Genomic DNA, 57,069 nt, shown 5'->3' on the forward strand with positions numbered 1-57,069 from the left:
GACCCGGCTGGTTGGGCTGGGTGAGCCGCTCCGCCGTGTAGTTGCCGGTGATGGTCGCCTTGCAGTCGGCCCGCACCAGGCGGGTGGTCCACAGCAGGGCGCCGCGCAGATGCTCGCGGAAGTCGGTCTCGTCGTACGACGACACCGTGCCGCCCATGCCGGTGTAGAAGGAGCGGCCGCCGTCGTAGTCACGGCACCAGCTGACCGGGTGGTCCCAGCCGTTGGCGCCGGCGCCCGGCTCGTAGGTGGCCTCGCGCACCCGGGCGACGGTGTGGACGTCGCCGGACGGGTTCTTCACCCAGTTCAGCCACTTGTCGGGCCGCTTCCATTCCAGCGGCAGGCTCTTGGTCGCCGGGTGCACGCGGTCGCCGACCTCGACGGTCGCCCGCTGCACCGTGGCCGCTCCCGCGGCCGGGCGGGCGCCGATCAGGCCGGTGAACCAGTCCGAGTACGGCTCCGCGCGGGCCGCGTCGTGCAGGCCGACGAACCCGCCGCCGGCCTCCATGTACGCCTCCAGGCCCGCCTCCTGCTCGGGGTCGAGGACGTCGCCGCCGCCGGTGAGGAACACGATCGCGTTGAAGCGGCTCAGCTTCTTGTCGTTGGTGAAGACCGACGGGTTGCCGGTGGCGGTGACCGTGAAGCGCTGGTCCTCCGGGCCGGTCCGGCCGATCCGCTCGATCGCCGCGATCCCGGCGTTCACCAGAGGCGACTCGTCGCCACCGGCCGCCGAGCCGTGGAACAACAGCACACGGACGTTCGCGCCGCCGGGCGGCGATGTGATGGACATCGTTGTCAGGGACGGATCCGGGGCCGTGTGCGCGCTGGCGGCGGGACCCGACAGCAGGCCGGCGGCGACGACACCGGCGGCCACGGTGGCGGCCCAGGCGCGTCGTCCGGTTCTCGTCCTTCGTGCGTTCGACGTGCTCGTTGTGCTCAACCCGCGTATGTACGGGGGTTCTTGATGCGATGTGGACCGCACGTGGCCACCCACCCCTCCTCGGTCGCAGCAACAGCGACAAGGAAGCTAGACCTCTTTGCGTCAGACGCCAATACCTATCGCAGTAATGAACCGAACTTTGTCCTGAGTGTGGATAAACCCTGAGGGGGCCGCTACGGTTTCACAGGTTCATGACAGCCACATGGGGAGTTCGGCATGGACAGACGCGGTTTCAACCGACGGGTACTCCTGGGCGGCGCCGCCGTGGCGACGACATCGTTGTCCACCGCATCCGAGGCCGCGGGCGCCACCGCGACGGCCAGAACCGCGCCCGCCGGGGGCGAGGTACGCCGGATCAAGATGTACGCCGAACGCCTCGACGGCGGGCAGATGGGCTACGGCTTCGAGAAGGGCAAGGCGACGATCCCCGGCCCGCTGATCGAGCTCAACGAGGGCGACACGCTGCACATCGAGTTCGAGAACACGATGGACGTCCCGGTCAGCCTGCACGTCCACGGCGTCGACTACGAGATCTCCAGCGACGGCACCCAGCAGAACAAGAGCGCCGTCGAGCCCGGCGGCACCCGCACCTACACCTGGCGCACCCACAGGCCCGGACGGCGCGAGGACGGCACCTGGCGGGCGGGCAGCGCCGGATACTGGCACTACCACGACCACGTCGTCGGCACCGTGCACGGCACCGGAGGCATCCGCAACGGGCTCTACGGCCCGGTGATCGTGCGCCGCAAGGGCGACGTCCTGCCGGACGCCACCCACACGATCGTCTTCAACGACATGACGATCAACAACAAGCCGGCGCACACCGGGCCCGACTTCGAGGCCACCGTGGGCGACCGGGTCGAGATCGTCATGATCACGCACGGTGAGTACTACCACACCTTCCACATGCACGGTCACCGCTGGGCCGACAACCGCACCGGCATCCTCACCGGGCCCGACGACCCCACCCGGGTCGTCGACACCAAGATCTGCGGTCCCGCCGACTCCTTCGGCTTCCAGGTGATCGCGGGGGAGGGGGTGGGAGCGGGCGCCTGGATGTACCACTGCCACGTCCAGAGCCACTCGGACATGGGCATGGTCGGCCTGTTCCTGGTCAGGAAACCCGACGGGACCATCCCCGGCCACGACCCGCACGAGCACGCCCACACCGCGGCCTCGGGGGAGAAGCCCGGACACGCGCACTGACGGACGGCCCGCACGCGGCGAGAGCGCTCTCGCCGCCGGGCCGGTCGGGGCTATCCTTTCGGCCAACCGCCAGGTGAGGAGCCCCGAAGTGAGCGAGAGTGCGCCACGTCCCACGCTGGAGGCCGTGGCCGCCCGGGCCGGGGTCTCCCGGGCCACGGTGTCCCGTGTGGTCAACGGCTCCGACGGAGTGCGCGAACCCCTGGCCGAACGCGTCCGGCGCGCGGTGGACGAACTCGGCTACGTGCCCAACCAGGCCGCCCGCAGCCTCGTCACCCGGCGCCACGACGCGATCGCCGTCATCGTGGCCGAACCGGAGACCCGCGTCTTCGCCGACCCCTTCTTCGCCCGGCAGCTGCGGGGCATCAGCAAGGAACTCACCGCCCACGACAACCAACTGGTGCTGCTCCTCACCGAGGACCGCGACGACCACGCGCGCGTCGCCCGCTACCTGGCCGGCGGACACGTCGACGGCGCCCTGGTGTTCTCCCTGCACATCGACGACCCCCTGCCCGGACTGATCCAGCGCGCCGGACTGCCGACGGTGTTCGGCGGCCGCCCGCACTGGAACGGCGGCGAGGACGGCGTCCGGTACGTCGACACCGACAACCGGGGCGGCGCCCGCGACGCCGTACGGCATCTGCTCGGACTCGGCCGCCGCCGCATCGCGCACATCACCGGCGCCCTCGACCAGACCTCGGCCGTCGACCGGCTCGACGGCTTCCGTGACGTCATGGCCGACCCGGACCCGGCGCTGGTCGAGGAGGGCGACTTCACCGCCGCCGGCGGCGAGCGGGCGATGCGCGCCCTGCTGGCCCGCCGCCCCGACCTGGACGCGGTGTTCGCCGGGAACGACCTGATGGCGGCGGGCGCCCTGCGGGCCCTGCGCGAGCACGGCCGGCGCGTGCCCGACGACGTCGCGGTGGTCGGCTTCGACGACATGCTGCCGATCGCCGAGCAGACCGAACCCCCGCTCACCACGGTCCGTCAGGACATCGAGGAGATGGGCCGCCTGATGGCCCGCATGCTGCTGCGCGACCTGGACCGCGGCACCGCGCCCGCCGAGACCGACGGCACCGGGCCGTCGGGGGTGGTGCTGCCGGTCACGCTGGTCCGCAGGGACTCCGCCTGACCCACCCGTCCCGATCGGCCGTGGGCCGTCCGGGTGCTGTCCGGGCGATTGTCGGCGGGGGGTGGAAGACTCGGCGGAGCAGGCGACGGGACTCCCCTCAGGAGGCACCATGCTCACCACCCGCTTCGTCGACGGCGCGCCCTGCTGGATCGACGTCACCACGCCCGACCCGGAGGGCGCCGCGTCCTTCTACCGCGCCCTGTTCGGCTGGACGTACCGCTCCGCGGGTCCCGAAGGCGGCGGTTACGGCTTCCTCGAGCGGGCGGGCCGGATCGTCGCGGGCTGCGCACCGCTCACCGGCGCACAGGGCCCGGCCGCCTGGACCGTGTACTTCCGCGCCTCCGACGCCGACGCCGCCGCCGACGCGGTCCGCAAGGCCAGGGGAAGCGTGCCCGCACCTCCGGTATCCGTGGGGGAGCAGGGCAGGTCGGCGGTCCTCGCCGACCAGATGGGCGCCGCCTTCGGCGTGTGGCAGCCGGGAGAGCGCGAGGGACTGGAGTCGGTCGGCGAGGCGGGCGGCCTCTGCTGGGCCGAGCTGTACACGCCGGACATCGCCCGCGCCGCCGCCTTCTACCACGCGGTCCTCGGCTGGGAGACGTCCGCGGTGACCTTCCCCGGCGGCGTCTACACGACCGTCAGCTCGCGGGGGACGGCCGAGGAGGGCGCGTTCGGCGGGATGGTGCCGCTCGCCGACGACCCCGTCGAGGCGAAGGAGAACCGCCCGCACTGGCTGCCGTACATCGGTGCCGAGGACCCGGACGCCGTGGCCGCGCGCGCCGCCGAGCTGGGCGGCCGGGTGCGGATGCCCCCCACCTCGATCCCGGGCGTGGGCCGGCTGGCCCGCCTGGAGGACCCGCACGGCGCGCGCTTCGCGGTGCTCAGGGGCGACCCGCGCGAGACCTGATTCCCGGCGCGCCGCCGTGCGCGACGGTGCCGCCGGGCGTCACCATCGTGGCCGCCGCGCGAGGTTCCGCCGGGCCGGGGCCGCCGCCCGGGGCCCCGGCGTTGATGCGGCGTTGATCGAACGTTTTTCACGCTCGGGCACGCTTCCGGCCATGCACACCGACACCTTGACGCCGCCCGACCTCTCCTGGCAGGAGGAGGCGCTGTGCGCGCAGACCGGGGGAGACTTCTTCTTCCCCGAGCCCGGCAGCTCGGTCCGCGAGGCCAAGCGCATCTGCGGCCTGTGCCCGATCCGCGTGACCTGCCTGGAGTACGCCCTCACCCACGACATGCGGTTCGGCGTGTGGGGCGGCCTGTCGGAGAAGGAACGCCACGCCCTGCGGCGCAGCGACTCCCGTTAGGGCGCCCCGGCCGGGTTCAGCCGGCGGCGCGGGCCGCCATCCGGGCCTTGCGGGCCGCGAGCTTCTCGTCGAACTTCGACGCCTCGGCGTCGAGGCCGCCGAGGAACAGACCCAGCTCCTCCTGCGCCTTGAGGCCCTCGGGGCCGAGTCCGTCCATCTCCATGATCTTCAGGAAGCGCAGCACCGGCTGGATGACGTCGTCGTGGTGGATGCGCATGTTGTAGACCTCGCCGATCGCCATCTGGGCGGCGGCGCGCTCGAAGCCGGGGATGCCGTGGCCGGGCATGCGGAAGTTCACCACCACGTCGCGGACGGCCTGCATCGTCAGGTCGGGGGCGAGCTCGAACGCCGCCTTCAGCAGGTTCCGGTAGAACACCATGTGCAGGTTCTCGTCGGTCGCGATGCGCGCCAGCATGCGGTCGCAGACCGGGTCGCCGGACTGGTGGCCGGTGTTGCGGTGCGAGATGCGGGTGGCCAGCTCCTGGAAGGCCACGTAGGCGACCGAGTGCAGCATCGAGTGCCGGTTGTCCGACTCGAAGCCCTCGCTCATGTGCGCCATGCGGAACTGCTCGAGCTTGTCCGGGTCCACGGCGCGCGAGGCGAGCAGGTAGTCGCGCATCACGATGCCGTGACGGCCCTCCTCGGCGGTCCAGCGGTGCACCCAGGTGCCCCAGGCGCCGTCCCGGCCGAACAGGGAGGCGATCTCGTGGTGGTAGCTGGGGAGGTTGTCCTCGGTCAGCAGGTTCACCACGAGCGCGATCCGGCCGACCTCGGTGACCTTCGACTGCTCCTTGTCCCAGGCCTCGCCGTCCTCGAAGAAACCCGGGAAGTTGCGCCCGTCGCTCCACGGCACGTACTCGTGCGGCATCCAGTCCTTGGCGACCTTCAGGTGCCGGTTGAGCTCCTTCTCGACCACTTCCTCCAGCGCGTACAGCAGCCGGGCGTCGGTCCAGACGGAGGGGCTGCCGAGATGGGCAGGAGTGAGCGTCACGGGTGGCTCCAGGGGGACGGGGACATGCGGACGTGCCGGCGAGCGGTGCCGGTCGACCTACGGCATCGTAGGCTACGTACCCGTAGGTTACGAAGCCGTAGGTTAAGAGCACCGTAAAAGGCCGCTGACCAGCGGGATGTTCCTCCCCGGCACGCCGGTCAGGCGTACAGGTCCCGCAGCCGCACCGACAGGCAGGTCACGCAGCCCTCCAGCTTCTCGAACTCGCCGATGTCCACCGGCACCGGCTCGTAGCCGAGATCCGCGAACAGCTCCGCCGTCTTCGGGGCGCTCGCCGCCATCAGCAGCTTGTCGCCGCCCAGGCACACCACGTGCGCCCCGGACGGCTCGGGTACCGGCAGGAACCGCGGGAACAACGACGGGGCGTCCATGTGCGGGATGTGCCCGACGACCGTCCCGTCGGGCAGCGCGGTGACCGCCGACTTCAGATGCAGCACCTTCGCCACGGGCACGGCGACCACCCGCGCGCCCAGAGGCTCGAACGCGGCCCGCACCTGCTGCACCCCGGCCGCGTTGGTGCGCCCGCCGCGGCCCACGTACACCGTGTCGCCGATCTTCAGGACGTCGCCGCCGTCCAGCGTGCCCGGCTCCCAGACCCAGTTCACCGAGCAGCCCAGGGACGCCACCGCCTCCTCGACACCGAGGGTCTCCGCACGCCGCGACTCCGCGCCGGAGCGGGCGATCAGCGCCACGTTGCGGAACATCACCACCGTGTCCTCCACGAACACGGAGTCCGGGCAGTCGTCGGCCGGGACCACCTCGACGGTCTCCCAGCCGTGCGCCCGCAACGCCTCCGTGTACGCCTCCCACTGCCGCACGGCGAGGTCGACGTCCACCTCCTCCCGCTCGACATGCGTCACCAGCCCGTCGGCGAGGCTGGGCGCGGGACGGCGGACGAGGGCCTTCTTGCTGGGCACGGGTTCGCCTTTCGGATCGGACGTGCTGGTTCTCGGGGCCTCTCGGCCCGCGCGTGGCCGCCGGCCACGGGCCCCGGCCCCGCCATCATGCAGTCCGCCGCCCGGCGGGACCACCCCGGGCCCCGATGACATGTACCACGGGTAACCCGGTTCAGCCCACGGCCCGCCGCAGATGCTCCCCGGTGTACGACCCAGGAGCCCGCAGCAGCTCGGCCGGTGTGCCCTCGAACACCACCCGGCCGCCGTCGCGCCCGCCGCCCGGACCCAGGTCGACCACGTGGTCCGCGTGCGCCACCACCTGAAGGCTGTGCTCGACGACGACCACCGTGTTGCCGGTGTCCACCAGCCGGTCCAGCAGGCCGAGCAGCCCGTCCACGTCCGCCATGTGCAGCCCGGTCGTGGGCTCGTCCAGCACGAACACCGCGCCGTCCCGGTGCAGCCGGGTGGCCAGCTTCAGCCGCTGCCGCTCGCCGCCGGACAGGGTGGACAGCGGCCGGCCCAGCGTGAGGTAGGTCAGCCCGACGTCCCGCAGCGCGCGCAGCCGTCGCCGTACGCCCTCGTCGTGGAAGAAGTCCAGGGCCTCGCCTGCGGTCATCTCCAGCACGTCGGCGACGGACCGTCCGCCGACGGTCAGCCGCAGCACCTCCTCGCCGAACCGCCGCCCCTCGCAGTCCGGGCAGGTGGTGGTCACCGGGTCCATGAACGCCAGGTCGGTGCACAGGATCCCCCGTCCGCCGCAGGTCCCGCAGGCGCCGGTGGAGTTGAAGCTGAACAGCCCCGGTTCCGCGCCCGTCTCCCGCGCGAAATTCTTCCGTACCGTGTCCATGATCCCCAGGTACGTGGCCGGGGTGGACCGTCCGGAGATGCCGACGGACGACTGGTCGACCACCACGGCCTCGGGGTGCGCGTCGGTGAACTCGGCGACCAGGGTGCTCTTCCCCGACCCCGCCACCCCGGTCACCGCGGTCAGCACCCCGGCCGGGAAGCACACGGTGACGTCCCGCAGGTTGTGCCGGTCCGCCCCCTTCACCCACAGCTCGCCGGACGGGGCGCGCACCTGGGTCTTCACCTCCGTACGCCGTCCGAGGCAGCGTCCCGTGAGGGTGCCGGAGGCGGCCAGCCCCGCCGGCGTCCCCTCGAAGACGACCCTGCCGCCCTCGCGGCCCCCGCCCGGACCCATGTCGACCACGTGGTCGGCCAGGGCCATGACGTCCGGGTCGTGTTCGACGACCAGCACGGTGTTGCCCTTGTCCCGCAGGCGCAGCAGCAGTTCGCCCAGCCGGTGCACGTCCCGCGGGTGCAGCCCGACGCTCGGCTCGTCGAAGACGTACGTCATCCCGGACAGGCTGGAGCCCAGGTGCCGCACGGTCTTCAGCCGTTGGCCCTCGCCGCCGGACAGGGTGGACGTCGCCCGGTCGAGGGAGAGGTAGCCGAGGCCGATGCGGTCGATCCGCTCCAGCGCGGCGACGGCGGCAGCGGCGACCGGCCCCGCCACCGGGTCGTCGATCTCCCGCAGCACCGGGATCAGGTCGCACACCTGCATCGCCGACAGCTCCGCGATGTTCCGGCCGTCGATCCGGGAGGCCAGGGCCGCCCGGTTCAGCCGGGCGCCGCCGCAGTCGGGGCAGACGCCCTCGGTGAGGAACTCCCGTACCAGGTCACGGGTTTTCTGGCTCATCCCCTCCAGGTCCCGCTTCAGGTAGAGCCGTTCGAAGCGGTCGGCCAGCCCCTCGTACTCGGTGGTCCAGGTGCCGCCCGTGCCCTGCACGGTGACCTTGCTGCCGGGCCGCCCGCGCATCAGGAACGTCCGCTCGTCGGCCGTGAATTCACGTACCGGCTTGCGCGGGTCCAGGTCCTCGCTGTTGGTGTACGCCTGCCCCTGCCAGGTGCCCGGCGCGAACGGCGGGAACCGGACCGCCCCCTCGGCGAGGGAGCGGTCCGGATCGAGGATGCGGTCCCAGTCCGGCCGCACGGTCCGGCCCAGACCGTCGCAGCCGGGACACATGCCCGACGGGTCGTTGAACGAGTACGCGGTCGCCGGCCCCGCACTCGGGGTGCCGTGGCGGGAGAACAGCACCCGCAGCACCGCGTGCACGTCCGTCATCGTGCCCACCGTCGACCGGGAGTGGCCGCCGACCGGCCGCTGGTCGACGACGATCACCGGCGTCAGGTTCTCCATCGCCCGTGCGTGCGGCCGCTCGTACTTGGGCAGCCGGTTGCGCACGAACCAGGTGTACGTCTCGTTGAGCTGCCGCTGCGACTCGACCGCGATCGTGTCGAAGACGACCGACGACTTCCCCGACCCCGAGACGCCGGTGAACACGGTCAGCCGGCCCTTCGGGATGCGGAGCGAGACGTCCTTGAGATTGTTCCCGGTGGCCCCGGTGATGGTGATGAAGCTGTCCTGCTGGGTCATGCCGCCGACGCTAGGCGGAATACCCGACAGCTTCCGGCGTGATTTCCTTCAGCTCTCCTCCTTCCATCATCAGCCAGCGCGTGATGCCGATCGACTCCAGGAACGGCAGGTCGTGACTGGCCACGACCAGCGCCCCCTCGAACGACTCCAGCGCCGTGGTGAGCTGCCGGACGCTCGCCATGTCGAGGTTGTTCGTCGGCTCGTCGAGCATGAGCAGCTGCGGTGCGGGCTCCGCCAGCATCAGTGCCGCCAGGGTCGCCCGGAACCGCTCGCCGCCGGACAGGGTCGACGCCTGCTGGTCGGCGCGGGCGCCCCGGAACAGGAAGCGGGCGAGCCGCGCCCTGATCCGGTTGTTGGTGGCGCCCGGCGCGAACCGCGCTACGTTCTCCGCCACCGTCAGCTCCGGGTCCAGGACGTCGAGCCGCTGCGGCAGGAACCGCAGCGGGACGTGCGCCGTCGCCTCGCCCGACGCCGGGGTCAGTTCCCCGGCGATCGTGCGCAGCAGCGTCGTCTTCCCGGCGCCGTTGCGTCCGATCAGCGCCACGCGCTCCGGGCCCCGCAGGTCGAGACCCTTCACCCGGGCGCCGTACACCGGCTCCAGATCCATCAGGGTGAGGACCTGGCGCCCCGGCGGCACGGCGGTGTACGGCAGGTCGACGCGGATCTCGTCGTCGTCCCGCACCGCCTCCACCGCGTCGTCGAGCCGCTCCTTGGCCTCGGCGAGCTTCTCCTCGTGCATGATGCGGTGCTTGCCTGCGGAGACCTGCGCCGCGCGCCTGCGCGCACCCATGACGATCTTCGGCTCGCGTTTCTGCTCGAACATCTTCTGGCCGTACCTCCGGCGGCGGGCCAGCTTGACCTGGGCCTCGGTCAGGTCGCGCTTCTGCTTGCGCAGGTCCGCCTCGGCGACGCGCACCATGCGCTCCGCCGCCTCCTGCTCCACGGCCAGCGCCTCCTCGTACGCCGTGTAGTTGCCGCCGTACCAGTGGATGCCGCCGGGACGCAGATCGGCGATCTGGTCGACGAGGTCGAGCAGTTCCCGGTCGTGGCTCACCACGACCAGGACGCCCTGCCAGTTCTCGACGGCCGCGTACAGCCGTCTGCGGGCGTACAGGTCGAGGTTGTTGGTGGGTTCGTCGAGCAGCAGCACGTCGGGACGGCTCAGCAGCAGGGCGGCCAGCCGCAGCATGACCGACTCGCCGCCGGACACCTCGCCGACGGTGCGGTCCAGGCCGATGTGTCCGAGACCCAGCTCGCCCAGCGTGGCCAGGGCGCGCTCCTCGACGTCCCAGTCGTCGCCGACGGTCTCGAAGTGCTCCTCCGCCACGTCGCCCGCCTCGATGGCGTGCAGCGCGGCCCGCTTCGCGGCGATGCCGAGGGCCTCGTCGACCCGCAGCGCGGTGTCCAGCGTGACGGTCTGCGGCAGCCGGCCCACCTCGCCGGACACCTTGACGGAGCCCTCCGTGGGGGTGAGCTCGCCGGCGATCAGTTTGAGCAGGGTCGACTTGCCGGAGCCGTTGAGTCCGACGAGGCCGGTGCGGCCCGGGCCGAAGGCCGCGTCGAGTTCTTCGAAGACGACGGTGCCGTCGGGCCAGGTGAAGGAGAGGGAGTGACAGGTGAGTGAAGCTGACATGCGGGCCTCCGCGGTTGCACGGTTCGATCAGGGGCACACGCGTATCGAGACACCGCGGGACGACGACCGGCAGCCGGGGAGGAATCCGTGGCATGAGAAAAGCCCCGTTGCGGAGGGACCGCAAGGACGGCTCGAACGCCGAGGTCGCACGCAGCGCACACACCTGACCGGTGTGAGGCGGTGTCTCAGAACCTCAGACGAGCAACGTCCTTCTCCCATCGACGGCAACAGAACCGCCGACGACGTTACGCGCGGCCCCACCGGCCGTCAACGTGATTTTCCGGACACCGTGGACCCCGTGTCCCCGCACCGAGGAGGCCTCGTGCCCAACGGCCCGCTCTCCCTGCCGGCCCGCCTGTGCCTGCTGGCCTGGGACCTCGACCCCACCCGGGCCGCCCCCGTGGTGCGGGCCGGCGCCCTGGCCGATCTCGCGCGGCGCGGCCTGCTGGTCGACGACGACGGCATCGCGACCCCGCGCGACCTGGACTCCCGGACCGGCGACCCGGCCCTGGACGGGCTCCTCGAGCTGGTCAGCGAGTCCTTCCCGCACGACTGGCGCACCTGGGTGACGCTGCACGCCCGGCACACCCTGGACGCGGTCCGCGAGCACCTGGTCGCCGAGGGCGTGCTGAGGGCCGAGAAGCACCGGGTGCTCGGCGTGTTCCCGTCGGTGGACCACGTCCTCGTCGACAGGGCCCGCGCGGACGCCCTGCGGACGGAGGCCCACCAGGTCCTCTCCGGCGCCGCCGTCCCCGACGGGACCACCGCGACGACCCTCGTCCTCGCCATGGCCGCCGACCTCCCCCTCCCGGCCTCGGGCACCGTGCCCGCCGTGCCGACGGACCCCGGCCTCACCGCGATCCTCCACGAACTGGAGACGGGCCTGCGCGGCGCGGTTCCGGCGGCTTCGCTGCCGAAGGGCCGCTGACGAGCGAACGGCGGACGGCCAGGCACCCCGCGTCACCCGGGAGCCTGGCCGTCCGCCGTGGGCTCACGCGTCCCGCATCAGTTCCGCGAGGTCGTGGTCGAGGTCGAGGTGAAGGTGTTCGAGGCCGGTGGGGACGAGTTCGCTCGTCGCCTCCAGGAAGCGGCGCAGCTCCCCGGAACGGACGTGGATGACGGCCGTGCCCTCCGGGGCGTGGAACTCCATCACCGTGCGGTCGTAGCCGTACGGGCGCACCCGGACGTCGCCGTCGCCCTCCGGGGACTCCATGCCCGCCGCGAGCAGGTCACGGGCGAACGTCCAGCACACGTCGACGCCTTCGAGCGTGGCGGGCGCGGGAAAGGTCATGCGGACGGCGAACGGGTCGGCGCCGTCGTAGTGGAGCGTGGCGGGGATGTCGGCCATCCGCGGCGCTGCTGCGACCAGGCGGGCCTCTACGGACTGCTCGATGACGGTGGACAACGCCTTGCTCCCTCGTGACGGCTGGGCTGGCTTCCGGGCGGTTCGTGTCTGTCGGCTACTTGAAGAGACGCTGGAATCGGCCATTCCGTGCGCTTGGAGTGCGAGTGACCTCTGTCACCGCCTTCATGCACCCGAGTGACACGTCTCTCCTCCCGTCCCGCACGGGCCACTTGGGGCGGTCGCCGCCGGCGGGCGCTCTGGACGGTGCCCCGCCGGTGGGCTAGCTTCGCCCGCCATGAGGCGCTGGGGAAGTACGCGACGGCAGGGAACGACGGGACGTACGGGATCGCCGGGAAGGACGGGACGGCGCCTTCGGCGGGCGACGGCGGCGGCCGCCTGCGCGGCGGCGCTCGCCGCGCTCACCGCGGTACCCGCCCAGGCGCAGGGCCCGGCCCGCCAGGAGCGCGCCCCGCACTGGTCGTTGAAGGAGACCGACGCCCCCGACGTGCGGTTCCGCGGTCTGGCCGCCGTCAGCCGCGACACCGCCTGGGTGGCCGGAACCCTCGGCACCGTGCTGCGGACCACCGACGGCGGACGGACCTGGCGGGACGTCTCGCCGCCCGGCGCGGGGGAGTTGCAGTTCCGGGACGTCGAGGCGTTCGACGCGCGCCGGGCCGTGGTGCTGGCCATCGGCGAGGGCGAGGACTCCCGCGTCTACCGCACCGACGACGGCGGAACCACGTGGACCGAGACCTTCCGCAACCCGGACCCCCGCGCCTTCTACGACTGCGTCACCTTCTTCGACCACCGCCACGGCCTCGCCATGAGCGACCCCGTGGACGGGAGGTTCCGCATCCTGTCGACCCGCGACGGCGGCCGTTCCTGGACCGTGCTCCCGGACACCGGAATGCCCCCGGCGCTGGAGGGCGAGGCCGGGTTCGCCGCGAGCGGCCAGTGCCTGGTGTCGTCCGGGCCGAGGGACGTCTGGCTGGCCACCGGGGGAGCGGACCGCGCCCGCGTGCTGCACTCCGCCGACCGCGGCCGCACCTGGACGGCCGCCGACACCCCGATCCCCGCCGGCGACCCGGCGCGCGGCGTCTTCGCCCTCGCCTTCCGCGACCGCCATCACGGTCTCGCCGTCGGCGGCGACTTCAACCCCGGTCTGCCCTCGCCCGACGCCGCCGCGCGCACCACGGACGGCGGTCGCGGCTGGCGCCCGGCGGCGGGGCCCCCGCCGGCCTACCGTTCCGGCGTCGCCTGGCTCCCGCACAGCCGCACCGACGCCCTCGCCGTCGGCCCCACCGGCACCGACCTGACCACCGACGGCGGCCGCACCTGGCGCACCGTCGACACCGGCTCGTACGACACCGTCGACTGCACGCCCGACCGGGGCTGCTGGGCGGCGGGGGAGAAGGGCAGGGTCGCCCGGCTGGAGCAGTGACCCGGGCCGAGGGCACTGCCTGCCGCAGTCCGGGGTACCCGACCGCTGTACGCGACCGAGCGCTCGCCGAGCGCGAGAGAAAGTGAGCGGACATGCCCAGCGGTTCCAGCCCCAAGCGGGAGCGTCAGTACGAGCACATCAAGGAGAGCGCGAAGGACCGGGGCGAGAGCACCGGGCGCGCCAAGGAGATCGCCGCCCGGACGGTGAACAAGGAACGCGCCCGGTCCGGCGAGTCGAAGACCGCCAGCCGGACGTCGACGCAGGACATGTCCTCCGGCAAGCGCGGCGGCCAGCGGTCCGGCAAGGGCTCCCAGGGCCCGACCCGCGACCAGCTCTACGAAGAGGCCAAGAAGCGGAACATCGAGGGCCGTTCGAGCATGAACAAGGGCCAGCTGCAGCGGGCGCTCGGCAAGTGAGCCCCACGCCTCCGCGCGGAGCCGCGGGCCGGGAGGCCCCCTCCGCGCGGAGCGCCCCGCCCCGTAGGCTCGGGGCACCATGACGACCGTACGCACGCCGGCCGGCTGGCCGGCCACCGAGGAAGAGGCCCGCGCGGTCCAGGACGAGCTGCGCACGAAGGTGGTGCTCGGCGAGCCGGGCCCGCCGCCCGGCACCGGCCACGTGACCGGCGTCGACGTCGCCTACGACGACGAGCGGGACGTGGTCGCCGCAGCGGCGGTCGTGCTGGACGCGGCCACCCTGGACGTCGTCGCCGAGTCCACCGCCGTCGGCCGGATCTCCTTCCCGTACGTGCCCGGACTGCTGGCCTTCCGCGAGATCCCCACGGTGCGGGCCGCCCTGGAGGCGCTGCCCTGCGCGCCCGGCCTCGTGGTCTGCGACGGCTACGGTCTCGCCCACCCGCGTCGCTTCGGCCTCGCCAGCCACCTCGGCGTCCTCACCGGACTCCCGACGATCGGCGTGGCCAAGAACCCCTTCACCTTCACCTACGACGAGCCCGCCGCCCCGCGCGGCAGCACCGCCCCGCTGCTCGCCGGCGCCGAGGAGGTGGGCCGCGCCCTGCGCACCCGGGACGCCGTCAAGCCGGTGTTCGTGTCGGTGGGCCACCGGGTGAGCCTGGACAACGCCTGCGCCCACACCCTCGCTCTGGCCCCCGCCTACCGCCTCCCCGAGACCACCCGCAGGGCGGACGCCCTGTGCCGCCGCGCCCTCCGCGAGGCAGCACCCGAACTCACGGCGGACTGAGTACGTGTACGGATGTCCGAACACCCGCCCGACGGCGGGGTGTTCGCCATGCCGACACACCACACCACCCGCACCCCCGCCCGCCCCACCGGCCGAGCGGTCACACTGGGCCTGGCCCTCGGGGCCCTGGCGGGCGCGGGCTGGCTCGTGGGAATGATCTACACGCTGATCACCTGGCAGCTCTGACCGCGGCGCGCGCGGCGCGCGCCCGCGCGAAGGCGCGACGCACGGGTCTCCGCGAGCTGCCCCACCCCCCAGCCGCCCGCCGGCCACTCCTCACCGCACGGCCGCCACCCGGAACCGGATCCCCGCCTTCTGGAGGCGGTCGATCAGGGCGTCGCCCATCGCCGCCGCCGTCGTGACCTGGCCCGACGTCCGGGGGAGGTCGTCGAGGGCCAGGCTCAGCGCGCTCTCGGCGAGCATCTTCGCCGTCTCGTCGTAGCCGGGGTCGCCGCCCGAGACCTCGGTGTAGACCCGGCGGCCGCCGCCCTCGCCGACGAAGCGGACCGTGAACCAGCTGCGGGCCCGCTTCTCGGGGCTCGGCCCCTCACCGGGCTTGAGGCGGGCGGACAGGGCGCGGCGCAGCGGCGGGACCTGGGCCGCCGCGACCAGCGTGCCGACCGCGGCCACCCCGCCGAGGGCCATCGGCAGACTGCGCACCGCGGCGTAGTGGCGGTAGCGGAAGTCCGGGCCGTAGCGGGGCAGCGCCTTCGCCGAGCGGCGCACGATCCGGCCGTCGATCGTCGGCAGGGGCAGCGCCCAGGCGTCCACCTCCGGCGCGTAACGCGGGGCGCCCGTCGGGGCGGAGGTGCGCCGGCCCACCAGCCGGGGCTCGTGGCGCCGGCGGTCCCGCGCGGCGGCCCGCAGCGCGCCCGGCCGGCCGAACTGGTTCAGCGCCGAGGCGAAGGTGCCGCCCGAGAAGGCCGCGTCGGCGGTGACGTACCCGTCGACCGTCAGCGGCACGTCCTCCGGCAGATGCCGCACCGTGAAGTACGCGCCCAGGTCGTGCGGCACCGAGTCGAAGCCGCAGGCGTGCACCAGCCGCGCCCCCGTCTCCCGCGCGCGGGCGTCGTGGCGGACGTACATCAGGTCGACGAACTCCGGCTCACCCGTCAGGTCGGCGTAGTCCGCGCCGGTGTCCGCGCAGGCGGCGACGAGTTCCTCGCCGTACTCCACGTAGGGCCCCACCGTGGTGGCGACCACCCGCGCCTGCTCGGCGAGGGCGCGCAGCGTGGCCGGCTCGGAGACGTCCGCGCGCAGCGCGCCGATCTTCTCGCCGCCGGGCAGCCGCTCCCGCAGTTCCTCCAGCTTCCGCTCGCTGCGGCCCGCGACCGCCCAGCGCAGTCCCTCCGGCGCATGGGCGGCCAGGTACTCCGCGGTCAGCGTCCCGGCGAAACCGGTCGCTCCGAAGAGCACGATGTCGTACGGACGGTCCGTCCTGCTCAGCCTGCTCATGACACCCCTTGGTCGTGCAGCCGCGCCGCTGTCGGTGGCCGAGGCTAGCGTGAGGGGTGCGGAGCCCGACGACGAGCCCGGAGGTAAGCGATGGCCGTGCCACGGAACGCCCTGCGGAAGTGGGAGAAAGTGCGCGAGTGGGCGCTGCGCCTGCCGGGCGCCGTCGAGGAGCATCCCTGGGGCGACACGGTCGCCAAGGTCGACCGGAAGGTGTTCGTCTTCCTCGGCGCCGCCGACGGCAGTCACCCGCTCGGGGTCACCGTGAAGCTGACGGACGAGACGGCGCACGCCCACGCGCTCGCCTGTCCGGGCGCCGAGCCCGCGGGGTACGGCCTCGGAAAGGCCGGCTGGGTGCGCGTCCCGCTGGAGCCCACGGGCGCCCCGGCGGCGGAGCTGCTCCGCGACTGGGTCGAGGAGAGCTACCGCACGGTCGCCATGAAGCGCCGGGTGGCCGAGCTGGACGCCCGGACGGCGGAGCGGACGGCCCGCTGAGACGCCCGGTGCCGGGTCGCCGCAGGGCCGCCATCCGGCCTGCGGAGGCCGCCGCGGCCCGCCGCTGGACCGTCCCCCGGCCGGCAAATGGCTGCCCCGGTCGCGGATGGCCGTCACTCGACCCACGGGAGCCGCCCCGGCCCACCGCGGCACCGCCGCCCGGCCGGCCGATGGCCGCCCCAGCCGGCGGATGGCCGTCGCCCGGCCTGCGGAAGGCCGCCCGGCCCGTCGGACGGCCGCCATCGAGGCCCGCCGGACCACCGGTCCCGGACCCGAACCCCGCCCCCGGACCCGAACCCCGCCCCCGGTCACCGGCGGCCCGCCACCCCCGCCGCGAACACCCCGGGCACCCTCCCGGCTACTCTGGCCAAGCGCTTGCTCGGCTCCCCTTGTGCCGGGTCCGCGACCTTCTTAACATCGCAGGTGTTACACCAACAGTGTCACAGCCGATGGGGGCTCGATGACGGAGGCGACGGCGCCGGAGCACGGCCCGCTCACCGGCGTGCGCGTGGTCGAGCTGGCCGGGATCGGCCCGGGCCCCTTCGCGGCCATGCTCCTCGCCGACCTGGGCGCCGACGTCGTACGCGTCGACCGCCCCGGCGGCCCCGGACTCGGCATCGACCCGGCCCGGGACGTCACCAACCGCAACAAGCGCTCGGTGGTCGTCGACCTCAAGACGTCCGACGGCGTGCGGCACGTCCTCGACCTCGCCGCGCGCGCCGACATCCTCATCGAGGGCTACCGTCCCGGCGTCGCCGAGCGCCTCGGCGTCGGCCCCGAGGACTGCCGGGCCCGCAACCCGCGCCTGGTCTACGGACGGATGACCGGCTGGGGGCAGGAAGGCCCCCTCGCCGACCGCGCCGGACACGACATCGGCTACATCGCCGTCACCGGCGCCCTCGGCATGACCGGCGAGGCCGGCCGGCCCCCGGTCGCCCCCGCCAACCTCCTCGGCGACTACGCCGGCGGCTCCCTCTACCTGGTCGTCGGTGTCCTCGCCGCCCTGCACCACGCCCGCGCCACCGGCGCCGGCCAGGACGTCGACGCGGCCATCGTCGACGGCACCGCCCATCTCACGTCGATGATCCACGGCATGCTCGCCGCCGGTGTCTGGCAGGACCACCGCGGGGCGAACCTCCTCGACGGCGGCTGCCCCTACTACGGCACCTACGAGACCGCCGACGGCGGGCACATGGCCGTCGGCGCGCTGGAGCCCCGCTTCTACGCCGAGTTCCTGCGCCTGCTGGACCTCCCCGGCCTCCAAGGGGCGCACTCCGACGTCACCCGTTGGCCCGAGCTGCGCGCCCGGGTCGCCGAGCGGTTCGCCTCCCGTACCCGCGACGCCTGGACGGCCGTCTTCGAGGGCACCGACGCGTGCGTGGCGCCGGTGCTGTCGCTGCGGGAGGCCCCGCACCACCCGCACCTCGCCGCCCGCTCCACCTTCACCGACCACGCGGGCATCACCCAGCCCGCACCCGCGCCGCGGTTCTCCGCGACGCCCGCCACCGTCCGCACCGGGCCCGCCCGGCCGGGCGCCGACACCGAGGACGTGGCCCGCGACTGGGACGTACCCGGCCTGCTGTCCCCGCCCTCGAATCCTTGAGCGAAAGGCCTCCTCGTGAGCACCGAAGCGTATGTGTACGACGCGATCCGCACCCCGCGCGGGCGCGGCAAGGCGAACGGCGCCCTGCACGGCACCAAGCCGATCGACCTGGTCGTCGGGCTGATCCACGAGATCCGCGCCCGCTTCCCCGGACTCGACCCGGCCGCCGTCGACGACATCGTCCTGGGCGTCGTCGGCCCGGTCGGCGACCAGGGCTCCGACATCGCCCGCATCGCCGCCATCGCCGCGGGCCTGCCCGACACGGTGGCCGGCGTCCAGGAGAACCGCTTCTGCGCCTCCGGACTCGAAGCCGTCAACATGGCCGCGATGAAGGTCCGTTCCGGCTGGGAGGACCTGGTCCTCGCGGGCGGCGTGGAGTCCATGTCCCGCGTCCCGATGGCCTCCGACGGCGGCGCCTGGTTCAACGACCCGATGACCAACCTCGACGTCAACTTCGTGCCGCAGGGCATCGGCGCCGACCTCATCGCCACCATCGAGGGCTTCTCCCGCCGCGACGTCGACGAGTACGCCGCCCTCTCCCAGGAGCGCGCCGCAGGCGCCTGGAAGGAGAACCGCTTCGAGCGGTCCGTCGTCCCGGTGAAGGACCGCAGCGGCCTCGTCGTCCTCGACCACGACGAGCACCTGCGCCCCGGCACCACCGCCGACTCCCTCGGCAAGCTCAAGCCGTCCTTCGCGGACATCGGCGAGCTGGGCGGCTTCGACGCCGTCGCGCTCCAGGAGTACCACTGGGTCGAGAAGATCGACCACGTCCACCACGCCGGCAACTCCTCCGGCATCGTCGACGGCGCCGCCCTCGTCGCGATCGGCTCCAAGGAGGTCGGCGAGCGGTACGGCCTCACCCCGCGCGCCCGCATCGTCTCCGCCGCCGTGTCCGGCTCCGAGCCGACCATCATGCTCACCGGCCCCGCGCCCGCCACCCGCAAGGCGCTCGCCAAGGCCGGACTGACCATCGACGACATCGACCTCGTCGAGATCAACGAGGCGTTCGCCGCCGTCGTGCTCCGCTTCGTCAAGGACATGGGCCTGTCGCTGGACAAGGTCAACGTCAACGGCGGCGCCATCGCCCTGGGCCACCCGCTCGGCGCGACCGGCGCGATGATCCTCGGCACCCTCGTCGACGAACTGGAGCGCCAGGACAAGCGCTACGGGCTCGCCACGCTCTGCGTGGGCGGCGGCATGGGCATCGCCACCATCGTCGAGCGCATCTGACCCCCTCCCGACGGATCACCTGGAGCACACCCTCATGAGCAGCGAGTCCACCACCATCCGCTGGGAGCAGGACGACACCGGCGTCGTCACCCTCGTCCTCGACGACCCGAACCAGTCCGCGAACACCGTCAACAAGGCGTTCCGCGACTCCTTCGCCGCGATCACCGACCGCCTGGAGGCGGAGAAGGACTCCATTCGCGGCGTCATCCTCACCTCCGCCAAGAAGACCTTCTTCGCCGGCGGCGACCTGCGCGACCTGATCCGGGTCACCCCCGACACCGCGCAGGACCTGTTCGACGGCGGCCTGGCATTCAAGCGCCAGCTGCGCCGCATGGAGACCCTCGGCAAGCCGGTCGTCGCCGCCATCAACGGCGCGGCCCTCGGCGGCGGTTACGAGATCGCCCTCGCCTGCCACCACCGCGTCGCCCTGGACGCCCCCGGCTCCAAGATCGGCTGCCCGGAGGTCACCCTCGGCCTGCTGCCCGGAGGCGGCGGCGTCGTCCGCACCGTGCGCCTGCTCGGCATCACCGACGCCCTGCTGAAGGTGCTCCTCCAGGGCACCCAGTACAACCCGCGCCGCGCCCTGGAGAACGGCCTGGTCGACGAGGTCGCCGCAACCCGCGAGGAGATGCTCGCCAAGGCCCGCGCCTTCATCGACGCCCACCCCGAGTCCGCGCAGCCCTGGGACCGCCCCGGCTACCGCATCCCCGGCGGCACCCCGTCGAACCCGAAGTTCGCCGCCAACCTGCCCGCCTTCCCGGCGAGCCTGCGCAAGCAGACCGGCGGCGCCCCCTACCCGGCCCCGCGCAACATCATGGCCGCCGCCGTCGAGGGCGCCCAGGTCGACTTCGAGACCGCGCAGGTCATCGAGGCCCGCTACTTCGTCGAGCTGGCCGCGGGACAGACGTCGAAGAACATGATCCAGGCGTTCTTCTTCGACCTCCAGGCCGTCAACTCCGGCGCCGGGCGCCCCAAGGACGTGCCCGCCCGCAAGGTCACCAAGGTCGCCGTCCTCGGCGCCGGCATGATGGGCGCGGGCATCGCCTACTCCTGCGCCCGCGCCGGCATCGACGTCGTCCTCAAGGACGTCACCCCGGAATCCGCGCTCAAGGGCAAGGCCTACTCCGAGAAGCTGTGCGCCAAGGCCGTCTCGCGCGGCCGCACCACCCGGGAGAAGGCCGACGCCCTCCTCGCCCGGATCACGCCCACCGCCGAGGTGTCCGACCTCGCCGGCTGCGACGCGGTCATCGAGGCCGTCTTCGAGGACACCTCCCTCAAGCACAAGGTCTTCCAGGAGGTGCAGAACGTCGTCGCCCCCGACGCGCTGCTCTGCTCCAACACCTCCACCCTCCCCATCACCGCCCTCGCCGAGGGCGTCGAGCGGCAGGAGGACTTCATCGGGCTGCACTTCTTCTCGCCCGTCGACAAGATGCCGCTCGTCGAGATCATCAAGGGGGAGCGCACCGGCGAGGAGGCGCTCGCCCGCGCCTTCGACCTGGTCCGGCAGATCAACAAGACCCCGATCGTGGTCAACGACTCCCGCGGCTTCTTCACCTCCCGTGTCATCGGCCACTTCATCAACGAGGGCGTGGCGATGGTCGGCGAGGGCGTCGAGCCCGCGTCGGTCGAGCAGGCGGCCGCCCAGGCGGGCTACCCGGCCAAGGTGCTCTCCCTCATGGACGAGCTCACCCTCACCCTCCCGCGGAAGATCCGCCGCGAGACGCAGCGGGCGGTCGAGGAGGCGGGCGGCACCTGGACCCCGCACCCGGCCGAGGCGGTCGTGGACCGCATGGTCGACGAGTTCGGCCGCACCGGACGCTCCGGCGGCGCCGGCTTCTACGACTACGACGAGAGCGGCAAGCGCGGCCTGCTGTGGCCGGGGCTGCGCGAGCACTTCACCAAGCCGGGGCACACCATCCCGTTCCGCGACATGCAGGAGCGGATGCTGTTCTCGGAGGCGCTGGACACCGTCCGCCTGCTGGAGGAGGGCGTGCTCACCTCCGTAGCCGACGCCAACATCGGCTCCATCCTCGGCATCGGCTTCCCCGGCTGGACCGGCGGCGTCCTGCAGTACATCAACGGCTACGACGGCGGCCTGCTCGGCTTCGTCGCCCGCGCCCGCGAGCTGGCCGAGCGCTACGGCGAGCGGTTCACCCCGCCCGCCCTCCTGGTGGAGAAGGCGGAGAAGGGCGAGGTCTTCACCGACGCCCGCTGACCCCGAGGCGGTGGCTCGGCGGGCGGCGGCTCAGCCGTCCTCGTCGAGCCACTCCCGCAGCTCCTCCTTCAGCGACCGCTGGAACGTGGTGAGGAGCGCCTGCACCACCAGCGGATGCATCCGCGCCGACAGGGACCGCCGGTCGCGCGTGTCCCCGTCCGCCACCGCGTCGCGCAGCAGCCGCGACAGCTCCCGGGCCGCCGCGCGGGAATGCTCGGTGAGCACCGCGCGGGCGGCCAGCACCGACTCGTGCGACAGCGGCACGTCCAGCAGCTCCACCCCGAGCCGCAGCAGCCCGGCGTCCACCCGGAAGAGTTCCTCGTCCGAGTCCGCTCCCGGGCCGCCCGCCCGCTCCACGACGTCCATCGCCGCGAGCCGCTTCAGCTCCTCCTCGCCCAGCGCGCGCCCCGCCCTGCGCTCCAGCTCCGCGCGGGACACCGTCTCAGTCGTGCCCGGCGCCCAGGACGCGACCACCGCCCGCTGCACGGCCAGGTCCCGCACGCTCAGGTCGGGCGGCAGCTGCGCCAGATAGCGTTCGATCGCGGCCAGGGTCATGCCCCGGCTCTGCAGCTCCTCGATCAGTTCCAGGCGCGCCAGATGTTCCCTGCCGTAGCGGCCGACCCGCCGGGGACCGAGCACCGGGGGCGGCAGCAGGCCCTTGGTGCCGTAGAAGCGGACCGTACGCACGGTGACCCCGGCCCGGGCCGCCAGCTCGTCGATCGTCAGGGCCTCGGTCTCGGTCGTCATGTGCAGCAGTATCGCTGTCCCACCGCCGCTGTGACACCTCTGCTGTCAATCAAGTGCCGGGGCACGCGCCGGCGTGTGAGGAGACCGACGGTGTGACGCAGACCATCGCATACGCACCCGCACATCAGGAAAGGTGCCCCGTCGGTCCGTGACGTGATCACCGCGCGCAGGCCGAAGGCAGTTCGGACAGCCGGGCGTGATCCGCCCGGGCGCACCAGAGAGTGGAACCACGCGTGAGCAAGGACGCCGTCACCACGGCAACGGCCGCACCCCCCACGGCGGCCGGAACGCCCGCCGACGCGGGCGACGCCGGCTACAGCAAGGACCTCAAGGCCCGCCACGTCAACATGATCGCCATCGGCGGCGCCATCGGCACCGGCCTCTTCCTGGGCGCCGGAGGACGCCTGCGCGACGCGGGCCCCGCGCTGGCGCTGGCCTACCTGATCTGCGGCGTCTTCGCCTTCTTCGTGGTCCGCGCCCTCGGTGAGCTGGTCCTGTACCGGCCGTCGTCCGGCTCCTTCGTGTCGTACGCGCGCGAGTTCCTCGGCGAGAAGGGCGCCTACGTCGCCGGGTGGATGTACTTCGTGAACTGGTCCACCACCGGTATCGCCGACATCACGGCGATCGCGCTCTACACGCACTACTGGAGCGCGTTCACCGACATCCCCCAGTGGGTGCTGGCGCTGGTCGCCCTCGCGGTCGTCCTGGCGGTGAACCTGATCTCGGTGAAGATCTTCGGCGAGATGGAGTTCTGGTTCGCGATCGTCAAGGTCGCCACCCTCGTCGCCTTCATGCTGATCGGCGTCTTCCTGCTCGCCACCCGGCACGAGGTGGGCGGCGGCACGCCCGGCCTGAGCATGATCACCGACCACGGGGGGGTCCTCCCGCACGGCGTGCTGCCGGTCGTCCTCGTGATGCAGGGCGTGATCTTCGCCTACGCCGCCCTGGAACTCGTCGGCGTCGCCGCGGGCGAGACCGCCGAGCCGGAGAAGGTCGTCCCCCGCGCGGTCAACTCCATCATGTGGCGCGTCGGCCTCTTCTACGTCGGCTCCGTCGTCCTGCTGGCGCTGCTGCTGCCCGGCTCGATGTACTCGGCGGGGGAGAGCCCCTTCGTCACCGTGCTGTCGAAGATCGGCGTCCCGGCCGCCGGCGACGTGATGAACCTGGTGGTCCTCACGGCCGCCATGTCGTCGCTGAACTCCGGCCTGTACTCCACCGGCCGCATCCTGCGCTCCATGGCGTCGGCGGGCTCCGCGCCGAAGTTCACCGCCCGCATGAACCGCAGCCAGGTGCCCTACGGCGGCATCCTGCTGACCTGCGCGGTGTGCGTGCTCGGCGTCGGCCTCAACTTCCTCGTGCCCGCCCAGGCCTTCGAGATCGTGCTGAACGTCGCCTCGCTCGGCATCATCAGCACCTGGGTGATCATCATGATCTGCCACCTGGTGTTCGTCCGCCGCGCCCGCGAGGGCCTCGTCACCCGGCCGTCGTTCCGGCTGCCCGGCAGCCCGGTCACCGAGATCGTCACGATCGTCTTCCTGGCGTCCGTCATCGTCCTGATGTGGAACGACCCGGAGGTGGGCCGCAAGACGCTGCTGCTCGTCCCGGTCATCGCGGTGGCGCTGGTCGCCGGCTGGTACGGCGGCGTGCGCCGCAAGGTCGGCGCCGGGCGGTGAACGACCGGGGGCGCTGTCGGTGCCTGCCGGTACGGTGCCGCCATGTCCGAGATCAGGTACGTGCGGGGTGACGCCACCGTTCCGTCGGTGAAGGGCGTCAAGATCATCGCCCATGTGTGCAACGACATCGGCGGGTGGGGCAAGGGCTTCGTCCTCGCCCTGTCCCGCCGGTGGCCCGAGCCGGAGGCGGCGTACCGCGCCTGGCACCGCGACCGCGCCGCGAACGACTTCGGCCTGGGCGCGGTGCAACTCGTCCACGCCGAGCGGTACGTGTGGGTGGCCAACATGATCGGCCAGCGCGGCGTCCGTACCGGCAGCAAGGGCGTCCCGGTCCGCTACGAGGCCATCGACACGGCCCTGGACCGCCTCGCCGGACACGCGCTGGAACTCGGCGCGTCGGTCCACATGCCCCGCATCGGCTGCGGTCTCGCGGGAGGCACGTGGTCCCGCGTCGAGCCGCTCGTGGAGAACCGCCTGGTCGGGCGGGGAATACCGGTCACCGTGTACGACCACGGCTGACTCCCCTCCCACCCCACGCACCGTCAGACGCCCTCTTCTGCACCGGAGTTCACCCGGGTACCGTCCCGCGCATGCCGATACGCACGCGCCCCACGACCTGGAGAACGCTCGCGACGGCGGCCACCGCCGCCCTGACGGCCACCCTGCTCGCCCCCGCCGCGGCGGACGCCGCCCCCCGGGAGAGCCGCCCCGTCCACTCCTACGCCGACGCGATCCGCGAGGCCGTCTGGGTGGACACGGGCCTCGACGAGGACCGCGACGGACGCACCGACCGGGTCGCCGTCGACATCGTCCGGCCCCGCGAGGCCGCCCGGACGGGCCGCAAGGTCCCCGTCATCATGGACGCCAGCCCCTACTACTCCTGCTGCGGGCGGGGCAACGAGAGCCAGACCAAGACCTACGACGGACACGGCGACATCGTGCGGATGCCGCTGTTCTACGACAACTATTTCGTGCCGCGCGGCTACGCCGTCGTCGGCGTCGACCTCGCCGGCACCAGCCGCTCCGACGGCTGCGTCGACGTCGGCGGCCGCAGCGACATCCAGTCCGCCAAGGCGGTCGTCGACTGGCTGAACGGCCGCGCGAAGGCGTACTCCAGCCGCACCGGCGGCGAGCGGGTCCGCGCCGACTGGACCGACGGCAGCACCGGCATGATCGGCAAGAGCTGGGACGGCACCATCGCCAACGGCGTGGCCGCCACCGGCGTCAAGGGGCTGAAGACCATCGTCCCCATCGCCGCCATCTCCACCTGGTACGACTACTACTTCTCCCAGGGCGCCCCGCTCTACGGCTCAGGACCCGACTGGCTCGCCCGCTACGTCCAGACGCCCGAGGCCCGCGAGCACTGCACGGAGGTCGCCCGGAAGCTCACCGACGGCGCCCCGCGCACCGGCGACCGCACCCCGCTGTGGACCGAACGCGACTACGTCCGCGCCGCGAAGAAGGTCCGCGCCAGCGTCTTCCTGGTGCACGGCATGCAGGACCTCAACGTCCGCATGCAGCACGTCGGCCCCTGGTGGGACGCCCTCGGGAAGAACGGCGTGCGGCGCAAGATCTGGCTGTCGCAGACCGGTCACGTCGACCCCTTCGACTTCCGCCGCGCCGAGTGGGTGCGCACCCTGCACCGCTGGTTCGACCACGAACTCAAGGGCATCGACAACGGCATCGACCGCGAACCGGTCGCCGACATCGAGCGCGCGCCCGACGCGTGGGTCACCTCCACCGCCTGGCCCCCGCGCGGCACCCACCCCGTCACCCTGCGTCCCGCACACGGCGCCCAGGACGGCGTCGGCACGCTCGGCCTGCGCCCCGGCCGGGGCACCGCGTCCTTCACCGACGACCCCGCGCTGGACGAGACCGACTGGGCGACCCGGATCGACACCCCGACCCCGGAGAAGGCGGGCTTCGTCACCCGGCCGCTCACCCGCGACCTGCGCCTCGCCGGATCCTCGCGGGTGACCGTCACCGTCACGCCCAGCACCCCGACGGCCCATCTCACCGCCGTCCTGGTCGACCTCGGCCCCGACACGATCCGCGACTACGCCGACGCCGGGGAAGGCATCGTCACCCTGCCCGAACGCACCTGCTGGGGACCGAGTACCGAGGGCGACAGCTCCTGCTACCGGGAGACCCGCGCCAAGACCGCCGACGTCGGCCACACCGTCGTCAGCCGCGGCTGGGCCGACCTCGGCGAACACGCAGGCACCGGCCGGGGCGAACCCCTCGTCCCCGGCAAGCGCTACACCCTCGCCCTCGACCTGGCCGCCACCGACCACGTCGTCCCCCGCGGCCACCGGCTCGCGCTGATCGTCGCCGGCACCGACCACGGCCTCATCGACCCGCCGGCCGACACCCCCACGCTCACCCTCGACCTGGCCCGCACCTCCGCCCGGGTCCCGTTCGCCGGCGGCGCCGCCGCGTTCGCCCGCGCCACCTCAGGACCGCCCGTCACGGCACCGCACACCGCACCGGACGGCGTCCGCCCGCCCGCCGCCGCCCACCGAGTCCCGGGGGAGACCCGATGAAACGACGCGCCGCGCTCCTCACCGCCACCGCCCTCACGGGCCTCGCCGCCACGCTCGTCACCGCCCCCGCCGCCGGGGCGCACGACACCGCCGCTCCGCCGCGCACCGGCTTCGAACTCAGCCACGGCGCCCGCTGGACCACCCAGCCCGAGGAGCGGCGCCTCCTGGAGACCGTCGACCGCGCGAGCGCCCGCGTCCACGTGACCCGCATCGGCACCACCGCCCAGCAGCGCCCGCTGCGGCTCGTCCGCATCGGCGCGGAACGGACCCCCAACAAGGTCCTCCTGGTGTGCAGCCAGCACGGCAACGAACCCTCCGGCCGCGAGGCGTGCCTCACCACGATCCGCGACCTGGCGTACGCCGAGGACAGGGACACCCGGCGCTTCCTGGACCGCACCACGGTGCTCGTCGTCCCCACCGCCAACCCCGACGGCCGCGCCGCCGACACCCGCGGCAACAGCGACGGTGTCGACATCAACCGCGACCACGTCGCCCTGAAGACCGCCGAGGGCCGCGCGCTGGCCGCCGTGATCCGCGACGAGCGGCCCGACATCATCTACGACCTGCACGAGTACGGCGCCACCCCGCCGTACTACGACAAGGACCTGTTCGACCTGTGGCCGCGCAACCTCAACACCGACCCCGCCGTCCACGACACCGCCCGGTCGCTGTCCCAGGACCACGTCCGGCCCGCCGCCGGCGCCGCCGGGTACTCCACCGGCACCTACGGCATCTGGACCGACCCCGTCACCGGCGACCCGGTCCGCCAGACCGCGGGCGACGGCCAGGAACGCATCCTGCGCAACCTGTCCGGCGTCAAACACGCCGTCGGCCTGCTCATCGAGAGCCGCGTCGATCCGCTCACCGACCCGGAGAAGGCCGACGCGGCGCTCAACAACCGGCGCAGGGTCGACTCCCATCTCGCCGCCCTGAACGGCCTGATCCGTTTCTCCTCGGAGCAGCGCGGGACGGTCGAGGCGGTCACCGCCCGGGCCCGCGCCGCCGGCCACGCGGACCGCGGCCCGGTGTACCTCGGCGGCGCCGACAACGAGACGCCCGACCCGTCCGAGGTGCTCGCCGATCCGCCCTGCGCCTAGCGCCTCACCCCAGGTCAGTACGCGGACGTGGGCGACGAACTGGCCCTCCACGGCGTACGCGTGCAGAAGCGCGGCGACGGTGTCCTCGTACCGCTGCGGCAGTCGCTGCGGGCGCTCGTCCCGCTGCTCCTGGACGGCCGGGCGGCGTACCACCTGACCGAAGGCGAGGCGATCACGTCCTGTCGATGAGGTGAATTTTGCGCCATCGGTGGTAAGGGCCTATCGGGAGGAGGGCTCTCCGCCCGAAGGCTCGGACGAAAGGTTCCGCCTGTGACGCAGGACCACCAAAGCGACAAGGACAACACGGCAGGTCCGCTGCCCGGCTCCGAAGCGGGCCTGCCCGGCCGGAACAGGCCGCGCACCGACTGGGTGGTGTTCGGCGTCACCGCCGTGCTCACCCTGGCCTTCGTCCTGTGGGGAGCCGTCTGGACGGACTCGCTGGAGGACGTCTCCGCCGACCTGCTCAGCGGGCTCATGCACAACGGCGGCTGGGGCTTCGTCCTGGCCGCCTCCGGCTTCGTCGTCTTCGCCCTGTGGCTGGCCGCCAGCCGCTACGGCCGCATCACCCTCGGTGCCGAGGGCGAGGAGCCGGAGTTCCGGACCGTGTCCTGGATCGCCATGATGTTCAGCGCCGGCATGGGCATCGGCCTGATGTTCTGGGGCGTGAGCGAACCGCTCGCGCACTTCGACACCCCGCCGCCCGGCACCAGCCCCGAGGACGCGGGCGACCGGATGGCGACGGCCATGGCCACCACGCTGTTCCACTGGACGCTCCACCCGTGGGCCATCTACGCCGTGGTCGGCCTCGCCATCGCCTACAGCACCTTCCGGCGCCGCCGCCGGCAGACCGTCAGCGCCGTGTTCACCCCGCTCATCGGCGAGAAGAACGCCAACGGCGCCGGCGGCCGGATCATCGACGTGCTCGCCATCATCGCGACCGTCTTCGGCTCGGCGGCCTCCCTCGGCCTCGGCGCGCTGCAGATCGGCTCCGGCGTGGAGAAGCTCAACTGGCTGGAGAAGGTCGGCACCGGCCTGCTGGTCTCCATCATCGCCGTGCTGACCGTGGCGTTCGTGGCGTCCGCGGTGTCCGGCGTGGAGAAGGGCATCCAGTGGCTGTCCAACATCAACATGGTGCTGGCGCTGCTCCTCGCCGTGTTCGTGTTCGTCGCCGGCCCCACCGTCCTCGTCCTGGACCTGCTGCCGACGTCCGTCTTCACCTACCTCGGCGACCTGCCGGAGATGGCCGGCCGCACCGAGATCAGCGGCGGTGAGGACGTCCCCGCCTGGCTGGGCAGCTGGACCGTCTTCTACTGGGCGTGGTGGATCTCCTGGACGCCGTTCGTCGGCATGTTCATCGCCCGCATCAGCCGCGGCCGGACCATCCGTCAGTTCATCGGCGGTGTCATCCTCGTGCCCAGCGCGGTCAGCCTGGTCTGGTTCGCCATCTTCGGCGGCTCGGCCATGCGCCTCCAGGAGCAGAACCGGCTCGGCGACGAGACCACCCCCGAGGGCCGGCTGTTCGCCGTGCTCCAGGAGTACCCCATCGCCACCGCCACCAGCCTGCTGGTGATGGTCCTCGTGGGCATCTTCTTCGTCTCGGGCGCCGACGCGGCCTCCGTCGTGATGGGCACCCTCTCGCAGAGGGGCTCCCTCGAACCCAGCCGCTGGGCCGTGGTGTTCTGGGGCGTGGTGACCGGTGCGGTCGCGGCCATCATGCTGCTGGTCGGCAGCGGCCAGGGCGACGCCCTGACCGGCCTGCAGAACCTCACCATCCTCGCCGCGGCGCCGTTCGTCGTCGTCATGATCTTCATGTGCGTGGCACTCATGCGGGACCTGCGCCACGACCCGCTCGTCGTCCGCGACAAGATGGGCAGCGAGGCCGTCGAACTCGCGGTCATCGAGGGCCACAAGAAGTACGACGGTGAGTTCGAGCTGCGTGTCGGACCCGGCCGCGGACCGGACGTCGAAGGCGACCCCATCGGCAAGCACTGAATCCCTCGGCGCGTGCCGTGACGCGGGGCGGGCGCCCGACGCCCGCCCCGCGCCTCACTCCGCGGCCAGCCCCGCCGCCTCCCGCGCACACCCCCAGGCCACGGTGACGCCCGCGCCGCCGTGGCCGTAGTTGTGCACCAGCACCCGCCCGTCGGGCAGCCGGGTGCGCTCCAGACGGACCGCGTGCCGCGCGGGCCGCAGCCCCACCCGGTGCTCCAGCACGCGGGCGCCGGCGATCTCCGGGCGCAGCGCCGCGCACCGCCGCGCGATCGCCTCGGCCGCCGCCGGGTCCGGCCGGTCGGACCACACGTCCTCCTCGGCCGTCCCGCCCAGCAGCAACCGCCCCGGCTGCGGGAAGAAGTACGCCATCGACCCGTCCGCGCCCTCGGTGACCATCCAGGTGCGGATCCCCGGGTTCTCCACGACCACCAGCTGCCCCCGCACCGGCCGCACCGACGGGTCGGGCACCAGCTCCCGCGCCGCCAGCCCCGTGCAGTTCACCACCACCGGCGCGTCGGCCTCCGCCAGATCCGCCACGGCACGCGTCTCCACCGTGCCGCCCGCCGCCGTCAACCGGTCCCGCAGATACGGCAGATGGGCCGGCATGTCGATCAGCGGCAGCCGCGCCCACAGCCCCCACCCGCCCGGGTACTCGGCCTCCGTCACCGGACGCAGCCCCGGCAGCCGCGCGGCGGCCCACCCGCCGACCTCGTCCATCGGCGTCTCGCCCAGTACTCCCTTGACCATCCGTACGCCCGTGGCCTCCGGCCGCAGCGCCATCTCCTCGTACACACCGAGTGATTCCAGCGCCCACGCCTGCGCGGCCTCGGGCGGATCGATGCGGTACGGCCACCACAGGGCGCCCGCTACCGCCGAGGTGGTCGCCCCGACCGGGTCCCGCGTCCACAGCCGCACCCGTGCGCCCCGCTCGGCGAGGACCACCGCCGTGGTCAGCCCGGTCACCCCGCCGCCGACCACCACGACACCGTCGTCCGTTTCGCTTCCCATCCGGCGGACGGTAGCGGATGTCCGCGCGCGTGCTCGGGTCCGGCCCGGGGTGGGAATACTCACGGCATGTCTGCCGAGTACGCGACCTTCGGCCTGGCGCCGGCGACCCGCCCCGGAGGGCTTCTCGCCGGCGGTGACCTCCAAGTGCACCGCGACTTCGTCGACTTCGTCGTCGACGGACGCCCGCTGCTGTACCGGCTGTCCGACCTGGACGCCGTCTCCCCGCTCGCCTCCGACGTGCCGCCGTCCCTCTTCACCGCCCAGGTCCGCGGCCTGCTGCTGGAGACCGGCGCGCCCCTGCCCGACGGCCGGCACGTCCTCTACGGCTGCCCCGAGTGCGAGGACCTCTCCTGCGGCGCCGTGACCGCCGTCATCGAACGGGACGGCGACGACGTCGTCTGGCGGGACTTCGCCTGGCAGACCGGCGACCGGGCCGACCTGGAACGCGACGGCTACCACGGGATGGGCCCCTTCCGGTTCCGTGGCGACGAGTACCGCGCGGCCCTGAACGCCCTCCTGGACGGCGACCTCCCCGGCAGCCGCCGCGTCCTGCTCGTCGGCCCCCGCGTGGCCCAGCTCGCCCGCCCGGCCGCCGCCCTGCGTGCCGTCGGCATCGGCGCCGACGTCACCCAGAGCGCCGACGGCGTCCCCGCCGACGAACTGCGCTCCTACGGCGCGGTGCTGTTCGGCCGCGCGGTCCCCGCGCGCGAACGCGACGCCGTGCGCCGGGCGCTGGCCGGCGCCGGGGCGGACGTGCCCTGCGTCGACGCGCTCGCGCCCGTCGTCCCGCTGCTGGTCGCGCAGGCCGAACAGGCCCTGGAGGCCGGCCGGGACGACCGCCGGCGGCTCACGGACCTCACCGTGGCGGACGGCGCCGCCGAGTTCGAGGTGGTCTCCGCCTGCCGCGTCCGTCTCACCGCGCACCGTGTCGACCGCCTCTCCCGCGCCCGCAGCCGGGACCTCTTCGACGCGCTCCTCGGACCCGGCCGGCACCGCGTCCCGCTGGACCCGCCGGCGGTGCGGGGCGAGGCGTACCTGGTGGCCCGTACCGCCGGAACGGTACTGGTCACCGCCGTCCGCCCCTGAGTCTCCGCCGTACGGCGGAGGCTCTAGGATCGCGGTCTGATGACTGCCACCCTCGTCGCCAAGAACCTCGCCGCCGGACACGGCGACCGCTCCCTGTTCGCCGGGCTCGACCTCGTCGTCGCACCCGGTGACGTGATCGGCCTGGTCGGGGCCAACGGCGCAGGCAAGTCCACGCTGCTCCGCCTGCTCGCCGGGCTCGCCGCGCCCGAGGAGGGCGAGCTGCGCCTCTCCCCGCCCACCGCCACCGTCGGCCACCTCCCGCAGGAGCCGGAGCGCAGGCCCGGCGAGAGCGTGCGCGCCTTCCTGGCCCGCCGCACCGGCGTCGCCGAGGCCCAGCACGCCATGGACGAGGCGACCCAGGGCCTCGTCGACGGCGCCCCCGGCGCGGACGACGCCTACGCCACCGCCCTCGAACGCTGGCTCGCGCTGGGCGGCGCCGACCTCGACGAGCGCGCCGAGGAGGTCGCCGCCACGCTCGGCCTGGACGTCGGCCTCGACCAGCCGATGACCGCCCTCTCCGGCGGCCAGGCGGCCCGCGCCGGACTCGCCTCGCTGCTGCTGTCCCGCTACGACGTCTTTCTGCTCGACGAGCCGACCAACGACCTCGACCTCGACGGGCTGGAGCGCCTGGAACGGTTCGTGAGCGGCCTGCGCGCCGGCACGGTCGTCGTCAGCCACGACCGCGAGTTCCTCTCCCGCACGGTCACCAAGGTCCTCGAACTCGACCTGGCGCAGCGGCAGATCAACCTCTACGGCGGCGGCTACGACGCCTACCTCGAGGAGCGCGAGGTGGCCCGCCGGCACGCCCGCGACCAGTACGAGGAGTACGCCGACAAGCGCGCCGCCCTCCAGGACCGGGCGCAGACGCAGCGCGCTGGATGGACAAGGGCGTGAAGAACGCGCGCCGCAAGGCGGGCAGCGACAACGACAAGATCGGCCGCAAGTTCCGCAGCGAGGCCAGCGAGAAGCAGGCCGCCAAGGCGCGCCAGACCCAGCGGATGATCGAGCGCCTGGAGGTCGTCGAGGAGCCGCGCAAGGAGTGGGAGCTGCGCATGGAGATCGCGGCGGCCCCGCGCTCCGGCGCCGTGGTCGCGAGCCTGCGGGACGCCGTCGTACGCCGGGACGGCTTCACCCTCGGCCCGGTGACCCTCCAGGTCGACTGGGCCGACAGGGTCGCGGTGACCGGCGCGAACGGCGCCGGCAAGTCCACCCTGCTCGGCGCCCTGCTGGGCCGCGTCCCGCTCGACGCCGGCCACGCCGCCCTGGGCTCGGGCGTGCTGCTGGGGGAGGTCGACCAGGCCCGCGCGCTGTTCCACGGCCCGGAGACCCTGCTGGACGCCTTCCGTCCCTCGGTGCCCGAGCTGGAGCCGGCGGACATCCGCACGCTGCTCGCCAAGTTCGGTCTGAAGGCGGAGCACGTGCTGCGTCCCGCGGCGACCCTGTCACCGGGCGAGCGCACCCGCGCCGCCCTCGCCCTGCTCCAGGGCCGGGGGGTCAACCTCCTCGTCCTGGACGAGCCGACCAACCACCTCGACCTGCCGGCCATCGAGCAGCTGGAGTCCGCCCTCGACGCCTACGAGGGCACGCTGCTGCTGGTCACCCACGACCGCCGCATGCTGGACGCGGTCCATGTGACCCGTCGTCTGCACGTCACGGACGGCCGGGTGAGCGAGCACTAGACCCCGTCGGGGGCTTCCGTGCCCCGCGGCGGACGGGACTCAGCGGGGCGCCACCCGCCGTGCCAGCCGCGGGTAGTCGACGACACAGCCGTCCTCGTCGAAGGTCAGATCGCTGCGGAAGTCCCCGGAGGCGTAGCGGACGCGCCGGGGCCCCAGATGCGTGTACGTCTGCCGTGACGGCTCGACGTCCAGGCCGGGCACGGACACCCACGCCATCAGGAACTCCCGCTCGCCCGGGGTGCGGTGCAGACCGTGCCGCAGCACCGGCATGGTGTTCGTCAGCGGGCACAGACCCAGGTCGCAGTCGAGGGCGCCGTCCAGGGCGTCCACCCGCTCCCCGTCGGCGGTCCAGCCGCCGCGGCCGTCGTGCCGCAGGTCCAGCGAGCGGCTGCCGGACGCGTCCTCGGCCGTCACCGTCAGCCGGCGGGTGACGTACGCGTCCCCGGCCAGGAGTTCGTAGGTGATCCAGTAGGGCTCCGGGAGCGTCCCGACGGCCCGCCCGCGGGCCCGCAGTCCGTCCCCGCCGAACTCGGCCCAGGCGGTCTCGTACCCGCCGCTCGCCGTGACCTCCCACGTGATGACCCGTGATGCAGGCATGCGGACACCCTACGAGCGGCAGTGGCCGGCCGCGAGGAACGCACCGGGCCCGTGTCCTCCCAGGGGCGGGGGACACGGGCCCGGCGCACGGGCTCAGCGGCGGCCGCTCTTCGGGTCCACCAGACCCGCGCGGCGCAGGGCGTCCGCCATCGCGCTGTTGGCCGGGGCGGGCGCCTGGCGCGTACGGCTGCCACCGCCGCCACCGCGGCCTTCCTGGCGCTGCCGGCCGCCCTGGCGCTGCTGCGGGGGCCGCCCGCCGCGCTGCCGGCGCTCGCCACCCTCCTGTCCGCTCTGCGGGGCCGCCTCGTCGTCCAGACGCAGCGTCAGCGAGATCCGCTTGCGCGGGATGTCGACGTCCAACACCTTCACCTTGACGATGTCGCCCGGCTTCACCACGTCCCGCGGGTCCTTGACGAACGTCTTCGACATCGCGGACACGTGGACCAGGCCGTCCTGGTGGACGCCGACGTCGACGAACGCGCCGAACGCGGCCACGTTCGTCACCACGCCCTCCAGGATCATCCCGGAGGTCAGGTCGGAGATCTTCTCCACGCCCTCCTTGAAGGCGGCCGTCCTGAACGCCGGACGCGGGTCACGGCCCGGCTTCTCCAGCTCCTTGAGGATGTCGGAGACGGTCGGCAGCCCGAAGGTGTCGTCCACGAAGTCCTGCGGGCGCAGCGAGCGCAGCACCGCCGTGTTGCCGATCAGCGACGCGACCTCCTGCCCGGTGGTCTTCACCATCCGGCGGACCACCGGGTACGCCTCGGGGTGCACGCTGGACGCGTCCAGCGGGTCGTCGCCGCGGATGCGCAGGAAGCCCGCGCACTGCTCGTACGCCTTGGGGCCCAGCCGGGCCACCTTCTTCAGCTCGGAGCGGCTCTTGAACGGCCCGTTGGAGTCGCGGTGCGCCACGATGTTCTCCGCGAGTCCGGAGGAGATGCCGGACACCCGGGCGAGCAGCGGGGCGGACGCGGTGTTGACGTCCACGCCGACGCCGTTCACACAGTCCTCGACGACCGCGTCCAGCGAACGCGACAGCTTCACCTCGGACAGGTCGTGCTGGTACTGGCCGACGCCGATCGACTTCGGGTCGATCTTCACCAGCTCCGCCAGCGGGTCCTGGAGGCGGCGGGCGATGGACACCGCGCCGCGCAGCGACACGTCCATGTCCGGCAGCTCCTGCGAGGCGAACGCCGACGCCGAGTACACGGAGGCGCCCGCCTCGGACACCATCACCTTCGTCAGCTTCAGCTCGGGGTGCTTGGCGATCAGTTCGCCGGCGAGCTTGTCGGTCTCGCGGGACGCCGTGCCGTTGCCGATGGCGATCAGCTCGACCGCGTGTTCCTTCGCCAGCCGGGCCAGCTTGGCGATCGCCTCGTCCCAGCGGTTCGCCGGGACGTGCGGGTGGATGACGTCCGTGGCGACGACCTTGCCGGTCGCGTCGACCACGGCGACCTTCACGCCCGTGCGGAAACCGGGGTCGAGGCCGAGCGTCGCGCGCGTCCCGGCCGGAGCGGCGAGCAGCAGGTCGCGCAGGTTGGCGGCGAAGACCCGCACCGCCTCGTCCTCGGCGGCGGTGCGCAGCCGCAGACGGAGGTCGATGCCCAGGTGCACCAGGATGCGCGTGCGCCAGGCCCAGCGGACCGTGTCCAGCAGCCACTTGTCGCCCGGGCGGCCCTTGTCGGCGATCCCGAACCGGTGGGCGACGATGCCCTCGTACGACGACGGGCCGTCGGTGGGCTCCTCCGGCTCCAGGACGAGGTCGAGGACCTCCTCCTTCTCGCCGCGGAGCATCGCCAGCACCCGGTGCGAGGGCAGCTCGGTGAACGGCTCGGAGAAGTCGAAGTAGTCGGCGAACTTGGCGCCCGCCTCCTCCTTGCCCTCGCGCACCTTCGCCGCCAGCCGCCCGCGCGCCCACATGCGCTCGCGCAGCTCGCCGATCAGGTCGGCGTCCTCGGAGAAGCGCTCGGTGAGGACGGCGCGCGCGCCGTCCAGCGCGGCCTGCGGATCGGCGACGCCCTTGTCGGCGTCCACGAACGCGGCGGCCGCGGCGAGGGGCTCGACACCGGGATCGGCGAGCAGCCCCTCCGCCAGCGGCTCCAGACCCGCCTCGCGGGCGATCTGCGCCTTGGTGCGCCGCTTCGGCTTGAACGGCAGGTAGATGTCCTCCAGGCGCGCCTTGGTCTCCGCGCCCCGGATGCGGGCCTCGAGCTCCTCGGTGAGCTTGCCCTGCTCACGCACCGAGTCGAGGATCGCGGTGCGGCGCTCCTCCAGCTCCCGCAGATAGCGCAGCCGCTCCTCGATCGTGCGCAGCTGCGCGTCGTCGAGCGTCTCGGTCGCTTCCTTGCGGTAGCGGGCGATGAAGGGCACCGTCGAACCGCCGTCGAGCAGTTCCACGGCGGCTCTGACCTGCCGCTCCCGTACGCCGAGTTCTTCGGCGATCCTGCCTTCGATGGACCCTGCGAGGGGTGTCGTCACGTTCCCGTACCGCCTTCTCCACTGAGGTTGCGCGGCAATTGTGGCAGGTGACGACGACAATCGGGGATCAGGGCGGCGACGCGCCCGGACGCCCCCCGGGCGGACTCAGGCGCGACGCCCGCGCGCGGTGGAGGACGCGCCTCCGAACAGCCGGGCGAGCGCCCGGAACGGCAGGGTCACGACGGTGGCGACGGCGCCGCCGATCTGGCGCAGGACGTCTGCGATGGCACGGAACACGTGGCTACCCCTTTCGTCGTCCGACCCGTACGGCCGGACACCCTGCGGGTACCTCGTCCACGCTTCAACATGCACGCGGGGCGGCGGACGCGTCCTCCGAGGCGGGCAGGTTCCAGGTGAACCGCGGCTTCCTGCGCTCCAGGAACGCCGTCACGCCCTCCTCGGTGTCCTCGCTCGCGGCAGCGGTCTCGTGCCAGTGGTCGTCGCGGTCCGTGCGGCCGTCGGCGAACTCCTTCGCCGCCGCCTGCGTCAGCAGGGACCGGGACGCCAGGACCCGGGTGAACTCCGCGACCCGCGCGTCCAGCGCGCCCGCCGGCAGCACCTCGTCCACCAGCCCCGTGCGCAGCGCCCGTTCCGTGCCGATCAGCTCGCCCGAGAAGAGGAGGTACTTGGCGGTCGCCGGGCCCACCAGCGACACCAGCCGCCGGGTCGCGGAGGACGGGTAGACGATGCCGAGCTTCGCCGGGGTCACCCCGAAGAGCGCGCCCTCCTCCGCGAACCGCAGGTCGCAGGCGGCCGCGAGCTGCGCCCCGCCGCCCACGCAGTGCCCGCGCACGGCGGCCAGGGTCGGCTTGGGGAAGGCCGCGAGGGCCTCCTCGGCGGCGACGGCGAGCCGCTGCGCCTCGAGCGGCGAGCCCCGGAGCGTGGAGATGTCCGCCCCGGCGCAGAAGGTGTCGCCGTCGCCGGTGAGCACCAGCGCCCGCACGGCCGGATCGTCCGCCAGCGCCCCGAGCAGCGGGGGCAGGGACGCCCACATCGCGGCCGTCATCGCGTTGCGCTTCGCGGGGTGACGGACGACGACCGTGGCGACCGAGTCGGTCACGCTGTGCAGCAGTTGCGGCTCCTCCATGCGCCGGATGCTATCCGCCCCGGTCACGGCCCCGGACGGCGGGCCGGGACCCGGCGTTACGACCGTCGAGGGCGGGGGACACGGGGGAGCGGGAGCGTCCGGAAGGGGGGACGAGACCCGGGAGGCAGCGATGACCAGGTCCACCGGAGCCGCGGGCCCGCGGGGCGACACGGCGAAGCTGAACCGCGGCTTCGGCGTCCTCGCCGTGCTCGGGGTGATCCTCGTCGTCGCCGGGCTGATCGGCCTGATCTACACGGCCGCCGCCACGCTCACCACGATGCTGCTCTTCGGCTGGCTGCTGCTGGTCGGCGGGATCGTCGGGCTGCTGCACGCGGTGCAGGCGCGGCAGACGAACTTCTTCTGGCTGGGTGTGGTCGTCGCCGCCCTGAACATCGCGGCCGGGGTGGTGATCATCAAGATTCCTGAGGCCGCGGCCGAGGCGCTGACCATGTTCGCGGCGTTGCTGTTCCTGACCGGCGGGGTGTTCCGGCTGGTCGGCAGCCTGGTGGTGCGCGGCCCGCAGTTCGGCTGGACGCTGGTGCAGGGCGCCTTCGGCCTGCTCCTCGGCATCCTGGTCCTGGCCACCTGGCCGAGCAGCAGCCAGTACGTCATCGGCACGTTCTTCTCGCTGTCCCTGCTGTTCGACGGCCTCGGACTGATCGCCACCGGTTACGGCGGCCGGCGCATCGTGGGCATGGTGGCCGGGAAGTAGAAGACGCCCGAAAAGCGAGAGTGCCCCGGAACGGCACAGACCGGACCTGAACGGTCCCACACCCGACCGAGTCGGACGGGAACGGTCGGAAGCGCTCGATATCCGCTGACTTGTGTTCAGTGTGGAAGGGCGGAGCCGATCGGTCCCAACACTCGACGTGTGGTGACAATCGAGCGTGAAGGTGGCGACCCGCTGCCGTACGAAGGTGTCTGGCGGTTCACCGCCCCTGCCGTGGACGCCTCGGTGCCACAGGCCCGGCACGCCGTGCGGGACCTGCTGCTGCGGCAGGGGGTGCCGGTCGCGGACGAGGTGGTGCAGGGACTGCTGCTCATCGTCTCCGAACTGGTCACCAACGCGGTCAAACACGCGGCGCTGCTCTCCCCGATGCTCGCCGTCGAGGTCGCGGTGGGCGCCGAGTGGATCCGGGTGTCCGTGGAGGACAACCACCCCTACCGCCCCACCGCCCTGGAGAACGACTACGGCCGCACCGGCGGCCGGGGACTGCTGCTGGTGCGCGAGATCACGCGCGAGGCCGGCGGAGCCTGCGAGGTGGAGCACACCTCCACCGGCGGCAAGGTGATCTGGGCGGCCCTGCCCCTCAAGCCCGTGCGGACCTACTGACCGCGCCGTACCGCGCCCCGCCCCTCGAGGGACGGGACGCGCCGTACGGCGCCGCCGTCACCACCCGGCCGACGGGCCCGTCAGCTCCCGCACGGCCGGCCGCGCCGCGTCCAGCACGGTCATGAACCACGCCGAGAAGGTGTCCTTCGCGTGCCGCTCCGCCAGCTCCTCCGGCGTCACGAACGCCGTGGCGGCGACCTCGTCCCCGTCGGGCCGCACCGGGGACTGCACCATGCCGACGAAGAGGTGGTTGTACTCCTGCTCCACCAGGCCCGAGGCCGGGTCCGGGTGGTTGTAGCGGACCGTGCCCGCCTCCGCCATCAGCGACGGCGACACCCCCAGCTCCTCGTACGTCCGCCGGGCCGCCGCCGCGAACGGCGCCTCGCCCGGGTACGGGTGGCCGCAGCAGGTGTTCGACCACACGCCGGGGGAGTGGTACTTGCCGAGCGCCCGCTGCTGGAGCAGCAGCCGGCCGCGCTCGTCGAACAGGAATACGGAGAAGGCCCGGTGCAGCTTCCCCGGCGGCCGATGGGCGGAGAGCTTCTCCGCGGTGCCGACCGTCACGCCGTCCTCGTCGACCAGTTCCAGCAAAATCGGCTCGGCGGTGCCGCTCGACGGGCTGTTCGTCGCGGTGGCAGGTGTGATCGGCATACCCATCCTTCACTCGGTGTTCGCGCCCCAGTCTGCCGCACGAATCCGGCACTCCCGGCACTCCGGTCCTCTCCCGCATGTCCCGCCCCCGGCGCGACGGGCGGTCGTGGCGGCAGCCGGACGGCACCGGGCCCGCGCTGATCGTGCCCGTGACGGGCGTCGGAAATGCCCGTGTACGGCACCTGCCGACGCCCCTCGGAAGTACGGGACGCCGTCCCCGGGGCGGAAGGCTGCGTTCCTCAGCGCGTCGGCGCACTCGGGGGGCGTGCGCGGCCCCGCGCGCGACACCTAGGTGCCGCGTGACACCGACGGACCGGGGGGACCCGGGCGCCTCAGTGGCACAGCCGCGCCTCGTGCTCCGCGTGCCCGCTGGGCTCCAGCTGGAAGGTGCAGTGCTGCACGTCGAAGTGGTCGCCCAGACAGTCCTGCAGCTCGTGCAGCATCTTCTCGTGCCCGATCGCGTTCAGCGTGTCCGCGCTGACCACCACGTGCGCGGAGAGCACCGGCATCCCCGAGGTGATCGTCCAGGCGTGCAGGTCGTGCACGTCCTCCACCCCCGGCGTGTTCAGGATGTGCGCCCGCACCTCGGCCATGTCCACGCCCTTGGGCGCCGCCTCCAGCAGCACGTCGAGCGTCTCGCGCAGCAGCTTCAGCGTGCGCGGCACGATCATCAGCGCGATGACCAGGGAGGCGATCGGGTCGGCGGCCGTCCAGCCGGTGGTGACGATCACCAGCGCGGCCACGATCACCGTGACCGAGCCGAGCGCGTCCGCCGCCACCTCCAGGAAGGCGCCGCGCACGTTCAGGCTCTCCTTCTGCCCCCGCATCAGCAGCGACAGCGACACCAGGTTGGCGGCCAGACCGACGGCGCCGAACACCATCGCGAGACCGCCCGCGGTGTCCGCCGGCGTGATGAACCGCTGCACCGCCTCGTACAGCACGTAGCCGCCGACGCCCAGGAGCAGCAGGCAGTTCGCGAGCGCCGCGAGGATCTCCGCGCGGGCCAGCCCGAAGGTGCGCCGCTCGCTCGGCGGGCGGCCCGCGAAGTGGATGGCGAGCAGCGCCATGCCCAGCCCCAGGGCGTCGGTCGCCATGTGGGCGGCGTCCGCGACCAGGGCGAGCGAGTCGGCCAGCAGGCCGCCGACGATCTGCACGACCATGACGAAGACCGTGATCGCCAGCGCGATCCGCAGCCTCCCCCGGTACGCCGCGCTGACCGTGCCGCCCGACGGCGCCCCGTGCGCGTGCCCGTGATCGTGCCCTGCCCCCATGCCCGCCGCCGCCCTTCCGTCGCGCCCCTGCCGCCGCCCTTCCGCAGCACAGTGAACTACGGGCCAGGGGGGTCGGGCAACGCGGCACTGAACACCGTTGTCATGTGCTCTGACCTGCGCAAACGATCCGCAGGTCAGGCGCGCGGGGCACCCTGGAGGAGCTGCCAGCCCTGCCAGGCCGACTCGACCATCTCGCGCACCGAACGGCGCGCCGTCCACCCCAGTCGCTCGCTCGCGAGGGCGGCCGAGGCCACCGCGCGGGGCGGGTCGCCGGGGCGCCGCGCCTCGACCACCGGGGTGCGGGTGTCGCCGGTGACCTCCCCGATGACCGTGATCAGCTCCCGGACGGAGACGCCCTCGCCGCGTCCGACGTTCAGCGTCAGATCGCCCTCGACACCCCCTTCGGCCAGCGCGCGCACCGCCGCGAGGTGCGCCTCCGCGAGGTCGGCCACGTGGATGTAGTCCCGGATGCAGGTGCCGTCCGGGGTGGGGTAGTCGTCGCCGAAGATGCGCGGGGCCTCGTCGCGGGTGAGCCGGTCGAAGACCATCGGCACGATGTTGAAGACGCCGGTGTCGGCCAGCTCGGGGGCCGCCGCGCCCGCGACGTTGAAGTAGCGCAGGCACACCGTGTCGATGCCGTGCGCCCGGCCCGCGGCCCGCACCAGCCACTCCCCGGCGAGCTTGGTCTCGCCGTAGGGGTTCACGGGGGCGCAGGGCGTGTCCTCCGTGATGAGGTCCACGTGCGGGTCGCCGTAGACGGCCGCGGACGAGGAGAAGACGAAGCGCTTCACACCCGCCTCCGCGACGGCGTCCAGCAGGGTCGCCAGACCGCCCAGGTTCTCCCGGTAGTAACGGGTCGGCTGGGCCACCGACTCCCCGGGCTGCTTGCGCGCGGCGAGGTGCAGCACCCCGGTCGCGCCGTGCTCGGCGAGGACCTTGGTCAGCAGCTCGCCGTCCAGCGCCGAGCCCCGGACCAGAGGGACGCCCTCGGGCAGCCGCGCCGGGACCCCGGCGGAGAGGTCGTCCAGCACGACGACCCGCTCCCCGGCGTCCGTCATGGCCCGCACCACATGGGCCCCGATGTATCCGGCTCCGCCGGTGATCAGCCACGTCATGGTGGTCCACCCTAAGGCGAGCCACCGGCGCGGTTTGTGAGCCGGGGCCGGTATCCCCGATGATGAGCGCGGCAGGAGCGGGCCAACCGCGTCGGTCCGGCCGCCGAACAGGCGGTGAACGCGGGCTTCCGTGTATCCGATAGCCTCTGCCGACATGCCGCCCGCAGGGCCTCCGTACGGGCGCATCACCGTGTACATCACCGGCGTGGACGCGTCGCCCCCCAGGGAGTGAGTTTTCGGTTGCCGACCGCCATCGTCACCGGCCCCCCGGTCCCCGGCTCGTCACTCGAGGGCGACCTGCGCTCCCTCGGCTTCGACGTGCGGACCGCCGCCGGCGCCGCGGAGGCCGAGACGCTGCTCGCCGAGGTCCCCGGGGAGGAACGCGTCGCCCTGGTCGACACCCGGTTCGTCGGACACGTGCACGCCCTGCGGCTCGGTCTGACCGACCCCCGCTTCCCGCTCTCCGCCGTCCCCGGAGCCGTCACCGCCCAGCGGACCGGCCGTCAGGCCCTGACCCGCGCGATGGCCCGCGAGAACTCCGCGACCGGGCAGGGCACGGGCAACGGCACCCTCGTCGAGGGCCTCCCGGACCGGGTCACCGCCGCCCTCGACACCGACGTGCACCGCCCCGAGCTCGGCAGCCTCGTCGCCGCCGTGCCCGCCGACCCGCAGGCCCGCAACGAGGCCCGGCAGGCCGTCGCCGCCGTGGACGAGGAGGCCGTACGCCTCAGGTCCGCCGTCAAGGCCCGCGACGGCTTCTTCACCACGTTCTGCGTCAGCCCCTACTCGCGCCACCTCGCGCGCTGGTGCGCACGCCGCGGGCTTACCCCCAACCAGGTCACGACCGCTTCCCTGCTCACCGCGCTGATCGCGGCCGGCTGTGCCGCCACCGGCACCAGGGCGGGGTTCGTCGCCGCAGCCGTGCTGCTCCTCGGCTCGTTCGTACTCGACTGCGCCGACGGCCAGCTCGCCCGCTACTCGCTGCAGTACTCCACGCTCGGCGCCTGGCTCGACGCCACGTTCGACCGGGCCAAGGAGTACGTCTTCTACGCGGGCCTCGCCCTCGGCGCGGCCCGCACCGGTGACGACGTCTGGGCCCTCGCGCTCGGCGCCATGATCCTCCAGTCCTGCCGGCACGTCGTCGACTTCTCCTTCGCCGAGGCCAGGACCGGCGTCGCGGAGGGCCCTGCCGCCACCCTGTCGGGCCGCCTGGACCGCGTCGGGTGGACGGTCTGGGTGCGCCGCATGATCGTCCTGCCGATCGGCGAGCGCTGGGCGCTGATCGCCGTCCTCACCGCGGCCACCACCCCCCGCGTCACCTTCTGGGTGCTGCTCGCCGGCTGCGCCTTCGCCGCCGCGTACACCACCGCCGGACGCGTCCTGCGTTCCCTGCGCGGCGGCCGGGCGGAGGACCAGGCCGCCCGGGCCCTGGCCCACCTCGCCGACGGCGGACCGCTCTCCGAACTGCTCCGCCGCCCCTGGGCCCGCGGCGGTGCGGCCGTCGCCGCGCTCGGCGCGGTGCTGGTGACGGGCTCCGCCCTCGTGTGGGGCGCCGGGTGGCAGACCGTCCTGGCCGCCGTCGCCTACGTGATCTGCTCCGCCGCCGCCGTCGCCCGCCCCCTCACCGGCCGTCTCGACTGGCTCGTCCCCCCGCTGTTCCGCGCCGCCGAGTACGGAACCGTCCTGGTCCTGGCGGCCGACGCGGAGGTGAACGGAGCCCTTCCCGCGGCCTACGGACTGGTGTCCGCGGTCGCCTACCATCACTACGACACGGTCTACCGCATCCGCGGCGACGCGGGCGCGCCCCCGCGCCTGCTGGTGCGGGCGATCGGGGGGCACGAAGGTCGCACGCTGGCGGTCGCCGTCCTGGCGGCCGTGCTCACCGCGTCCGGATTCACCGTCGCGCTCACGGCCCTCGCCGTGGCCGTGGCTCTCGTGGTGCTCGCCGAGAGCATCCGCTTCTGGGTCGCCGCCCACCGGGGTGGCGCGCCCGCCGTACACGACGAAGGAGAACCCGCATGATCGGCCTCGTGCTGGCGGCCGGCGCCGGCCGGCGTCTGCGCCCCTACACCGACACGCTGCCCAAGGCGTTGGTGCCGGTGGGGCCCGCGGGCATAGAAGGGGAGCCCACGGTCCTGGACCTGACGCTCGCCAATTTCGCGGAGATCGGGCTGTCCGAGGTCGGTGTCGTGGTCGGGTACCGCAAGGAGGCCGTGTACGAGCGGCAGGCGGCGCTGGAGGCGAAGTACGGGCTGAAGCTGACGCTCATCGACAACGACAAGGCGGAGGAGTGGAACAACGCCTACTCGCTGTGGTGCGCGCGGGACGCCCTGAAGGACGGTGTGATCCTCGCGAACGGCGACACGGTGCACCCGGTGTCGGTGGAGCGGACGCTGCTGGACGCGCGGGGTGACGGCAAGCAGATCATCCTGGCGCTGGACACGGTGAAGCAGCTCGCCGACGAGGAGATGAAGGTCGTCGTCGACCCCGAGAAGGGCATGCGGCGCATCACGAAGCTGATGGACCCGGCCGAGGCGACGGGCGAGTACATCGGCGTGACCTTGATCGAGGGCGGTGCCGCCGAGGCGCTGGCCGACGCGCTGAAGGCGACCTTCGAGCGGGACCCGCAGCTGTACTACGAGGACGGCTACCAGGAGCTGGTCAACCGGGGCTTCCGGATCGACGTGGCGCCGATCGGCGACGTCCCGTGGGTCGAGATCGACAACCACGACGACCTCGCCCGCGGACGGGAGATCGCGTGCCAGTACTGACCCGGCTCATCCCCTCGCCGGTCGTCGTCGACATCCGCCCCGGCGCCCTCGACGACCTGGCCTGCGTCCTCGCCGACGAGCGCATCTCGCAGTCCGGCCGGCTCGCCATCGCCGTCAGCGGCGGCTCCGGCGCCCGGCTGCGCGACCGCGTCGCGCCGTCGCTGCCCGGCGCCGACTGGTTCGAGGTCGGCGGCGGCACCATCGACGACGCGGTCCGGCTGGCCGGCGCCATCCAGGGCGGCCGCTACGACGCGGTCGTCGGCCTCGGCGGCGGGAAGATCATCGACTGCGCCAAGTTCGCCTCGGCGCGCGTCGGCCTGCCCCTGGTCGCGGTCGCCACCAACCTGGCGCACGACGGCCTGTGCTCGCCGGTCGCCACCCTCGACAACGACGCAGGCCGCGGCTCCTACGGCGTGCCGAACCCGATCGCGGTCGTGATCGACCTCAACGTCATCCGCGAGGCCCCGGTCCGGTTCGTCCGCTCGGGCATCGGCGACGTCGTCTCCAACATCTCCGCCGTCGCCGACTGGGAACTGTCCCACCGCGTCAACGGCGAGAAGGTCGACGGACTCGCCGCCGCCATGGCCCGCCAGGCCGGCGAGGCCGTGCTGCGGCACCCGGGCGGCGTCGACGACGACAGCTTCCTCCAGGTGCTCGCCGAGTCCCTCGTCCTCACCGGCATCTCGATGTCCGTGTCCGGCGACTCCCGGCCCTCCTCCGGCGCCTGCCACGAGATCAACCACGCCTTCGACCTGCTCTACCCGCAGCGCGCCGCCGCCCACGGCGAGCAGTGCGGACTGGGCGCCGCCTTCGCGATGTACCTGCGCGGCGCGCACGAGGAGTCGGCGGCCATGGCCGAGGTGCTGCGCCGGCACGGGCTGCCGGTGCTCCCCGAGGAGATCGGGTTCTCCGTCGACGAGTTCGTCCGCGTCGTCGAGTACGCCCCCGAGACCCGCCCCGGCCGCTTCACCATCCTCGAACACCTCGCCCTGACCACCGAACAGATCAAGGACGTCTACGCCGACTATGTCAAGGCCATCGGTAGCTGAACTCCGTCCGGTCGTGCACCCCGCGGGGGTCAAGGACCGGCGCAGCGGTGAGCACTGGATGGGACGCCTCTACATGCGCGAGGTGTCCCTGCGGGTCGACCGCTACCTGGTGAACACCCGGGTCACCCCCAACCAGCTCACGTATCTGATGACCCTCTGCGGTGTCCTCGCGGCCCCCGCCCTCCTGGTGCCCGGCATCACGGGCGCGGTCCTCGGGGTGGTCGCGGTCCAGCTCTACCTGCTGCTCGACTGCGTCGACGGCGAGATCGCCCGCTGGCGCAAGCAGTACTCCCTCGCCGGCGTCTACATGGACCGCGTCGGCGCCTACCTGACCGACGCCGCCGTGCTGGTCGGCCTCGGCCTGCGCGCCGCCGACCTGTGGGGCGAGGGCCGGATCGACTGGCTGTGGGCCTTCCTCGGCACCGTCGCCGCGCTGGGCGCGATACTCATCAAGGCGGAGACCGACCTGGTCGGTGTCGCCCGCCACCAGAACGGCATGCCCCCGGTGAAGGAGTCCGCCTCCGAGCCGCGCTCCTCCGGCATGGCGCTCGCCCGCAAGGCCGCCGCCGCCCTGAAGTTCCACCGGCTGATCCTGGGCATAGAGGCGTCGCTGCTGATCCTGCTCCTCGCGATCCTCGACTCCGCCCGGGGCGACCTGTTCTTCACCCGCCTCGGCACCGCCGTCCTGGCCGGGATCGCCCTGCTGCAGACTCTGCTGCACCTCGTGTCCGTCCTCGTCTCGAGCAGGCTGAAGTGAGCGCGGGCATGAAGGTCGGCGCGGTCATCATCACCATGGGCAACCGCCCCGACGAACTGAGGGCCCTGCTCGACTCGGTCGCCAAGCAGGACGGCGACCCGGTCCAGGTCGTGGTCGTCGGCAACGGCTCGCCCGTGCCCGACGTCCCCGAGGGCGTCAGGACCGTCGAGCTGCCCGAGAACCTCGGCATCCCCGGCGGACGCAACGTCGGCATCGAGGCGTTCGGTCCCAGCGGCCGGGACGTCGACATCCTGCTCTTCCTCGACGACGACGGCCTGCTCGCGCACACCGACACCGCCGAGCTGTGCCGGAAGGCGTTCACCGAGGACCCCTCGCTCGGCATCATCAGCTTCCGCATCGCCGACCCGGACACCGGCGTCACCCAGCGCCGGCACGTGCCCCGGCTGCGCGCCTCCGACCCGATGCGCTCCTCCCGCGTGACCACCTTCCTCGGCGGCGCCAACGCGGTGCGCACCCAGGTCATCGCCGAGGTCGGCGGCCTGCCGGACGAGTTCTTCTACGCCCACGAGGAGACCGACCTGGCCTGGCGCGCCCTCGACGCCGGCTGGATGATCGACTACCGGTCCGACATGGTGCTGTACCACCCGACGACCGCCCCCTCGCGGCACGCGGTCTACCACCGCATGGTGGCGCGCAACCGCGTCTGGCTCGCCCGGCGCAACCTGCCCGTCCCCCTCGTCCCGGTGTACCTGGGCGTCTGGCTGCTCCTCACCCTCCTGCGCCGCCCCTCGGGCCCCGCCCTCAAGGCGTGGTTCGGCGGCTTCAAGGAGGGCTGGACGTCGCCCTGCGGACCCCGCCGCCCCATGAAGTGGCGTACGGTGTGGCGGCTGACCCGACTGGGCCGGCCCCCGGTGATCTGACAAGCTTCGAGTCCGGGGATCCGGCCCCACCCGGTCCCCGGCTCCTGGCAGGCCCGCGCGGGCCACGCACATCGAGGACGAAAGACAATCCACCCGTGAGTGAGACTACGCACGACGGCACGGTCGCGGTCGGCGCGCCCGTGTCGCCCGACGAGGGCCTTACGGCGGCCGAGCTGGCCGCCAAGTACGGGCTGTCCGTCAGCGGCGCCCGCCCGTCCCTCGGCGAGTACGTCCGTCAGCTGTGGGGGCGGCGGCACTTCATCCTGGCCTTCTCCCAGGCCAAGCTGACGGCCCAGTACAGCAAGGCGAAGCTGGGCCAGCTGTGGCAGGTGGCGACGCCGCTGCTGAACGCGGCCGTGTACTTCTTCATCTTCGGCCTGCTGCTCGGCGCCCGGCGCGGCATCCCGAGCGACGTGTACGTGCCGTTCCTGGTGACCGGCGTGTTCGTGTTCACCTTCACGCAGAGCTCCGTGCTGGCCGGTGTCCGGGCGATCTCGGGCAACCTCGGCCTGGTGAGGGCGCTGCACTTCCCCCGGGCGTCGCTGCCGGTCTCGTTCGCGCTCCAGCAGCTCCAGCAGCTGCTGTTCTCGATGATCGTCCTGGTCGTCGTCATGGTGGCGTTCCGGAGCTATCCGGACCTGTCGTGGCTGCTGGTGGTGCCGGCGCTGGCGCTGCAGTTCGTCTTCAACACCGGCCTCGCGCTGATCTTCGCGCGGATGGGCAGCAAGACCCCCGACCTGGCGCAGCTGATGCCGTTCGTGCTGCGGACCTGGATGTACGCGTCCGGCGTGATGTTCTCCATCCCGGCCATGCTGGAGGACAAGAACGTGCCGTCCTGGGTGGCGGACGTGCTCCAGTGGAACCCGGCCGCGGTCTACATGGACCTGGTGCGGTTCGCGCTGATCGACAAGTACGACTCGTCCTACCTGCCACCGCACATCTGGGCGTTCGCGCTGGGCTGGGCGGTGCTCGCCGGCGTGGTCGGCTTCGTCTACTTCTGGAAGGCAGAGGAGAGGTACGGCCGTGGCTGACGACAAGACGGGCGCCCGGGTGCCCACCGTCATCGCGGACGACCTGCACATCGTCTACCGCGTGAACGGCGCCCGGTCGGGCAAGGGCAGCGCCACCGCGGCGCTCAGCCGGATCCTCAAGCGCGGTGGCGAGGAGCGGGGCGTGCGCAAGGTGCACGCCGTGCGCGGGGTGTCCTTCGTGGCGTACCGCGGCGAGGCCATCGGCCTGATCGGTTCCAACGGCTCCGGCAAGTCGACCCTGCTGCGCGCCGTCGCCGGACTGCTGCCCGCCGAGCGCGGCAAGGTCTACACCGACGGCCAGCCGTCCCTGCTCGGCGTGAACGCGGCTCTGATGAACGACCTCACCGGCGAGCGGAACATCATCCTCGGCGGGCTCGCGATGGGCATGTCCCGCGAGGAGATCAAGGAGCGTTACCAGGACATCGTCGACTTCTCCGGGATCAACGAGAAGGGCGACTTCATCACCCTGCCGATGCGGACCTACTCCTCCGGCATGGCCGCCCGCCTGCGCTTCTCCATCGCGGCCGCCAAGGACCACGACGTCCTGATGATCGACGAGGCGCTGGCCACGGGTGACCGGAAGTTCCAGAAGCGCTCCGAGGCCCGCATCCGCGAGCTGCGCAAGCACGCCGGCACGGTGTTCCTGGTCAGCCACAACAACAAGTCGATCCGCGACACCTGCGACCGGGTGCTGTGGCTGGAGCGCGGCGAGCTGCGCATGGACGGGCCGACGGACGAGGTGCTCCGCGAGTACGAGAAGTTCACCGGGAAGTAGCCCGCTTCGCCCGGGGCCCCGCCGGAACGGTCCGGCGGGGCCCCGCGTCTGCAAAAGATGCGTCAACTCCTGGCGCACGGCGGAATCTTGACGCCGGACGATGTGTTGTCGTGGAGCACGGAAGACCCCCGTCGAGGAACGGCGCGTTGTACAACGTAAGCTGTACCGGTCCCCGAAAGGCGGCAATCAGGGCCATAATGCCCGACACCATTCCTCGGCGCCGTCGGGTGGACGCCTGGGCGGCGTGTCCGAAATAGTGTGAATTGGGTCAGCAGTGTAGAACGGGAGATGTGACGGCAATGGCTTCGGAGACTCCCCGGCTGGACTCAGCATGCGCCGTCCTCTCCCCGGGCAGTCCGCGATGACGGCCGCCGGCCGGGCGCACCCCGGCGACCTCGAACGGGCCACCCTCGACAAGGCCGCCGCCGAGAACTTCCCGGTGGCGCCCTTCTTCCTGCCCAGGGCCTGGCGCGACGACCTCATGGCCGTCTACGGCTTCGCCCGTCTGGTCGACGACATCGGCGACGGCGACCTCGCCCCCGGCGGGGCCGACGCCCGCGCCCTCGGCGTCCCCGACGGGGAGGCCGATGACCGCCTCACTCTCCTGGACGCCCTCGAAGCCGATCTTCACCGCGTGTTCGACCCAACGGGTCCGGCCCCCCGTCACCCCCTGCTGCTCCGCCTGGAGCCCACGGTCCGCCGCCGCGCGCTGACCCCCGAGCCGTTCCTCGGGCTGATCGCCGCGAACCGCCAGGACCAGCTGGTCACGCGCTACGAGACCTACGACGACCTGCTCGCCTACTGCGAGCTGTCGGCCAACCCGGTCGGCCGCCTCGTGCTCGCCGTCACCGGGACCGCCACACCGGAGCGCATCCGGCGCTCCGACGCGATCTGCACCGCCCTGCAGATCGTCGAGCACCTTCAGGACGTCGCCGAGGACCTCGGCCGCGACCGCATCTACCTGCCCGCCGCGGACATGAAACGCTTCCACGTCCAGGAGGCCGACCTCGCCGCGCCCACCGCCGGCGCCTCGGTGCGCGCACTCGTCGCGTTCCAGGCGCAGCGCGCCCTCGACCTGCTGGACGAGGGCGCACCCCTGGTGGGCAGCGTCCGGGGCCGGCTCAGACTCCTGCTCGCGGGGTTCGTGGCGGGAGGAAGGGCGGCCGTCCGCGCGATCGCGGACGCCGGCCACGACGTACTTCCCGGCCCGCCCAAGCCCGGCACGCTGCGGCTGCTGCGCGAGGCGGGCACGACTCTGCGAGGAAAGGGGTGATCCGGACCGTGGAGTCCCAGCCAGCCGCGTCCGCACCGGTACTCGCCGCCTACAGCTACTGCGAGACCGTCACCGGCCAGCAGGCGCGCAACTTCGCCTACGGCATCCGGCTGCTGCCGACGCCCAAGCGGCGCGCCATGTCGGCCCTGTACGCGTTCTCCCGGCGGGTCGACGACATCGGTGACGGCCCGCTGCCCCAGGACGTCAAGGTCGCCCGTCTCGAGGACACCCGCACGCTGCTCACCCGGATCCGGGAGGGCGCGGTCGAGGAGGACGACACCGATCCGGTCGCGGTCGCCCTCTCCCACGCCGCCACGCACTTCCCGATCCCGCTCGGCGGCCTGGACGAACTCATCGACGGGGTCCAGATGGACCTGCGCGGCGAGACGTACGAGACCTGGGACGACCTGAAGGTCTACTGCCGCTGCGTCGCCGGCGCCATCGGCAGGCTCTCGCTCGGCGTCTTCGGCACCGAGCCCGGCGCGCGCGGCGTGGAACGCGCCTCCGAGTACGCCGACACGCTGGGCCTGGCGCTCCAGCTCACCAACATCCTGCGCGACGTCCGCGAGGACGCCGAGAACGGGCGCACCTACCTGCCCGCCGACGACCTCGCCAAGTTCGGCTGCTCCGACGGCTTCGCCGGACCGACACCCCCTCAGGGCTCGGACTTCGCCGGCCTGGTGCACTTCGAGGTGCGCAGGGCCCGCGCCCTCTTCGCCGAGGGCTACCGGCTGCTCCCCATGCTCGACCGGCGCAGCGGCGCCTGCGTCGCCGCCATGGCCGGCATCTATCGCCGTCTCCTGGACCGCATCGAGCGCGACCCCGAGGCCGTGCTGCGCGGCCGGGTCTCCCTGCCCGGACGGGAGAAGGCGTACGTGGCGGTGCGCGGCCTGTCCGGCCTCGACACCCGGCACGTGTCCCGGCGCACCGTCGGGAGGCGCGCCTGATGGACACCCCCTACCCGGACGGAAAGCGGCGGGCAACCCTCCGCCGCGCCCCCGCGTCCCTCACCGAGACGGCCGGCCGCGCACCTGTCGCGCCCGGCAGGCCGGGGGAGGGCGCATGAGCCACCGCACACGCTCCGAGGGAGCCCCGCACACGGACGGCCCGGTACCGCCGGGACGCCACGCCGTCGTGGTCGGCGGCGGACTGGCCGGCACCACCGCCGCCCTAGCCCTCGCCGACGCCGGAGTGCGCGTCACGCTGCTCGAAGGACGGCCCCGCCTGGGCGGACTCGCCTTCTCCTTCAAGCGCGGCGACCTGACCGTCGACAACGGCCAGCACGTCTACCTGCGCTGCTGCACCGCCTACCGCTGGTTCCTCGACCGTATCGGGGGCGCGGACCAGGCCCCGCTGCAGGACCGCCTCGACGTGCCCGTGGTCGACGCGGACCGCCCCGAGGGACGGCGGCTGGGACGGCTGCGGCGCGACCCGCTGCCGGTGCCTCTCCACCTCGGCCGCAGCCTCGCCGCGTACCCCCACCTCTCGCTCGCCGACCGGGCGAAGGTGGGCCGCGCCGCGCTCGCGCTGAAGGGCCTCGACCTCGACGACCCCGCCCTGGACGAGCAGGACTTCGGCAGCTGGCTCGCCGCCCACGGCCAGTCCCCGCGCGCCGTCGAAGCACTGTGGGACCTGGTCGGCGTCGCCACCCTCAACGCCGTCGCCGGCGACTCCTCGCTGGCGCTCGCCGCGATGGTGTTCAAGACCGGCCTGCTCTCCGACCCCGGCGCCGCCGACATCGGCTGGGCCCGGGTGCCGCTCGGCGACCTGCACGACCGGCTCGCCCGTGAGGCCCTCGACGCCGCCGGCGTACGCACCGAGACCCGCACCCGCGTCAGCTCCGTGCGCGCCGACGGTGACGGCGGCTGGAGCGTCGACATCCCCGGCGAGACGCTCCGCGCCGACGCCGTCGTCCTCGCCGTGCCCCAGCGCGAGGCGCACGCCCTGCTGCCCGCGGGCGCCCTCGACGACCCGGACCGGCTGCTCGGCATCGACACCGCCCCCATCCTCAACGTGCACGTCGTCTACGACCGCACGGTGCTCACCCGGCCCTTCTTCGCCGCGCTCGGCACCCCCGTGCAGTGGGTCTTCGACCGCACCGACGCCTCCGGGCTGCGCCACGGCCAGTACCTGGCGCTGTCCCAGTCGGTCGCCCACGACGACATCGACGCGCCCGTCGCCGACCTGCGCGAGAGGTACCTGCCCGAACTGGAGCGGCTGCTGCCGCGCACCCGCGGCGCCGAGGTCCTCGACTTCTTCGTCACCCGGGAGCGCACCGCGACCTTCGTTCCCGCCCCCGGCGTCGGACGCCTCAGGCCCGGCGCCCGCACCAAGGCACCCGGCCTCTACCTGGCCGGAGCGTGGACCGCCACCGGGTGGCCCGCGACCATGGAGAGTGCGGTCCGCAGCGGCGTCGGCGCGGCGGACGCCGCGCTCGGCGCCCTCGGCCGGCCCCGCCCGCGCCACCTCTTCGCGCTCGAGGAGGCCGCCTGATGCTGCAGCAGAGCGGCGCGGCAGGTCCCCGCACCCCCGGTACCGCAACAAGAGGAGACACTGTGCCCACTGTGCCCCCGGCCTCGCAGGCCGCTCGAAGGACCGCGGTGGACGTGTCCGCGCTCCTGGAGCGCGGGCGGACCCTGGCCACGCCGGTACTGCGGGCGGCCGTCGACCGCCTGGCGCCTCCCATGGACACGGTCGCCGCCTACCACTTCGGCTGGATCGACGCCCAGGGCCGGCCCGCGGACGGCGACGGCGGCAAGGCCGTGCGCCCCGCCCTCGCCGTGCTGTCCGCCGAGGTCACGGGCGCCGCCCCGCAGACCGGCGTGCCCGGAGCGGTCGCCGTCGAGCTGGTCCACAACTTCTCGCTGCTGCACGACGACCTGATGGACGGCGACGAGCAGCGCCGGCACCGCGACACCGTCTGGAAGGTGCACGGCCCCGCCCAGGCCATCCTGGTCGGCGACGCCCTGTTCGCCCTGGCCAACGAGGTGCTGCTGGAGCTCGGCACCGTCGAGGCCGGCCGCGCCACCCGCCGCCTCACCCGGGCCAGCCGCGCACTGATCGACGGTCAGGCCCAGGACATCTCCTACGAGCACCGCGACCGGGTCAGCGTCGAGGAGTGCCTGGAGATGGAGGGCAACAAGACCGGCGCCCTGCTCGCCTGCGCCAGCTCCATCGGCGCGGTCCTCGGCGGCGCCGACGAGCGCACCGCCGACGCCCTCGAGCGCTACGGCCACCACCTGGGCCTGGCCTTCCAGGCGGTCGACGACCTGCTCGGCATCTGGGGCGACCCGGAGTCCACCGGCAAGCAGACCTGGAGCGACCTGCGCCAGCGCAAGAAGTCCCTCCCGGTCGTGGCCGCGCTCGCCGCAAACGGCCCGGCCGCGACCCGGCTCGGCGAGATCCTCGCCGCCGACGCCAAGAGCAGCGACTTCGCGAACTTCTCCGAGGAGGAGTTCGCGGCCCGTGCCGCCCTCATCGAGGAGGCCGGCGGCCGTGAGTGGACCGCCGAGGAGGCACGACGCCAGCACACCATCGCCATCGAGGCCCTCGACGTCGTGGACATGCCCGACCGGGTGCGGGAACAGTTCACGGCGCTCGCGGACTTCGTCGTCGTACGAAAGAGATGATCACTATCGGTCGAATAGCCCTCGCGTAGTCGCCGGCCGGTGGGAGCACCCCACCGGCCGACGGCGGACCCACAGCAGACGCACCACTTGCAGGACTGCACGAAGGGGAAGCCATGACAGCGACGACCGACGGAAGCACCGGGGCGGCCTCGCCGTCCCGGCTCACCGCGGCCAGCGAACACGACACCGACATCCCCGAGGCGGCCGGGGTACCCGACATCGCCGCCCGCGCCGTACGGCGCGCCACCGACTTCCTGCTGTCCCGTCAGAGCGACGAGGGCTGGTGGAAGGGCGACCTCGAGACGAACGTCACGATGGACGCCGAGGACCTGCTGCTGCGTCAGTTCCTCGGCATCAGCGACGAGGACACCACCCGCGCCGCCGCCCTGTTCATCCGTGGGGAGCAGCGCGAGGACGGCACCTGGGCCACCTTCTACGGCGGGCCCGGCGACCTGTCCGCCACCGTCGAGGCGTACGTCGCGCTCAGACTGGCCGGCGACGCCCCCGACGCCCCGCACATGGCGAGGGCGTCCGCCTGGGTCCGTGAGCAGGGCGGCATCGCCGCGTCCCGGGTCTTCACCCGCATCTGGCTGGCCCTGTTCGGCTGGTGGAAGTGGGAGGACCTGCCCGAACTGCCGCCCGAGCTGATCTGGTTCCCCACCTGGGTGCCGCTCAACATCTACGACTTCGGCTGCTGGGCGCGGCAGACCATCGTGCCGCTCACCATCGTCTCCGCCGAGCGGCCGGTGCGCCCCGCCCCGTTCCCGCTGGACGAGCTGCACACCGACCCGGCGAACCCCAGCCCTCCCCGGCCGTTCGCCCCGGCGAACACCTGGGACGGCGCCTTCCAGCGGCTCGACAGGGGCCTGCACAAGCTGCGCCGGGCCGTCCCGCGCCGGCTGCGCCGGGCCGCGATGAACACCGCCGCCCGCTGGATCATCGAACGGCAGGAGAACGACGGCTGCTGGGGCGGCATCCAGCCCCCGGCCGTGTACTCGGTCATCGCCCTGCACCTGCTCGGCTACGACCTCAACCACCCGGTGATGCGCGCCGGTCTGGAGTCCCTGGACCGGTTCGCCGTGTGGCGCGAGGACGGCGCCCGGATGATCGAGGCCTGCCAGTCCCCGGTGTGGGACACCTGCCTCGCCACCATCGCGCTGGCCGACGCGGGCGTGCCCGCCGACCACCCGGCCCTGGTCAAGGCCGCCGACTGGATGCTCGGCGAGCAGGTGGTGCGGCCCGGCGACTGGTCGGTGCGCCGGCCCCATCTCCCGCCCGGCGGCTGGGCGTTCGAGTTCCACAACGACAACTACCCCGACATCGACGACACCGCCGAGGTGGTCCTCGCGCTGCGCCGGGTCAAGCACCACGACCCGGAGCGGCTGGACAACGCCGCCGGGCGCGGGGTGCGCTGGAACCTCGGCATGCAGTCGAAGAACGGAGCCTGGGGCGCCTTCGACGTCGACAACACCAGCCCGTTCCCCAACCGGCTGCCGTTCTGCGACTTCGGCGAGGTCATCGACCCGCCGTCGGCCGACGTCACCGCGCACGTCGTGGAGATGCTCGCCGTCGAAGGGCTCGCCCAGGACCCGCGCACCCGGCGAGGCGTGGGGTGGCTCCTCGCCGAACAGGAGCCGGACGGCTCGTGGTTCGGCCGCTGGGGCGTCAACTACCTCTACGGCACCGGCTCCGTGGTCCCCGCCCTGACCGCGGCCGGCATCCCCACGTCCCACCCGGCGGTCCGGCGGGCCGTGGCCTGGCTGGAGAAGGTGCAGAACGACGACGGCGGCTGGGGCGAGGACCTGCGCTCCTACCGCTACGTCAAGGAGTGGAGCGGAAAGGGCGCCTCCACCGCCTCCCAGACCGCCTGGGCGCTGATGGCGCTGCTCGCGGCGGGGGAGCGGGACTCCGAGGCGGTCGAACGGGGCGTCGCCTGGCTGGCGAACACCCAGCGGGACGACGGCTCCTGGGACGAGCCGTACTTCACCGGCACCGGCTTCCCCTGGGACTTCTCCATCAACTACCACCTCTACCGGCAGGTGTTCCCGCTCACCGCGCTCGGCCGGTACGTCCACGGTGAGCCGTTCGCCGCGAAGCCGGCCGAGGCGACGGCGGGCTCCGCGCAGGCGCTCGCCGACGCGAAGGGCAGCTGATGAGCGGCCGGCCCGCCCCCGCCCCACTGCTGATCGCCTGCGCGCTCGGCATCGAACAGTTCGCGCTGCGCAGGCGGGAGCGCACCACCCCGGGCGGGCCGGTCACCGTGCTGCGCACCGGCATGGGACCGGCGGCGGCCGAACGGTCCGTCACCCGCGTGCTCGCCGACCCGGCGATGCGCGGGGCCGCCGTCCTCGCCACCGGCTTCTGCGCGGGCCTCGCCCCCGGCATGCACCCCGGCGACCTGGTCGTCGCCGAGGAGACCCGGGACCCGCGCGGCACCGTGCCGTGCGTCGGCACCGAACTGCTGGTGAAGGAGCTGAAGCGCGCGGTGCCCGGACGCACCGTGCACACCGGCCCCCTCACCGGCTCCGACCACGTCGTCCGCGGCCACGAACGCTCCGACCTCCTCGCCACCGGCGCGATCGCGGTGGACATGGAGTCGGCCGCCACGCTCCTGAGCGCCGTCCGCGCGGCCGAGCGCCCGGTTGCGGCCGTCCGGGTGGTCGTGGACGCTCCTGAACACGAACTCGTCCGCATCGGCACGGTCCGCGGTGGAATATCGGCTTTCCGTGTCCTTCGTTCCGTACTCCCGGCTTTCTATGAATGGCACCGTTCCTTGCTGCTCCCCAGGAGGTGAGCCAGATGGCCATGCCGCTGCGTCAGTCCATCAAGGTCGCTACATACTTGGCCGAACAGAAGCTCCGCGGGCGGGACAAGTTCCCGCTCATCGTGGAGCTGGAACCGCTCTTCGCCTGCAACCTCAAGTGCGAGGGCTGCGGCAAGATCCAGCATCCGGCCGGCGTGCTCAAGCAGCGCATGCCCGTCGCGCAGGCCGTCGGCGCCGTCCTGGAGTCCGG

At 73.0% G+C, this 57,069-nt stretch carries 51 protein-coding genes and 2 pseudogenes (2 of these 53 running past the window's edge); 37 read left to right on the forward strand and 16 right to left on the reverse strand.

The genetic code is table 11. The annotated features are described in order from the left end of the window. Positions 1–871: the 5' end (the start) of a ThuA domain-containing protein gene (locus tag ACQZOG_RS13405; protein ID WP_365166218.1), read on the reverse strand. Its footprint begins 1,556 nt before the window's first position; 871 of the gene's 2,427 nt are visible here — the first part of the coding sequence; it begins with the start codon at positions 869–871; its stop codon lies off the left edge, out of view. Positions 872–1,153: 282 nt separating this feature from the next. On the opposite strand from ACQZOG_RS13405, the gene ACQZOG_RS13410 reads away from it, so the two are divergent. The 4 genes from ACQZOG_RS13410 (at position 1,154) to ACQZOG_RS13425 (ending at position 4,576) form a co-directional block, all read left to right on the forward strand. Then, a complete protein-coding gene (locus ACQZOG_RS13410; RefSeq protein ID WP_037642830.1) occupies positions 1,154–2,143 on the forward strand; it encodes a multicopper oxidase domain-containing protein in 990 nt (329 codons plus the stop codon). Positions 2,144–2,231: 88 nt separating this feature from the next. Continuing rightward, the gene (locus tag ACQZOG_RS13415) at positions 2,232–3,272 is read left to right on the forward strand and encodes a LacI family DNA-binding transcriptional regulator (protein ID WP_033277598.1); all 1,041 of its coding nucleotides are present in this window, start codon (positions 2,232–2,234) and stop codon (positions 3,270–3,272) included. A 109-nt stretch (positions 3,273–3,381) separates the two neighbouring features. Next, positions 3,382–4,176: a VOC family protein gene (locus ACQZOG_RS13420; RefSeq protein WP_037642832.1), complete on the forward strand. Its 795-nt coding sequence runs from the start codon at positions 3,382–3,384 to the stop codon at positions 4,174–4,176. A gap of 151 nt (positions 4,177–4,327) precedes the next feature. Continuing rightward, positions 4,328–4,576: a WhiB family transcriptional regulator gene (locus tag ACQZOG_RS13425; protein ID WP_033277600.1), complete on the forward strand. Its 249-nt coding sequence runs from the start codon at positions 4,328–4,330 to the stop codon at positions 4,574–4,576. 16 nt (positions 4,577–4,592) lie between these two features. On the opposite strand, the gene ACQZOG_RS13430 is transcribed toward ACQZOG_RS13425, so the two are convergent. The 4 genes from ACQZOG_RS13430 to ACQZOG_RS13445 form a co-directional block, all read right to left on the reverse strand. Then, entirely contained in the window at positions 4,593–5,567 is a 975-nt protein-coding gene (locus ACQZOG_RS13430) for an acyl-ACP desaturase (protein WP_033277601.1), read from the reverse strand. Positions 5,568–5,725: 158 nt separating this feature from the next. Then, a complete protein-coding gene (gene ddaH, locus ACQZOG_RS13435; RefSeq protein ID WP_058917408.1) occupies positions 5,726–6,502 on the reverse strand; it encodes a dimethylargininase in 777 nt (258 codons plus the stop codon). Between the two features lie 151 nt (positions 6,503–6,653). After that, positions 6,654–8,918: an ATP-binding cassette domain-containing protein gene (locus ACQZOG_RS13440; RefSeq protein ID WP_430741519.1), complete on the reverse strand. Its 2,265-nt coding sequence runs from the start codon at positions 8,916–8,918 to the stop codon at positions 6,654–6,656. Between the two features lie 10 nt (positions 8,919–8,928). Further along, positions 8,929–10,551: an ABC-F family ATP-binding cassette domain-containing protein gene (locus ACQZOG_RS13445; RefSeq protein WP_382001116.1), complete on the reverse strand. Its 1,623-nt coding sequence runs from the start codon at positions 10,549–10,551 to the stop codon at positions 8,929–8,931. Between the two features lie 322 nt (positions 10,552–10,873). Between ACQZOG_RS13445 and ACQZOG_RS13450 the strand changes: the two genes are divergently transcribed. After that, the gene (locus ACQZOG_RS13450) at positions 10,874–11,479 is read left to right on the forward strand and encodes a GOLPH3/VPS74 family protein (protein WP_037642839.1); all 606 of its coding nucleotides are present in this window, start codon (positions 10,874–10,876) and stop codon (positions 11,477–11,479) included. 63 nt (positions 11,480–11,542) lie between these two features. Here the strand turns inward: ACQZOG_RS13450 and ACQZOG_RS13455 are convergent, their stop codons facing one another. Further along, a complete protein-coding gene (locus tag ACQZOG_RS13455; RefSeq protein WP_033277606.1) occupies positions 11,543–11,956 on the reverse strand; it encodes an SsgA family sporulation/cell division regulator in 414 nt (137 codons plus the stop codon). A gap of 235 nt (positions 11,957–12,191) precedes the next feature. Between ACQZOG_RS13455 and ACQZOG_RS13460 the strand changes: the two genes are divergently transcribed. From ACQZOG_RS13460 to mmpA, 4 genes are all read left to right on the forward strand, one after another. Continuing rightward, entirely contained in the window at positions 12,192–13,337 is a 1,146-nt protein-coding gene (locus tag ACQZOG_RS13460) for a WD40/YVTN/BNR-like repeat-containing protein (protein ID WP_351035805.1), read from the forward strand. 92 nt (positions 13,338–13,429) lie between these two features. Next, entirely contained in the window at positions 13,430–13,753 is a 324-nt protein-coding gene (locus ACQZOG_RS13465) for a hypothetical protein (protein WP_033277608.1), read from the forward strand. A 79-nt stretch (positions 13,754–13,832) separates the two neighbouring features. Then, a complete protein-coding gene (locus tag ACQZOG_RS13470; RefSeq protein WP_430741520.1) occupies positions 13,833–14,537 on the forward strand; it encodes an endonuclease V in 705 nt (234 codons plus the stop codon). A 12-nt stretch (positions 14,538–14,549) separates the two neighbouring features. After that, the gene (mmpA, locus tag ACQZOG_RS13475; RefSeq protein ID WP_157842206.1) at positions 14,550–14,723 is read left to right on the forward strand and encodes a morphogenic membrane protein MmpA; all 174 of its coding nucleotides are present in this window, start codon (positions 14,550–14,552) and stop codon (positions 14,721–14,723) included. A gap of 90 nt (positions 14,724–14,813) precedes the next feature. Here the strand turns inward: mmpA and ACQZOG_RS13480 are convergent, their stop codons facing one another. Further along, a complete protein-coding gene (locus ACQZOG_RS13480; RefSeq protein ID WP_261675980.1) occupies positions 14,814–15,992 on the reverse strand; it encodes a saccharopine dehydrogenase family protein in 1,179 nt (392 codons plus the stop codon). A gap of 90 nt (positions 15,993–16,082) precedes the next feature. Between ACQZOG_RS13480 and ACQZOG_RS13485 the strand changes: the two genes are divergently transcribed. From ACQZOG_RS13485 to ACQZOG_RS13500, 4 genes are all read left to right on the forward strand, one after another. Continuing rightward, complete coding sequence (locus ACQZOG_RS13485; protein WP_382001111.1) at positions 16,083–16,484, forward strand: MmcQ/YjbR family DNA-binding protein; 402 nt, start codon at positions 16,083–16,085, stop codon at positions 16,482–16,484. Between the two features lie 460 nt (positions 16,485–16,944). After that, positions 16,945–18,087, forward strand: coding sequence for a CaiB/BaiF CoA transferase family protein (locus ACQZOG_RS13490; RefSeq protein ID WP_033277612.1), 1,143 nt, complete (start codon positions 16,945–16,947; stop codon positions 18,085–18,087). Positions 18,088–18,102: 15 nt separating this feature from the next. Next, positions 18,103–19,317, forward strand: coding sequence for an acetyl-CoA C-acetyltransferase (locus ACQZOG_RS13495; RefSeq protein ID WP_033277613.1), 1,215 nt, complete (start codon positions 18,103–18,105; stop codon positions 19,315–19,317). Positions 19,318–19,351: 34 nt separating this feature from the next. Next, a complete protein-coding gene (locus ACQZOG_RS13500; protein ID WP_203549710.1) occupies positions 19,352–21,532 on the forward strand; it encodes a 3-hydroxyacyl-CoA dehydrogenase NAD-binding domain-containing protein in 2,181 nt (726 codons plus the stop codon). A gap of 30 nt (positions 21,533–21,562) precedes the next feature. On the opposite strand, the gene ACQZOG_RS13505 is transcribed toward ACQZOG_RS13500, so the two are convergent. Next, positions 21,563–22,279 (reverse strand): MerR family transcriptional regulator, encoded by a 717-nt coding sequence (locus ACQZOG_RS13505; protein WP_033277615.1) that lies wholly within the window; start codon positions 22,277–22,279, stop codon positions 21,563–21,565. Between the two features lie 233 nt (positions 22,280–22,512). Here ACQZOG_RS13505 and ACQZOG_RS13510 point away from each other — a divergent pair, with 233 nt between their 5' ends. The 5 genes and pseudogenes from ACQZOG_RS13510 to ACQZOG_RS13530 all read left to right on the forward strand — a co-directional run bounded on the left by ACQZOG_RS13510 (position 22,513) and on the right by ACQZOG_RS13530 (position 29,584). Beyond that, positions 22,513–23,952 (forward strand): amino acid permease, encoded by a 1,440-nt coding sequence (locus tag ACQZOG_RS13510; protein ID WP_033277616.1) that lies wholly within the window; start codon positions 22,513–22,515, stop codon positions 23,950–23,952. Between the two features lie 42 nt (positions 23,953–23,994). Continuing rightward, a complete protein-coding gene (locus ACQZOG_RS13515; protein ID WP_058917417.1) occupies positions 23,995–24,471 on the forward strand; it encodes a macro domain-containing protein in 477 nt (158 codons plus the stop codon). 71 nt (positions 24,472–24,542) lie between these two features. Continuing rightward, entirely contained in the window at positions 24,543–26,495 is a 1,953-nt protein-coding gene (locus tag ACQZOG_RS13520) for a Xaa-Pro dipeptidyl-peptidase (RefSeq protein WP_365166137.1), read from the forward strand. Further along, positions 26,492–27,781: pseudogene (locus ACQZOG_RS13525) on the forward strand (M14 family metallopeptidase). The gene ACQZOG_RS13520 and the pseudogene ACQZOG_RS13525 overlap by 4 nt, the downstream one beginning before the upstream one ends. Positions 27,782–27,862: 81 nt before the next feature. Next, positions 27,863–29,584 (forward strand): BCCT family transporter, encoded by a 1,722-nt coding sequence (locus tag ACQZOG_RS13530; RefSeq protein WP_037642858.1) that lies wholly within the window; start codon positions 27,863–27,865, stop codon positions 29,582–29,584. A 54-nt stretch (positions 29,585–29,638) separates the two neighbouring features. Here ACQZOG_RS13530 and ACQZOG_RS13535 read toward each other — a convergent pair whose 3' ends face one another. After that, entirely contained in the window at positions 29,639–30,592 is a 954-nt protein-coding gene (locus ACQZOG_RS13535; protein ID WP_430741521.1) for an FAD-dependent oxidoreductase, read from the reverse strand. 66 nt (positions 30,593–30,658) lie between these two features. Here ACQZOG_RS13535 and ACQZOG_RS13540 point away from each other — a divergent pair, with 66 nt between their 5' ends. Continuing rightward, positions 30,659–31,678: an oxidoreductase gene (locus tag ACQZOG_RS13540; protein ID WP_430741522.1), complete on the forward strand. Its 1,020-nt coding sequence runs from the start codon at positions 30,659–30,661 to the stop codon at positions 31,676–31,678. A 39-nt stretch (positions 31,679–31,717) separates the two neighbouring features. Then, positions 31,718–33,357, forward strand: a pseudogene (locus ACQZOG_RS13545) (ABC-F family ATP-binding cassette domain-containing protein). Positions 33,358–33,396: 39 nt separating this feature from the next. Here the strand turns inward: ACQZOG_RS13545 and ACQZOG_RS13550 are convergent. The 4 genes from ACQZOG_RS13550 to ACQZOG_RS13565 form a co-directional block, all read right to left on the reverse strand. After that, positions 33,397–33,954, reverse strand: coding sequence for a putative glycolipid-binding domain-containing protein (locus ACQZOG_RS13550; protein ID WP_033277624.1), 558 nt, complete (start codon positions 33,952–33,954; stop codon positions 33,397–33,399). Between the two features lie 93 nt (positions 33,955–34,047). Then, the gene (locus ACQZOG_RS13555) at positions 34,048–36,432 is read right to left on the reverse strand and encodes a Tex family protein (RefSeq protein ID WP_033277625.1); all 2,385 of its coding nucleotides are present in this window, start codon (positions 36,430–36,432) and stop codon (positions 34,048–34,050) included. A gap of 105 nt (positions 36,433–36,537) precedes the next feature. Beyond that, positions 36,538–36,669, reverse strand: coding sequence for an LPFR motif small protein (locus ACQZOG_RS13560; protein WP_251100090.1), 132 nt, complete (start codon positions 36,667–36,669; stop codon positions 36,538–36,540). 64 nt (positions 36,670–36,733) lie between these two features. After that, positions 36,734–37,519, reverse strand: coding sequence for an enoyl-CoA hydratase/isomerase family protein (locus tag ACQZOG_RS13565; RefSeq protein WP_365166123.1), 786 nt, complete (start codon positions 37,517–37,519; stop codon positions 36,734–36,736). Between the two features lie 130 nt (positions 37,520–37,649). Here ACQZOG_RS13565 and ACQZOG_RS13570 point away from each other — a divergent pair, with 130 nt between their 5' ends. Together ACQZOG_RS13570 and ACQZOG_RS13575 are read left to right on the forward strand one after the other, a co-directional pair. Next, a complete protein-coding gene (locus ACQZOG_RS13570; RefSeq protein WP_033277627.1) occupies positions 37,650–38,231 on the forward strand; it encodes an HdeD family acid-resistance protein in 582 nt (193 codons plus the stop codon). A gap of 159 nt (positions 38,232–38,390) precedes the next feature. Next, the gene (locus tag ACQZOG_RS13575) at positions 38,391–38,852 is read left to right on the forward strand and encodes an ATP-binding protein (protein WP_033277628.1); all 462 of its coding nucleotides are present in this window, start codon (positions 38,391–38,393) and stop codon (positions 38,850–38,852) included. Between the two features lie 57 nt (positions 38,853–38,909). Here the strand turns inward: ACQZOG_RS13575 and idi are convergent, their stop codons facing one another. The 3 genes from idi to galE form a co-directional block, all read right to left on the reverse strand. Further along, complete coding sequence (idi, locus tag ACQZOG_RS13580) at positions 38,910–39,503, reverse strand: isopentenyl-diphosphate Delta-isomerase (RefSeq protein WP_033277629.1); 594 nt, start codon at positions 39,501–39,503, stop codon at positions 38,910–38,912. Between the two features lie 332 nt (positions 39,504–39,835). Next, on the reverse strand, positions 39,836–40,774 hold the full coding sequence (locus ACQZOG_RS13585) for a cation diffusion facilitator family transporter (RefSeq protein WP_033277630.1): 939 nt from the start codon (positions 40,772–40,774) through the stop codon (positions 39,836–39,838). Between the two features lie 134 nt (positions 40,775–40,908). After that, positions 40,909–41,889: a UDP-glucose 4-epimerase GalE gene (gene galE, locus ACQZOG_RS13590; RefSeq protein WP_058917427.1), complete on the reverse strand. Its 981-nt coding sequence runs from the start codon at positions 41,887–41,889 to the stop codon at positions 40,909–40,911. 240 nt (positions 41,890–42,129) lie between these two features. Between galE and ACQZOG_RS13595 the strand changes: the two genes are divergently transcribed. The 15 genes from ACQZOG_RS13595 to hpnH all read left to right on the forward strand — a co-directional run. After that, positions 42,130–43,911, forward strand: a complete 1,782-nt coding sequence (locus tag ACQZOG_RS13595) for a DUF5941 domain-containing protein (RefSeq protein WP_037642869.1) — start codon at positions 42,130–42,132, stop codon at positions 43,909–43,911. Further along, positions 43,908–44,660 carry a sugar phosphate nucleotidyltransferase gene (locus ACQZOG_RS13600; RefSeq protein ID WP_037642872.1) on the forward strand — a complete coding sequence of 251 codons (753 nt, stop codon included), beginning with the start codon at positions 43,908–43,910 and terminating at the stop codon, positions 44,658–44,660. The genes ACQZOG_RS13595 and ACQZOG_RS13600 overlap by 4 nt, the downstream gene beginning before the upstream one ends. Next, on the forward strand, positions 44,648–45,709 hold the full coding sequence (locus ACQZOG_RS13605; RefSeq protein ID WP_033278148.1) for an iron-containing alcohol dehydrogenase family protein: 1,062 nt from the start codon (positions 44,648–44,650) through the stop codon (positions 45,707–45,709). The genes ACQZOG_RS13600 and ACQZOG_RS13605 overlap by 13 nt, the downstream gene beginning before the upstream one ends. A gap of 13 nt (positions 45,710–45,722) precedes the next feature. Next, on the forward strand, positions 45,723–46,466 hold the full coding sequence (locus tag ACQZOG_RS13610) for a CDP-alcohol phosphatidyltransferase family protein (RefSeq protein ID WP_193468999.1): 744 nt from the start codon (positions 45,723–45,725) through the stop codon (positions 46,464–46,466). 8 nt (positions 46,467–46,474) lie between these two features. Further along, positions 46,475–47,347 carry a glycosyltransferase family 2 protein gene (locus ACQZOG_RS13615; RefSeq protein WP_203551577.1) on the forward strand — a complete coding sequence of 291 codons (873 nt, stop codon included), beginning with the start codon at positions 46,475–46,477 and terminating at the stop codon, positions 47,345–47,347. Between the two features lie 95 nt (positions 47,348–47,442). Continuing rightward, positions 47,443–48,378: an ABC transporter permease gene (locus ACQZOG_RS13620; protein WP_193456688.1), complete on the forward strand. Its 936-nt coding sequence runs from the start codon at positions 47,443–47,445 to the stop codon at positions 48,376–48,378. Continuing rightward, positions 48,371–49,153, forward strand: a complete 783-nt coding sequence (locus ACQZOG_RS13625) for an ABC transporter ATP-binding protein (protein ID WP_058917430.1) — start codon at positions 48,371–48,373, stop codon at positions 49,151–49,153. Before ACQZOG_RS13620 ends, ACQZOG_RS13625 begins: the two co-directional genes overlap by 8 nt. A 361-nt stretch (positions 49,154–49,514) precedes the next feature. After that, complete coding sequence (gene hpnC / locus ACQZOG_RS13630) at positions 49,515–50,426, forward strand: squalene synthase HpnC (protein WP_193469073.1); 912 nt, start codon at positions 49,515–49,517, stop codon at positions 50,424–50,426. Next, positions 50,423–51,373: a presqualene diphosphate synthase HpnD gene (gene hpnD, locus ACQZOG_RS13635; protein ID WP_033278151.1), complete on the forward strand. Its 951-nt coding sequence runs from the start codon at positions 50,423–50,425 to the stop codon at positions 51,371–51,373. The genes hpnC and hpnD overlap by 4 nt, the downstream gene beginning before the upstream one ends. After that, entirely contained in the window at positions 51,373–51,492 is a 120-nt protein-coding gene (locus tag ACQZOG_RS13640; protein WP_351036934.1) for a DUF6380 family protein, read from the forward strand. The genes hpnD and ACQZOG_RS13640 overlap by 1 nt, the downstream gene beginning before the upstream one ends. Continuing rightward, positions 51,489–52,919, forward strand: a complete 1,431-nt coding sequence (gene hpnE / locus ACQZOG_RS13645) for a hydroxysqualene dehydroxylase HpnE (protein ID WP_033278152.1) — start codon at positions 51,489–51,491, stop codon at positions 52,917–52,919. The genes ACQZOG_RS13640 and hpnE overlap by 4 nt, the downstream gene beginning before the upstream one ends. Positions 52,920–52,990: 71 nt before the next feature. After that, positions 52,991–54,055, forward strand: coding sequence for a polyprenyl synthetase family protein (locus ACQZOG_RS13650; RefSeq protein WP_078493073.1), 1,065 nt, complete (start codon positions 52,991–52,993; stop codon positions 54,053–54,055). Between the two features lie 113 nt (positions 54,056–54,168). Next, positions 54,169–56,208, forward strand: a complete 2,040-nt coding sequence (gene shc, locus ACQZOG_RS13655) for a squalene--hopene cyclase (RefSeq protein WP_430741523.1) — start codon at positions 54,169–54,171, stop codon at positions 56,206–56,208. Beyond that, positions 56,208–56,849, forward strand: coding sequence for a 1-hydroxy-2-methyl-2-butenyl 4-diphosphate reductase (locus ACQZOG_RS13660; RefSeq protein ID WP_203549701.1), 642 nt, complete (start codon positions 56,208–56,210; stop codon positions 56,847–56,849). The genes shc and ACQZOG_RS13660 overlap by 1 nt, the downstream gene beginning before the upstream one ends. A gap of 5 nt (positions 56,850–56,854) precedes the next feature. Beyond that, positions 56,855–57,069: the start of an adenosyl-hopene transferase HpnH gene (hpnH, locus tag ACQZOG_RS13665; RefSeq protein WP_033278156.1), read on the forward strand. The gene runs 808 nt beyond the window's last position; only the first 215 of its 1,023 coding nucleotides appear in the window; it begins with the start codon at positions 56,855–56,857; the stop codon falls past the right edge of the window.

The sequence above is a fragment of the Streptomyces sp. P13-3-3 genome, from assembly GCF_050571355.1.
In the GTDB taxonomy this organism is placed as follows: domain Bacteria; phylum Actinomycetota; class Actinomycetes; order Streptomycetales; family Streptomycetaceae; genus Streptomyces; species Streptomyces althioticus.

Excerpts from the sequence above, each read along its gene's own strand:
- idi (WP_033277629.1), bottom strand. The coding sequence starts at position 39,503 with ATGCCGATCACACCTGCCACCGCGACGAACAGCCCGTCGAGCGGCACC.
- ACQZOG_RS13550 (WP_033277624.1), bottom strand. The coding sequence starts at position 33,954 with ATGCCTGCATCACGGGTCATCACGTGGGAGGTCACGGCGAGCGGCGGG.
- ACQZOG_RS13640 (WP_351036934.1), top strand. The coding sequence starts at position 51,373 with ATGGACACCCCCTACCCGGACGGAAAGCGGCGGGCAACCCTCCGCCGC.
- ACQZOG_RS13410 (WP_037642830.1), top strand. The coding sequence starts at position 1,154 with ATGGACAGACGCGGTTTCAACCGACGGGTACTCCTGGGCGGCGCCGCC.
- hpnE (WP_033278152.1), top strand. The coding sequence starts at position 51,489 with ATGAGCCACCGCACACGCTCCGAGGGAGCCCCGCACACGGACGGCCCG.
- galE (WP_058917427.1), bottom strand. The coding sequence starts at position 41,889 with ATGACGTGGCTGATCACCGGCGGAGCCGGATACATCGGGGCCCATGTG.
- hpnC (WP_193469073.1), top strand. The coding sequence starts at position 49,515 with ATGACGGCCGCCGGCCGGGCGCACCCCGGCGACCTCGAACGGGCCACC.
- ACQZOG_RS13465 (WP_033277608.1), top strand. The coding sequence starts at position 13,430 with ATGCCCAGCGGTTCCAGCCCCAAGCGGGAGCGTCAGTACGAGCACATC.
- ACQZOG_RS13660 (WP_203549701.1), top strand. The coding sequence starts at position 56,208 with ATGAGCGGCCGGCCCGCCCCCGCCCCACTGCTGATCGCCTGCGCGCTC.
- ACQZOG_RS13515 (WP_058917417.1), top strand. The coding sequence starts at position 23,995 with ATGTCCGAGATCAGGTACGTGCGGGGTGACGCCACCGTTCCGTCGGTG.
- ACQZOG_RS13420 (WP_037642832.1), top strand. The coding sequence starts at position 3,382 with ATGCTCACCACCCGCTTCGTCGACGGCGCGCCCTGCTGGATCGACGTC.
- ACQZOG_RS13480 (WP_261675980.1), bottom strand. The coding sequence starts at position 15,992 with ATGAGCAGGCTGAGCAGGACGGACCGTCCGTACGACATCGTGCTCTTC.
- ACQZOG_RS13445 (WP_382001116.1), bottom strand. The coding sequence starts at position 10,551 with ATGTCAGCTTCACTCACCTGTCACTCCCTCTCCTTCACCTGGCCCGAC.
- ACQZOG_RS13425 (WP_033277600.1), top strand. The coding sequence starts at position 4,328 with ATGCACACCGACACCTTGACGCCGCCCGACCTCTCCTGGCAGGAGGAG.
- ACQZOG_RS13440 (WP_430741519.1), bottom strand. The coding sequence starts at position 8,918 with ATGACCCAGCAGGACAGCTTCATCACCATCACCGGGGCCACCGGGAAC.
- ACQZOG_RS13485 (WP_382001111.1), top strand. The coding sequence starts at position 16,083 with ATGGCCGTGCCACGGAACGCCCTGCGGAAGTGGGAGAAAGTGCGCGAG.
- ACQZOG_RS13490 (WP_033277612.1), top strand. The coding sequence starts at position 16,945 with ATGACGGAGGCGACGGCGCCGGAGCACGGCCCGCTCACCGGCGTGCGC.
- ACQZOG_RS13500 (WP_203549710.1), top strand. The coding sequence starts at position 19,352 with ATGAGCAGCGAGTCCACCACCATCCGCTGGGAGCAGGACGACACCGGC.
- ACQZOG_RS13585 (WP_033277630.1), bottom strand. The coding sequence starts at position 40,774 with ATGGGGGCAGGGCACGATCACGGGCACGCGCACGGGGCGCCGTCGGGC.
- ACQZOG_RS13535 (WP_430741521.1), bottom strand. The coding sequence starts at position 30,592 with ATGGGAAGCGAAACGGACGACGGTGTCGTGGTGGTCGGCGGCGGGGTG.
- ACQZOG_RS13505 (WP_033277615.1), bottom strand. The coding sequence starts at position 22,279 with ATGACGACCGAGACCGAGGCCCTGACGATCGACGAGCTGGCGGCCCGG.
- ACQZOG_RS13565 (WP_365166123.1), bottom strand. The coding sequence starts at position 37,519 with ATGGAGGAGCCGCAACTGCTGCACAGCGTGACCGACTCGGTCGCCACG.
- ACQZOG_RS13615 (WP_203551577.1), top strand. The coding sequence starts at position 46,475 with ATGAAGGTCGGCGCGGTCATCATCACCATGGGCAACCGCCCCGACGAA.
- ACQZOG_RS13460 (WP_351035805.1), top strand. The coding sequence starts at position 12,192 with ATGAGGCGCTGGGGAAGTACGCGACGGCAGGGAACGACGGGACGTACG.
- shc (WP_430741523.1), top strand. The coding sequence starts at position 54,169 with ATGACAGCGACGACCGACGGAAGCACCGGGGCGGCCTCGCCGTCCCGG.
- ACQZOG_RS13470 (WP_430741520.1), top strand. The coding sequence starts at position 13,833 with ATGACGACCGTACGCACGCCGGCCGGCTGGCCGGCCACCGAGGAAGAG.
- mmpA (WP_157842206.1), top strand. The coding sequence starts at position 14,550 with ATGTCCGAACACCCGCCCGACGGCGGGGTGTTCGCCATGCCGACACAC.
- ACQZOG_RS13570 (WP_033277627.1), top strand. The coding sequence starts at position 37,650 with ATGACCAGGTCCACCGGAGCCGCGGGCCCGCGGGGCGACACGGCGAAG.
- ACQZOG_RS13520 (WP_365166137.1), top strand. The coding sequence starts at position 24,543 with ATGCCGATACGCACGCGCCCCACGACCTGGAGAACGCTCGCGACGGCG.
- ACQZOG_RS13600 (WP_037642872.1), top strand. The coding sequence starts at position 43,908 with ATGATCGGCCTCGTGCTGGCGGCCGGCGCCGGCCGGCGTCTGCGCCCC.
- ACQZOG_RS13540 (WP_430741522.1), top strand. The coding sequence starts at position 30,659 with ATGTCTGCCGAGTACGCGACCTTCGGCCTGGCGCCGGCGACCCGCCCC.